This window comes from Solidesulfovibrio aerotolerans (assembly GCF_009856865.1).
GTDB lineage: Bacteria > Desulfobacterota > Desulfovibrionia > Desulfovibrionales > Desulfovibrionaceae > Solidesulfovibrio > Solidesulfovibrio aerotolerans.
In genome coordinates, this window is record NZ_WVUD01000030.1 from 1 (window position 1) to 45,017 (window position 45,017).

The 45,017-nt window shown below is 63.2% G+C and carries 39 protein-coding genes and 1 pseudogene; 28 read left to right on the plus strand and 12 right to left on the minus strand.

Going from position 1 to position 45,017, the window contains the following annotated elements; genetic code table 11:
- Nucleotides 1-409 precede the first annotated feature (409 nt).
- A complete protein-coding gene (locus GTA51_RS14515; RefSeq protein WP_211922594.1) occupies nt 410-919 on the plus strand; it encodes a hypothetical protein in 510 nt (169 codons plus the stop codon).
- 29 nt (nt 920-948) lie between these two features.
- On the opposite strand, the pseudogene tnpA reads toward GTA51_RS14515, so the two are convergent.
- Nucleotides 949-1,376 (minus strand): annotated as a pseudogene (gene tnpA / locus GTA51_RS14520) (IS200/IS605 family transposase).
- 193 nt (nt 1,377-1,569) lie between these two features.
- Between tnpA and GTA51_RS14525 the strand changes: the two are divergent.
- Nucleotides 1,570-2,265: a zinc metalloprotease gene (locus tag GTA51_RS14525; RefSeq protein WP_160962283.1), complete on the plus strand. Its 696-nt coding sequence runs from the start codon at nt 1,570-1,572 to the stop codon at nt 2,263-2,265.
- Between the two features lie 487 nt (nt 2,266-2,752).
- Nucleotides 2,753-3,160, plus strand: coding sequence for a Ros/MucR family transcriptional regulator (locus tag GTA51_RS14530; RefSeq protein ID WP_160962285.1), 408 nt, complete (start codon nt 2,753-2,755; stop codon nt 3,158-3,160).
- A 109-nt stretch (nt 3,161-3,269) separates the two neighbouring features.
- On the opposite strand, the gene GTA51_RS14535 is transcribed toward GTA51_RS14530, so the two are convergent.
- The 4 genes from GTA51_RS14535 to GTA51_RS21280 form a co-directional block, all read right to left on the minus strand.
- Nucleotides 3,270-5,390, minus strand: a complete 2,121-nt coding sequence (locus GTA51_RS14535) for an HD domain-containing phosphohydrolase (protein WP_160962287.1) — start codon at nt 5,388-5,390, stop codon at nt 3,270-3,272.
- Nucleotides 5,391-5,394: 4 nt separating this feature from the next.
- Nucleotides 5,395-5,775, minus strand: a complete 381-nt coding sequence (locus GTA51_RS14540; protein WP_160962289.1) for a DUF1987 domain-containing protein — start codon at nt 5,773-5,775, stop codon at nt 5,395-5,397.
- 13 nt (nt 5,776-5,788) lie between these two features.
- Nucleotides 5,789-6,460 (minus strand): SiaB family protein kinase, encoded by a 672-nt coding sequence (locus GTA51_RS14545; RefSeq protein WP_160962291.1) that lies wholly within the window; start codon nt 6,458-6,460, stop codon nt 5,789-5,791.
- A gap of 173 nt (nt 6,461-6,633) precedes the next feature.
- On the minus strand, nt 6,634-6,765 hold the full coding sequence (locus GTA51_RS21280; protein ID WP_281353978.1) for a hypothetical protein: 132 nt from the start codon (nt 6,763-6,765) through the stop codon (nt 6,634-6,636).
- Nucleotides 6,766-6,797: 32 nt separating this feature from the next.
- Between GTA51_RS21280 and GTA51_RS20640 the strand changes: the two genes are divergently transcribed.
- Together GTA51_RS20640 and GTA51_RS14550 are read left to right on the plus strand one after the other, a co-directional pair.
- The gene (locus tag GTA51_RS20640; protein ID WP_170300340.1) at nt 6,798-6,971 is read left to right on the plus strand and encodes a hypothetical protein; all 174 of its coding nucleotides are present in this window, start codon (nt 6,798-6,800) and stop codon (nt 6,969-6,971) included.
- Nucleotides 6,972-7,025: 54 nt separating this feature from the next.
- Nucleotides 7,026-7,271, plus strand: coding sequence for a hypothetical protein (locus GTA51_RS14550; protein WP_160962293.1), 246 nt, complete (start codon nt 7,026-7,028; stop codon nt 7,269-7,271).
- A gap of 193 nt (nt 7,272-7,464) precedes the next feature.
- Here the strand turns inward: GTA51_RS14550 and GTA51_RS14555 are convergent, their stop codons facing one another.
- Both GTA51_RS14555 and GTA51_RS14560 read right to left on the minus strand, forming a co-directional pair.
- Nucleotides 7,465-7,923, minus strand: coding sequence for a hypothetical protein (locus tag GTA51_RS14555; RefSeq protein ID WP_160962295.1), 459 nt, complete (start codon nt 7,921-7,923; stop codon nt 7,465-7,467).
- Entirely contained in the window at nt 7,916-8,893 is a 978-nt protein-coding gene (locus GTA51_RS14560; RefSeq protein ID WP_160962297.1) for a 4Fe-4S dicluster domain-containing protein, read from the minus strand. Before GTA51_RS14560 ends, GTA51_RS14555 begins: the two co-directional genes overlap by 8 nt.
- A gap of 151 nt (nt 8,894-9,044) precedes the next feature.
- Between GTA51_RS14560 and GTA51_RS14565 the strand changes: the two genes are divergently transcribed.
- Together GTA51_RS14565 and GTA51_RS14570 are read left to right on the plus strand one after the other, a co-directional pair.
- Nucleotides 9,045-9,740, plus strand: coding sequence for a Crp/Fnr family transcriptional regulator (locus GTA51_RS14565; protein ID WP_160962299.1), 696 nt, complete (start codon nt 9,045-9,047; stop codon nt 9,738-9,740).
- Nucleotides 9,741-9,742: 2 nt separating this feature from the next.
- On the plus strand, nt 9,743-10,357 hold the full coding sequence (locus GTA51_RS14570; protein WP_343039520.1) for a Crp/Fnr family transcriptional regulator: 615 nt from the start codon (nt 9,743-9,745) through the stop codon (nt 10,355-10,357).
- Nucleotides 10,358-10,623: 266 nt separating this feature from the next.
- Here the strand turns inward: GTA51_RS14570 and GTA51_RS14575 are convergent, their stop codons facing one another.
- The 3 genes from GTA51_RS14575 to nhaB all read right to left on the minus strand — a co-directional run bounded on the left by GTA51_RS14575 (nt 10,624) and on the right by nhaB (nt 14,312).
- The gene (locus GTA51_RS14575; RefSeq protein ID WP_160962301.1) at nt 10,624-11,796 is read right to left on the minus strand and encodes a PHP domain-containing protein; all 1,173 of its coding nucleotides are present in this window, start codon (nt 11,794-11,796) and stop codon (nt 10,624-10,626) included.
- Nucleotides 11,789-12,370 carry a GAK system XXXCH domain-containing protein gene (locus GTA51_RS14580; protein WP_160962303.1) on the minus strand — a complete coding sequence of 194 codons (582 nt, stop codon included), beginning with the start codon at nt 12,368-12,370 and terminating at the stop codon, nt 11,789-11,791. The genes GTA51_RS14575 and GTA51_RS14580 overlap by 8 nt, the downstream gene beginning before the upstream one ends.
- Before the next feature lie 331 nt (nt 12,371-12,701).
- Nucleotides 12,702-14,312 carry a sodium/proton antiporter NhaB gene (gene nhaB / locus GTA51_RS14585; protein WP_160962305.1) on the minus strand — a complete coding sequence of 537 codons (1,611 nt, stop codon included), beginning with the start codon at nt 14,310-14,312 and terminating at the stop codon, nt 12,702-12,704.
- 226 nt (nt 14,313-14,538) lie between these two features.
- Here nhaB and GTA51_RS14590 point away from each other — a divergent pair, with 226 nt between their 5' ends.
- Together GTA51_RS14590 and GTA51_RS14595 are read left to right on the plus strand one after the other, a co-directional pair.
- On the plus strand, nt 14,539-15,021 hold the full coding sequence (locus GTA51_RS14590; protein ID WP_246198152.1) for an RrF2 family transcriptional regulator: 483 nt from the start codon (nt 14,539-14,541) through the stop codon (nt 15,019-15,021).
- Between the two features lie 93 nt (nt 15,022-15,114).
- On the plus strand, nt 15,115-16,332 hold the full coding sequence (locus tag GTA51_RS14595; RefSeq protein WP_160962307.1) for an HDOD domain-containing protein: 1,218 nt from the start codon (nt 15,115-15,117) through the stop codon (nt 16,330-16,332).
- Nucleotides 16,333-16,560: 228 nt separating this feature from the next.
- On the opposite strand, the gene GTA51_RS20995 is transcribed toward GTA51_RS14595, so the two are convergent.
- On the minus strand, nt 16,561-17,340 hold the full coding sequence (locus GTA51_RS20995; RefSeq protein ID WP_246198153.1) for a hypothetical protein: 780 nt from the start codon (nt 17,338-17,340) through the stop codon (nt 16,561-16,563).
- Nucleotides 17,341-17,963: 623 nt separating this feature from the next.
- Between GTA51_RS20995 and GTA51_RS14605 the strand changes: the two genes are divergently transcribed.
- The 9 genes from GTA51_RS14605 (at nt 17,964) to GTA51_RS14645 (ending at nt 28,406) form a co-directional block, all read left to right on the plus strand.
- Nucleotides 17,964-19,124: a sulfite exporter TauE/SafE family protein gene (locus GTA51_RS14605; protein ID WP_160962309.1), complete on the plus strand. Its 1,161-nt coding sequence runs from the start codon at nt 17,964-17,966 to the stop codon at nt 19,122-19,124.
- 68 nt (nt 19,125-19,192) lie between these two features.
- Nucleotides 19,193-19,741 (plus strand): hypothetical protein, encoded by a 549-nt coding sequence (locus tag GTA51_RS14610; protein WP_160962311.1) that lies wholly within the window; start codon nt 19,193-19,195, stop codon nt 19,739-19,741.
- 30 nt (nt 19,742-19,771) lie between these two features.
- On the plus strand, nt 19,772-20,707 hold the full coding sequence (locus GTA51_RS14615; protein WP_160962313.1) for a phosphate/phosphite/phosphonate ABC transporter substrate-binding protein: 936 nt from the start codon (nt 19,772-19,774) through the stop codon (nt 20,705-20,707).
- Nucleotides 20,704-22,755 carry a PAS domain-containing protein gene (locus GTA51_RS14620; protein ID WP_160962315.1) on the plus strand — a complete coding sequence of 684 codons (2,052 nt, stop codon included), beginning with the start codon at nt 20,704-20,706 and terminating at the stop codon, nt 22,753-22,755. Before GTA51_RS14615 ends, GTA51_RS14620 begins: the two co-directional genes overlap by 4 nt.
- A gap of 5 nt (nt 22,756-22,760) precedes the next feature.
- On the plus strand, nt 22,761-23,135 hold the full coding sequence (locus GTA51_RS14625) for a response regulator (protein ID WP_160962317.1): 375 nt from the start codon (nt 22,761-22,763) through the stop codon (nt 23,133-23,135).
- 11 nt (nt 23,136-23,146) lie between these two features.
- On the plus strand, nt 23,147-25,612 hold the full coding sequence (locus tag GTA51_RS14630; RefSeq protein ID WP_160962319.1) for a PEP/pyruvate-binding domain-containing protein: 2,466 nt from the start codon (nt 23,147-23,149) through the stop codon (nt 25,610-25,612).
- 14 nt (nt 25,613-25,626) lie between these two features.
- Nucleotides 25,627-26,679, plus strand: coding sequence for a protein-tyrosine phosphatase family protein (locus tag GTA51_RS14635; RefSeq protein ID WP_160962321.1), 1,053 nt, complete (start codon nt 25,627-25,629; stop codon nt 26,677-26,679).
- A 59-nt stretch (nt 26,680-26,738) separates the two neighbouring features.
- Nucleotides 26,739-27,113 carry a hypothetical protein gene (locus GTA51_RS14640; protein ID WP_160962323.1) on the plus strand — a complete coding sequence of 125 codons (375 nt, stop codon included), beginning with the start codon at nt 26,739-26,741 and terminating at the stop codon, nt 27,111-27,113.
- 81 nt (nt 27,114-27,194) lie between these two features.
- Nucleotides 27,195-28,406, plus strand: a complete 1,212-nt coding sequence (locus GTA51_RS14645) for an MltA domain-containing protein (protein WP_160962325.1) — start codon at nt 27,195-27,197, stop codon at nt 28,404-28,406.
- Between the two features lie 300 nt (nt 28,407-28,706).
- On the opposite strand, the gene GTA51_RS14650 is transcribed toward GTA51_RS14645, so the two are convergent.
- On the minus strand, nt 28,707-29,921 hold the full coding sequence (locus tag GTA51_RS14650; protein WP_160962327.1) for a zinc-dependent alcohol dehydrogenase: 1,215 nt from the start codon (nt 29,919-29,921) through the stop codon (nt 28,707-28,709).
- Between the two features lie 156 nt (nt 29,922-30,077).
- On the opposite strand from GTA51_RS14650, the gene GTA51_RS14655 reads away from it, so the two are divergent.
- From GTA51_RS14655 to GTA51_RS14700, 10 genes are all read left to right on the plus strand, one after another.
- Complete coding sequence (locus GTA51_RS14655; RefSeq protein ID WP_160962329.1) at nt 30,078-30,740, plus strand: CBS and ACT domain-containing protein; 663 nt, start codon at nt 30,078-30,080, stop codon at nt 30,738-30,740.
- 153 nt (nt 30,741-30,893) lie between these two features.
- Nucleotides 30,894-31,133: a hypothetical protein gene (locus GTA51_RS14660; protein WP_160962331.1), complete on the plus strand. Its 240-nt coding sequence runs from the start codon at nt 30,894-30,896 to the stop codon at nt 31,131-31,133.
- A 739-nt stretch (nt 31,134-31,872) separates the two neighbouring features.
- Complete coding sequence (locus tag GTA51_RS14665) at nt 31,873-33,543, plus strand: glycosyltransferase (protein WP_160962333.1); 1,671 nt, start codon at nt 31,873-31,875, stop codon at nt 33,541-33,543.
- Nucleotides 33,544-33,586: 43 nt separating this feature from the next.
- The gene (locus tag GTA51_RS14670) at nt 33,587-35,563 is read left to right on the plus strand and encodes a polysaccharide deacetylase family protein (protein WP_160962335.1); all 1,977 of its coding nucleotides are present in this window, start codon (nt 33,587-33,589) and stop codon (nt 35,561-35,563) included.
- A gap of 4 nt (nt 35,564-35,567) precedes the next feature.
- Nucleotides 35,568-40,433 carry a tetratricopeptide repeat protein gene (locus tag GTA51_RS14675; protein ID WP_160962337.1) on the plus strand — a complete coding sequence of 1,622 codons (4,866 nt, stop codon included), beginning with the start codon at nt 35,568-35,570 and terminating at the stop codon, nt 40,431-40,433.
- A 14-nt stretch (nt 40,434-40,447) separates the two neighbouring features.
- Entirely contained in the window at nt 40,448-41,542 is a 1,095-nt protein-coding gene (locus GTA51_RS14680; protein ID WP_246198154.1) for a glycoside hydrolase family 18 protein, read from the plus strand.
- Between the two features lie 16 nt (nt 41,543-41,558).
- Nucleotides 41,559-42,710, plus strand: a complete 1,152-nt coding sequence (locus tag GTA51_RS14685) for a polysaccharide deacetylase family protein (protein WP_160962341.1) — start codon at nt 41,559-41,561, stop codon at nt 42,708-42,710.
- Between the two features lie 231 nt (nt 42,711-42,941).
- Nucleotides 42,942-43,706 carry a hypothetical protein gene (locus GTA51_RS14690; protein ID WP_160962343.1) on the plus strand — a complete coding sequence of 255 codons (765 nt, stop codon included), beginning with the start codon at nt 42,942-42,944 and terminating at the stop codon, nt 43,704-43,706.
- Nucleotides 43,707-43,772: 66 nt separating this feature from the next.
- A complete protein-coding gene (locus tag GTA51_RS14695) occupies nt 43,773-44,141 on the plus strand; it encodes a DsrE family protein (protein ID WP_160962345.1) in 369 nt (122 codons plus the stop codon).
- Nucleotides 44,142-44,580: 439 nt separating this feature from the next.
- Complete coding sequence (locus GTA51_RS14700; protein WP_160962347.1) at nt 44,581-44,907, plus strand: hypothetical protein; 327 nt, start codon at nt 44,581-44,583, stop codon at nt 44,905-44,907.
- Nucleotides 44,908-45,017 lie beyond the last annotated feature (110 nt).

Below are 45,017 nucleotides of genomic sequence, written 5' to 3' on the forward strand. Positions count from 1 at the left end.
GCTGGTGCAACGAAATCTGTTTCAGCAATGTGAAATTCTCGACCTCATTGACCCGCGACGGCAACGCTTAAAACCAAACAATTCTAGCAGGCTATCTCTTCTAAATTAGCCGGACAGAAATGATTTTTGACATCTTTATTTCATGTACTACACGCAGCGACAAAGCCGAAGGAACAAGTATTTCTTGAGGTACGTGTGCCTTGCCGGGCAACAACTCTTTACCAGATAAAAACACAGCGTAATTGCGCATTCTTAGACTTCAGTTCTCAATTATCTCATGCAACGTCCTGGCATACGCATAGACGCCCGCCCGCCCCTGTGCTATTTTCAAAAGAACTTGTCGGTCCGCTTTTGCTGGCAAAAAAATTCCGCAATACCACAATTTTCAAAACGGGCGAGAGGGTTTATTATGCACTCCACCATGTTATTTAAGTGCTTTTTTTCTCTCACGGCCATCATTTCCTTGTTGTTTTGCTCTGTGCCCATTCGGGCGGAGGATGCGGGGGATTCCGGTCTCCTGCTGTTTATGCCCGCCATGACCACCTCTCCCCTCAGTCGCGACAGCGATGGGGACGGCCTCCCGGACCGCTGGGAGTTGCATGGCTATACGCAAAACGGTGTATTCGTCGATCTGCCGGCTCTGGGAGCAAATCCCTGGCGCAAAGATCTCTTCGTCTGGATGGACTATATGGTCACCCCGGGCAGCACGAGCCTTGCCCCGCCGCAAAGTGTCATCAACAATATAGTAGCCGTCTTTAACAACGCACCTGTCGCCAATCCCGACGGAACAACAGGCATAACCATCCATCCCATTCTTAAAAACCAAGTCCCCTACGTGCAAACCCTCGGCGTCTCATCAAGTCAGCTACCCCCGGCAAAGCCGGGGGCATGCAAGGCAGTGAACCGCTCAAAGCGGTGAGAACTGGAGACGCCTGAAGGCGGCAACCGCTACATCAATTTGAGCTGATCGAGCCTACGGTCTTCATGCTCTTGTTTTTGATGTACTCACGAACAAGAGCCTCATCCAGACCGACAGTTGAAACGAAGTAGCCTCGCGCCCAAAAGTTCTGGCCCACGAAGTTCCTTCGTCGCCCCATGAAACTTCTTGCTATGTGAATTGCACTTTTCCCTTTGACGAAACCAACAACTGAAGCGACTGCATATTTTGGAGGGATGGAGATGAGCATGTGCACGTAGTCAGGCATAAGGTGTCCTTCGACCACCCTACTCTCCTTCTGCCGGGCCAGTTCCCTCAAAATTTCACCCATATGCAGGCGTAGTTGACCATACAGAACCTTTTTGCGGCACTTTGGGATCCAAACCACGTGGTACTTGCAGTCCCATACCGAGTGGCTTAGGCTTTCGTAGTCGTTCACAGGAAGCCTCCGTCTGTTTGAACTTTAAGCGGTTCAAGCGATGGAGGCTTCCGATTCCAGGAACTGTCAAACTTTGTGAGTCCCCCGGCAGAGCCGGGGGTTTACTCGATATTATTACACCCAGGTCTGGACAGACTTCGATGCGCTCAAAAACAATTCATTCCCGGCCGCCTACGCTCCAGCCTTTCGCTATATGATTTGGGCCAACAGCTACAACCAGGGCACCTCCAGCGGCCTGGCCCGGGACATTCCGTCTACGGATTTCATTGTGAGTTTGGGCGGCTGGGGCACTGTCGGTGGCACCGACTGGCAAAAGCTCGGGACATTTATCCACGAGCTGGGCCATTGCCTGGGCCTCACCCACGGCGGTACGGACCATGAAAATTGGAAACCCAACTATTTAAGCGTCATGAACTACTTTTTCCAGACCTGGGGCCTCTATAAAAACGGCCAATGGGGAGACGCCGGCTATCCACTGAACTTCGATTACCAGCGCATAAACACGCCGTCCCTGAACAAGGCGGCCCTCCAGGAGGGGCTGGGACTAACCGGAGTCGATGACGTCAGCGCCTATGGCACCAGATACTGGTATAACAACGGCTCCAGTTCAACCTATGTAACAAATGTTTCCCTTGGCATTGATTGGAATAAAAATGGCGTTATCGACGCCTCACCCGTCAGTGCGGACATCGACGACTCCGGCTCCGCCTCCGGCACACTGACCGCGCAAAACAACTGGCCCAATATCAATTACAGTGCCAATGGCCAAATCGGCCCCAATGCCGGCGCAGCCCGGTTGCAGGCCGCTGGGTTGGATATGCCGCAAGAATTGAAAGAGGAACTGGACTGGACGACCCAGCAGCGCTTGGAGCAGAACCGTGAGCAGTAGGGGCTAGGGCCGCAGCAACAAGAACGGCCAGACACTGCTCTTGGCGCTTGGACCAGGACCAGCCGGCACAAGAACCGCAGCAGCAAGGGCGGCTTGGCATCCTCCCGGGGCTTGGACGAAAATCAGGGGCAACAGCGCCGCAGCCACGACCGGCGAGGCCCGAGCAGCGCCGCCTGGGGCAGGAAGGAGCAGCGCGATACGTTGGAACGCGTCTTCTTGGTTCATGGTGCAGTCCCCGCCTGCCCGTGTTCACGCCAACGCCCCGCAAATGGTGCACGTGTGTACCGTTCTGGCAGCACCTCCATGCTTTTCTTGCGTACCAACATTCCGTAATTATTGTGTTTATTCTCAACGAAAGTTCTATGTCTCACTGAGAACGCGAACGAGCGAGAATTACCCAATTCCACAAAGTATTGCTCGACATACTTGCCATCGAAGCATTGTATGGTTACAGAGAGGCATCACCAATAGAACAGATGAGGAAACCATGGACGAATACACCCAGGCCGCTCTTGAGATTGTGAAAGTTCAGGCAACGACGCGCGCGATGAGCCAGGAAGAGATTGTCAGTATGGTCAGCACGCTGGCAAAAGGCTTCCAAGCCATCGAAGCGGGTCAACCAATTGCAGGTTCCGGTGAAGACGCTGCTCCGGTCATGGACCCGAAAAAGGCCATCAAGGAATCTTCCATCACCTGCCTGGCCTGTGGCAAGTCCTTCAAGGTCATCACCAAGAAGCACCTTGCCAGCCATGGACTCACTTCAGACGAATACCGCGCCAAATACGGCTACAAAAAGGGTACGGGATTGGCTTGCAAGTCCCTGGTTCGCAACCGCCGCGCCAAGATGCAGGACATGCGTCTTTGGGAACGCAAAGGTGCCAAGAAAGCCGAATAACCCCGCTCCGTTCCCGGCGCTGCCGCCGGACAGAAACAGCTTCACCCAAGCCCCCGACGCCCCACCCGGCGTTGGGGGCTTTTTTACGGACACTCTCGGGCCGGCGGTGTCAGGGAACGATCTTGGCGGCGGCAGCCTGGGCGCAGCGGGCCGCCTGGGCCGCGAGGTCGGGCGGCGAAGCCAGATAGACCGCGATATCGACCCGGTCGAGCTGCTCCGGCTTCAGGTACTTCTCCGCAAAGGTGCGATACACGCCGGAGGTGAGGAACAGATCGAAGAGGTCGGCATCAATGAGCCGGTCGTTGCGCATAAAGCTCATGATGCGGATGGCTTCCTGTAAGGTCTTGGCTTTTTTGTAGGGACGGTCGGAAGCGGTCAGGGCTTCAAAGATATCGGCAATGGCCAGCATCCGGGATTGCAGCGGCAGTTCCTTGACGTCGATGCCCCGGGGATAGCCCGTGCCGGCCATGGTTTCGTGGTGGGCGGCGGCAAACTCCGCCACCCGGCCGAGTTGCTTGGGAAACGGCAGTTGCTCAAGCATAAGCAGGGTCTGGATGGTGTGTTCCTTGATCTTGAAAAACTCTTCCGGTGTGAGCGTCCCCCGACTGATACGCAGGTTGTACAGTTCGCCGAAGTTGTACAAATGCCTGGGGATGTCCATACTGATGCCGTAGGCTTTGGGATCGAAACCGGATTCCTCGGTGTTGGGCCGCCGCACGAGGTGTTCTTTTTTGTCGGCAAGCAACCGTTCCACCGCCGGCACAGGCGCTTGCGGGATTGTTTCCAGACGCCGCAGCTCGACATGGGACAGGCCGAGCCGGTCGTCAAAATGCCGCTGCCAGGTCGCCTGGGCGATTGTTTCCAGCCGCTCGACCCGCTCGGGACTCATGAACTCGCCGCCCAGGTTGCACTCGGCCACAAAGGCGAAATCGTCCATAAGGGCCGCGATTTTGGTTTTGAGCGCGGCTTCCAGGGCCTCGGGCGCTTCCCGCCCCTCAGCCAGGGCGCGGAGATGCCCGATGACGGCGTCACGGTAGAGCACTTCAAAGCGCATGCGGATCTCGTGGATGCGATTGTAGATCGTCTCCAGCTTGGTGGCCTTGTCCACCACATGTTCGGGTGTTGTGACCTTGCCGCAGTCGTGAAGCCAGCAGGCCAGATGAAATTCCCGCTGCTCGGTCTCGCTCATGTCGAATTCGGCGAAAATCCCTTCCTGGCATTGGCAGGCCGACGCGGCCAGCAGGCTGCCGATGACCGGCACCCGGGCGCAGTGCCCGCCGGTGTAGGGCGACTTGGTGTCGATGGCACCGGCGATGACCTGGATGATGGCGTCGAGCAGCCGGGTCTGGGTCTCCATGAGATTCTGGTTGTCCTGGGCCACGGCCGCCTGGGAGGCCAGGGCTTCCATGAACCGCCGGGCTTCGGTGCCAAAGGGCACGATGCGCCCGCTGCCGCTGGCCCGGGCATTGACCAGCACCAGCACGCCCAGCACCTCGCCTTCGCGGGGGCGAAGCGGCACGGCCAGAAACGACTGGGTGCGGTAGCCGTGGCGCGCGTCAAAGGCAAAGATGTCGGTAAAATCGAAATCGTTGCTGTCGTAGACATTGGCAACGCTCAGCGTGCGTTCGGTCAACAGGGCGTGGGCCACGGGATGGTCGTAGCGCGGCCGGCCGGCGGCATCGCGAACAGCAATGCGCTCTTCGGGCACACTGCGGCCGGACAGCCCGCCAAGACGCAGTTCCAGGGTGTCGAAGCGCAGGATTTCATAGCCCAGACTGCCGTCGTCGAGCCGGGAATAGAGGATGCCGCCGTCGGCGTTGGCCAACTCTTTTTGTCCCTGGACCACCATTTCCATGAACCGGGCATGTTGCCGCTCCCTGGACAGGGCGATACCCAAGCGAACCAGGCCTTCAAGCTTTTCCTGGGCGGCCAGCAGTTCCCTGGTCCGTTCCTTGACTTTTTCTTCAAGGTTGTCGGCATGCTCTGACAAGGCCTGATGGGCTTTCTCCAATTCCTGCTGTTGCTGCCGGATCGTTATATGGGCATTTTTGAGGCGCTCTTCAAAACGATCACTCATCCGCACCAGGCGGTTGGTGATTTTGAGCAGTTTGGTGTAACTGCCGAGCAGACTCGTAAATTCGACCGACCAATCCGCCGCCTCCGGCCGGGCCAGGACAGCTTCGCCGCGTTCGATGACCCGGCGTTCGGTCTCATAGGTGTCAAATGTCATAGGCTTAGCGCGCCAGCAGCGTAAACGTGGCGTGCTTGAGCTCTTCACAAAACTCTTCACCCAGTTCTTCCATGGTGTCGTCGTCCGGCGCAAAGGCCCAGTTAATAGTGACGGTGTTGCCGCGTTCGGCGGTGCTGTCAAGCAGATCAAACAAATTCATGATAATTTTTGCGGTACTGCTGTTGAAATAAATGAACTCAAAGGTGAAATGCACTTTTTCGTTCTCAAGGCCTTCCAGATGTTCCGTCAACTGCATGATCGGCGGACCGTAAAAGTCTTTTATGTCCTCAGGATAGGACTCGCCACGCATAAGAAACGTATTTGTTTCAAAATCAAAATTGATTTCAGGAGTCCGTTGCGCCGCGCTGATAGTAAGAATTGTCATAGGTACTTCCGAATTAAATAAACGCTTTGATAGCAAAAAAGACCCTGGTTTCGTCCAGCGGATCAAAATCGTATTCGATGCCGCCCTCGGCCCGCCGGGCGATGTCGATAAAGCCCACCCCGGCCCCTTTGCTGCCCTCGGGGGCGTCGCTCTTCAGCGTTTCTTTCCACAAGGCCTTAAGGCCTTCCTTGTCCAGACTCTTGATCTTGTCCAACCCGTCCCGCAGACGCACCGCGTCGTCCTTGTTGACAACATTGCCGCAGGCGACAAAAAAATTCTCGTCCACCTCGCCCACGGCCACAATGCCATAGCTCATATCGGTTTTATCGGCGTGCGTTTCCCGCTCGGCAGAATAGCGGATAACATTTTGCATCTGTTCAACAAACACGGAAAAAATTGTCTTGCATTTTTTCTTGTCCAATTCGGTCATTTCCAGCTTCTTTTTAATGGCATTGCCGATGCCAAGAAGCAGATCTTCCGTCATGTATCCGCTGTAGCAAAACGAAATACCTTGAGACTGGAATTGATTCCTGAATTTGGCCAATGTCTGTGCAAGCATTCTTCCTCCAGAGAATATATCCTTCGAACTTCTCTGCCCGGGCACACCCGTTGACCCAACACCATCGACAACGCGCGGGCACTGCCCCCGTCGTTCACCGGATGGCGGCAGGTGCGACGCCTGCAACCGGTGCCACGGTATTTTTCCGCCCCACCTTCTCTTTGACCGCACTTGCAACAAAACTCAAGCAAAACCCCGCATCGCCCCAACGTTCCGCCTGCCTTGGCTGCAACAGCCAGGACACTTTCTGTTGCAATCGTCAACCGCCACTTTTCCAGGCAGCCGCCTGCCGCACCAAATCACGCCAATGCCCCCGGTAGTTTCGCAACCGCCGGCGATTCCAGCCCGGCGCAGATATTTTTTCCATAGACCGGGCAGGCCTTTTCCGTCTTCGGCTGCAGGCTTAAACAGAGCCGGCCTGCTTCGCGCATGACAACCCCCCTTGCTCCTGCTAGGATGCATTATGGAATGGATCTTTATCAGCCTCGCCGTGGGTATCGTGGCCCTGGTCGCCCTGGTCGCCCTGGTCGGCAATCGCCATGACGGAGAGTCTGTCAGGGGGTCTTTCGATTTCGACCGCTACAAACAAAACGAACTGTCCAAACGCGGCTTGTTTGACAAGACCAAGTGGCGCTAACGCCCTGCCCTGACCAGCCACCCCACCACACACCAAAAACAGGGGGAATTTCCCATGATAAAAAAAGATACAAGCAAGCCCACAACCCTGGCCGACAAAAAAGCCGATGCCAAGGAACTGTGCCTGTCCCGCCTGCGCACCGTGCCGCGCGAAAAACGGGAAGCCGCCGCCGAAGCGATCCTCGCCCTGGCCGACCCCGAATGGTGGGAACTGCGTCCCCGGGGGGCCGACGTGTTCATGCTCATCCTCGAAGCACGCAAGGCCCAGGCCACAGCCATCATCAACGCCGCCGGGAAGTGAGACGAAGAGGCCTCCGGCGGCCGGGGGGGATAATCCCCCCCGGACCCCCTTGACAGGAGAAGTATTTACAGGGGGTTAGGGCGCTGGATGGCAAGACGGTCGGTTGTGGAGCGGGACAAGCAGGTGTTCGCTCTTGACGGGAACCAACGCGTCCCCCCTTTCCCCCTTGCCTTGAGGTGGGATTCCAAAGGGCTCAGCCCCTTGACCGCCGCAGGCTCTCTTTCCTTCCCTGGGACACCGCAAAAACGAGCAGCCCCATGGCCAGCCCCAGATGCGTCCAATCCAGATAGCGGACGGCGAGGGGTTCGACCAGCGGCAGCGCCCCGTTTTGCAGGACGCGCACCAGCCCTGTTACGGCCAGGGCACCGTATAAAACGACGCGCTGCCAGCCGGCGGCCGTCAAGCGCGGGCGTCCCTCCCCTTTGCCAAGCCAGCCTGCGACAAACATCCCCAGCACAAACAGCAGCACGACGGCCAGGGCCAGATGGAGGGCGGCGGTGATTTCGTAATCGCCAAGCCAGCCAAGGCCAGGGATATCGGCGATGTAATAGCGCGAAAAAATGGGCATTTGCCCCATGCCGGTCAAAGCCAGCCCCAGGGCGGCGAAGAGCAGCAGGCGTTTTTGCCAGCGGGGGAAGCGCTCCTTAGGCATGGTCGTCCTCCTTGCGGGCGGCGGTTTTTACGCGGCTGGTCAGGCGCAGCAGACCGGCGGCCAGACCGGCCAGCGGTGCCAGCAGCACGGCCGTGGCCAGGTTCTGTTCCTTGCCCATGACGTCGGCGGCAGCATGCAGCCCGGGGCGGCCGGGGCCGGTTTGCAGGGCGGCGCCCAGGTCGGCAAAAGGCACGGGCGAAACATAGAGGGTATTGGTGCCGCCGTTTTCGGTTTCGCCGTATATAAAGCCCCCGGTTGCCTTGGCCAGGGCGTGGGCGGCGGCGATGATCTCCGAGCGCGGGCCGATGGTCTGGACGCCCTCGGGACAGACTTCGAGGCAGACCGGCTTGCCGCCGCCGGCCACCCGGGTCTGGCAGCGGTCGCATTTATACATAACGCCGTTGCCGGCAAAGGCAGGCAGCAGATCGAGGTACAGGCCAACCCCCGTCTGGCGCTGGGGGACGCCCCAAGGACAGACCGTGCGGCACTTGGCCCCGCCCAGACAGATGGTGGGATCGATACCCACGGCCCCGTTGTCGTAGCGCACGGCCGAACCCCAGGGACACAGTTCGACGCACGGCGGATGGACGCAATGCATGCAGCGCCGGGGCATGTTGACGGTGACGGGCGCGCCGTCCCGGGTCACGGTGGCCGACTGGATAAACAGCCAGTTGTAGGGCGTGAGCCGGTCGTCGATGTCGCGTTTGTCGGAAAAGTCTTCGGCCTTGACCCGGGCCGGATACATTTTGGGGAAGGGCTTTTTGGGCTGGGGATAGTCTGACGCGTGGGCCTCGCGGCAGGCCTCTACGCAGGCTCCGCAGCCGATGCACTTGGACAGGTCGTACAGGGTGGCGAGTTGTTCGCCGGAAGCAGCGGCAGCGTCCCGGGCCAGCAGGGTCGTGGCGGCGGTCGGCGCGGCCAGGACGCCGGCACCGGTTCCGAGGGTTTTTAAAAAGGCGCGTCTGTTCATGCCAAGGTCTCCTTGCCGGCGGCGGCCGGACGACTGCCCTTTAGCGCAATTGCCGGCAGACGGCATTGATGTTGATCAAGTCCGGCGGTATTTCGCCTTGACGCAGACCGGGAAGGCCGCCACCCAGGGAATGGCCGGCAAAGGGGAACGCATGGATTTGACTGCACGCATGGTGCTTTTGCGCTCACTGCCGTTTTTCGGCGGCCTGCCCGAGGCACGGCTGGCCCGACTGGCGGCCGGGGCGACGGCAAGCCACTTCGCCCCGGGCGGGATCATCGCCGCCCGGGACGATTCCGGCGAAGCGTTTTATCTGGTGGCCACGGGCCGGGCCAAGCTCTATCAGATCGGCCCGGACGGCCGGGAGCAAACCCTCTACATCCTGGGGCCGGGCGAACCGTTTTGCCTGTGCGCCCTGGTGGAGGGCGGCGACTTCCCGGCCTTTGCCGCCGCCCTGGAAGCAACGCAGGTGTTGGCCTTCCCGGCCCGGACCCTGGCTGCGGCCGCCCGAGAAGACCCGGAGGTGCTGTTTGATCTGCTGCGGCTCATGTGCCGACGCCTCAAAGAATCCATGGCCATGGTCGAAGGGCTAGCCCTGCTGCCCCTGACCGGCCGGGTGGCCGGTTTCGTGCTGCATGAGGCCTCGCGCGGCCTTGGCGGCGACACCGTGCGCCTGGCCATCAGCCACCGGGAACTGGCCAAGATCGTGGGGGCCACGCCTGAAGCCCTGTCCCGGGCTTTTAAAAAACTGGCCGAGGCCGGCCTTGTGGCGGTGCAGGGGCGCGCCGTGACCCTCCTTGACCGGGCCGGACTGGCCGCCGAGGCCGGTTTGGGCGGCGGGGAGGCCTAGGCGTGGAACGCCCGGACGTAACCGACGCCACGGCTTTGCTGGCGCTTATGCGAAAACTTCCGCTGTGGGCGGATTTCGACCAGGAGGATCTCGATCTGCTCCTGCGCACGGGTGCGGTGCGGCTGGCCCGCTTTGGCAGCGGGGAAACCATCGTCGAGGAAGGCAACTACGAGAAAACCTTTTTCGTGCTGCTGCGCGGGGTGGGGCGGATCGTGCGGGGCGGCAGGCTGGTGGCCGACCTGGACACGCCGGGCACGATTTTCGGCGAAATGAGCTTTGTGCTGGGCAAGGGACGCACAGCCTCGGTCACGGCGGATACCCCCTGCGACTGTCTGGCCGTCAACATGGGCTATGTGGACTTTCTGCCCAGCCCCGAACGCGAGGATTTTCTCATCCGCATCTTCCGCCGGCTGGCGGTGGTCGTGACCCAGCGGCTGGGTTCGGCCAACGCCCGCAAAGCAGCCCTGTTGACCGCCATCCGGGAACGCCGCCAGACCCTGGCCGCCCATATCGCCGCCGAACGGGCCGCCATCACAACGCTGCGCCGGGAACTGGACGGCCTGGACACCTCCGACGACGAAGAAGTGCTGCGCCAGTTGCTCAACCGAAATTATTAGAGGGAAAGAAGAAGAGGCGAAGGCAGAAGAGCCTCCGGCGGCCGGGGCTTTGCCCCGGACCCCACCGGGGGGATGATCCCCCCGGACCCCCCGACGGGAGGAGTTTTTAAGGGGGGCTTGGAGCTGGTTGGTAATCCGGTCGGTTGCAGATCGGAACACTACCCCCCAGTTCCCCTTGAAAAACTTCTTCTAATCAAGGGGGTCCGGGGGGGATTATCCCCCCCGGCCGCCGGAGGCACTCTTCGCTTCTCTGCGCTTCTCTTCTTTTACGCACCACCAGACAGGCGTGTTCGGTATTCGGCGATGACTTTGCGGCGGCTCATGTTATTTTTGAGCAGGCTTTTTTGGATATTGAAATCGTGCCAGGCCGGCTGGAGTCCGATTTCCCGGGTTGCTTTTTCCAGATCCTGTTCCGCCACGGGCCGGGTTTTTTCGCTCATATGGCAGTCGTCGCCCATAAAGACCAGGATGGGGCGTTTGCCGTGCCAGCCCATGCGGTTGCGGCGGTTGACCACGTTGATGAGGAATTCCGTGTACTGTTGGGACTGCGGGTTCCAGACTTCGATGCCGTCCACGTCGTAGTCGGCCAGAAGGATGGGCCAGAATTGTTCCGGGTGGGGGATGACGACGCCGCCGCCAAGGGCCCGGGCTTCTTCGATGACCTCTGTTGCCCGATAGAAATAGGACAGGGAGAATTCTTCCTTGACCAGATCCTTGACGGCCTTGGCATAAACTTGCGCCCGGTTGATGAGCCGGTCGCCGAAGCGGTCGCGCAGGGCGTCGAGGTAGTTGCGCACGAGTTTGTTTTTATAGACGTCGTCGGCCAGGGTGGCTTCGTGGGTCAGGATGAGCCGTTTTATTTTGGCGGCCTGGATGCGCACGAAGGCCACGAGTTCCTCTTCGGCATTGGTGCGTCCGGCAGCGAGCTGGCGGCGGGCCTCAAAGGCCGGCTCGGCCAGGGCGTCGAGGTATTCAAAGAGTTGCGAGGCCCGGTAGCGGTGGGTGTGGCGCAGCATGGACTTGAGCACGCCGGCCCGCTCCAGGTCGAGGTCTTTAAAGTGCAGGAGCAACTGCACTTTGCGGCTGAAACCGCTGGAATAGCAATCCACTTCGACGCCAAAAAACCCGTTGTATTCCAGGAGCACGTTGTGCTGGGTGGGGATAATCAGTTCGGCCGTACGGTTGGGATACAGGGCGTCGATGCGTTGTTTGAGCAGGTCCATGGGCACCTGCTCGGGATGCCAGTGGGTGGCCAGCACGGATTCCTGGCGCGGGTAGGTGCGCACGGGCGCAATGATGCGTTCGACCTGCTCCGGGCTGAGGCTGAAGTCGTTTATGCGCAAAAAGTCGCGCTCATCCTGCTCGCCCACCTCGGGATCAACGGTGGACAGGTCGATCTCCACGCACCGGGTGTCGCTTTGGCTCGGGGAATCAGGCATGGCGGCTGTGACACTCCTTTTTCATACGGTCGAGCGCGGCGGCCGAAGCGGTCATGGCGGCGATGTCGCCGGTGGCGGCCGCAGCGGCAAAACGGTCCACTTCGGCGTCGTAGGCCGGGTAGAAGGCGTCGCCCTTGCCGGGAAAGCGCGTCATGACCCGGGAGTCGGCGATAAACGAGGCCACGGCGTCGGGATCGGGAATCAGGGAGGCCCGAAGCGCCATGACGATCAGCTTGAAAGTGGATTTCATCCGTTTTTTAAGATTTTTATAACGGGGTTGCCCGCTCGTTTCAACCGTTTCAGGCTGGCTCTGCCCGGTTTCCGGCGCGTCGTCTTCCGGGGCTGGCAGGGCGTCCGGGCCGAGTGCGGGATATTTGAGCGTCACCTTGAGCATGGACGAGGCACCGAAGTGCTTGATGCTGATCTTAAGGCTGCTGCAATCATCCAAGGGCACGACTTCGGTGCCAACGACCAGTTCGCCAAGGCCGGCCTTGGCGGTCAGGTTCGACAGGGCCTCTAAGGCCTCGACCCGGGGCAGCACCAGTTCAAATTTGCGTTTGTGCGATCCGGACATAAAATTCTCCTTGGGGCGGCAAAGGCGGGGGACGCTCGGCCGCCGGCGTTTCGCAATTCTAGTGATAAGATGATGACGCTTTGATGGCAAGACCAAGAAGCCGGCGTCTGGGAGGATGCAGGGCGGGCCGGCCCGAAGCCGCGCCAGTCGGGACGCGGCCAAACCCGGGCCAAGCCGCCAGGACGGAGCCTGGCCTTTCGCTGGAGGAACAGCCGGTGGCGCGGCTAGTGTCGCGTTCACAAAAAAACATTTATGTTTTTTTGTGAATAAAAATAATAAAATTAACGTGTTAATACTTGGTTAACCATAACGGCAATTAGCGAACGCCACACTAGAGCAGCAGCCAGACCGCTGCCAGCCCGGTCAGCGTCATGGTCAGGGTATAGGGCAGGGCCAGACGCACCATCTCGCCGTAGGACAGGCGGATTAAGGGGGCCAGGGCCGAGGTGAGCAGGAACAGGAAGGCGGCCTGGCCGTTGGGCGTGGCAATGCTTGGGATGTTGGTGCCGGTGTTGATGGCCACGGCCAGCCGGTCGAACTGGGCCAGGGTGGCGGCCACCTGGGGCTGGGCCTGGGCCGGCACGGAGGCCAGGACGACGTCGCGCTGATTTTTGGCGTCGGTCAGCCGCGCCAGCAGGTCGGCCCCGTCCGTGCCCAGATCGGGCATGGCGGCAAACACCTTGATGAAATGGGCTTTGGTTTCGGTGATGTAGACCGTGGCCACAAACACGTTGTCGCTGATCATGGAGAGCAGGCCGTTGGCCAGATAATAGGCCGCCGTCTGTTTGGTGCCGCTTAAGGACAGGACATACTCTGTGATGGGGGCGAACAGGTGCTGGTCGTGGATCACGGCCACGATGGCGAAAAAAACCACCAGCAGGGCGGTAAAGGGCAGGGCCTCGGTGAAGGCCTCACCGATCTGGTGCTCCTCGGTTTTGCCGCAAAGGGCCGTCAGCAAGACGATAAGGGACAGGCCGATGACGCCGACCTCGGCCAGATGCAGGGCCAGGGCGGCGATGAGATAGACCGCTGCCGCCGCCTGGACCCAAAGCGCTGCCCGCCCCCGCAAGGTCATGGCGGCGTCGCGCCGGACATCCTCGGCAGTCAGCACCCGGCGCACCTCGGCCGGAAGTTTGAAGCCATAGCCGCTCAGGGCAAAACGCTCCACCACAGCGGTGGTGGCCAACCCCACGACCAGCACCGGCAGGGACACCGGGGCCACCTTGAGGAAAAAATCCCCGAACTGCCAGCCCATCTCCTGGGCTATCAGCAGATTTTGCGGCTCGCCGACCAGCGTGCACACCCCGCCAAGGGCCGTGCCAACCGCCCCGTGCAGCATCAGATTGCGCAAAAATCCCCGGAATTGCATGAGATCGCGTTTACTTGGCTCGTCCAGGCCGGCCTCGTCGCCAAGCCTGGTTTTCCCGGCCGAGGCGTGGCGGTGGTAGACTTCGTAAAAGCCGTAGGCCACGGCGATGATGACCGCCGTCACGGTCAGGGCATCGAGAAAGGCCGAAAGAAAGGCCCCGGCAAAGCAAAACAACAGCGACAGGGCGATTTTGGAGCGCACCCGGAGCAGTATTTTGGTGAAGGCATAGCAGAGCATGTCCTTCATGAAGTAGATGCCGGCCACCATAAAGATCAACAGCAGGATGACCGGGAAGTTGCGGGCCGTCTCGTCGTACAGGGCGGCCGGGCTGGTCAGGCCCAGGATGACCGCTTCCAGGGCGAGCAGTCCGCCGGCCGGCAGCGGGTAGCAGGACAGGGCCATGGCCAGCGTGAAGATGAATTCGCCGATAAGCAGCCAGCCCGTGACAAAGGGTCCGACCGTGACCAGGAGAATCGGGTTGGCGATGAGGAAGACGGCAATGGTCAATTTGTACCAATCCGGGGCGTTGCCCAGCAGATTGGCGAGAAAGGCCCGAGGCAGCGTGCGCGGCATGAAACAACTCCTTGACGGTGTGCAGCGTGGATCGCGCTGTTCCTAGCACATCGGCGTCTGGCGACCAACCACCCGGCAAAACCACCCGGCGGGCAGCATGCTTTGCCCCCGTCGCCTGCCGGGGCGCTTGGTTTGCGTTGACGCAGCTGCCCTATTTGTCTACCATATTCGTATGGATGTAGTCTGTCCGATTGCGTCCGTCCGCAAAGGGCAGGAGGGCGCGCTCATGAAGCTGACCACGCGAAGCCGCTACGGAACCCGCATGATTCTGGACATGGCGCTCAACGGGCAAAACGGCCCGGTGCGCATCAAAGACATCGCCGCCCGCCAGGGGGTTTCCGTCAAATACCTGGAAAAACTCGTACGTGAGCTCAAAGAAGCCGGCTTTGTGCGCAGCCGGCGCGGGCCGCACGGCGGCCACGAACTGGATATGCCGCTGGAAGCGATTTCCGTGGGCGACATCGTGCGCGCCCTGGAAGGCGACCTGTCCCTGGTCGAATGCAGCGTTGGCGACAGCCCCTGCCCGCGCAGCGCCACCTGCCTGACCCGGGGCGTGTGGATGGAAGCGGCCCGGGCCATGCACGAAAAGCTCGACTCCATCACCCTGGCCGATCTGGTGGCCGGGCACCTCGACTGCGATGCCGCGCAACCAGCCGATCCGGCCACGCCCCTGGCCGCCCAAGGCTGCGCGCGCGACAATTGTGCTTGAACGCCGCCGCCCTTGTGCCGTACTTTCGGTCGGGGCAGGACTGGGCGCGGCTGGCCGGCGCACCGTCGATGCCGACGCCCCGGGAGACGCCGCGTGAAAACCCGCATCCTGTTTGTTGACGACGAACCCAATGTGCTTTCGGCCCTGCGCCGCATGTTCCATGACATGCGCGGCACCTGGGAGATGGATTTTGCCGTCGACGGCCGTACCGGGCTGGCCATGATGGCCGAGCAGCCCTACGACGTGGTGGTGGCCGACATGCGCATGCCGGGTATGGACGGGGCCATGTTTTTGCGCGAGACGCAAATCCACAATCCCGGAGCCATCCGCATCGTGCTGTCCGGGCACTCCGACCGGGACATGATCCTTGAAACCGTGCGCCCGGCCCACCAGTTCCTGCGCAAACCCTGCCAGCCCGACGAACTCAAAGCCGTCATGGCCCGGTGCCTGGCCCTTCGCGAGGTGTTTCTCGACGAGCGGGTCAAAAATGTGGTGGCCCGCCTGGACAGCCTGCCGGCCGTGCCGCGCCTCTACGCCGCCCTTTTGGACGTGCTGGCCCAGGAGGAGCCGTCCATGCAGGCCGTGGCCGGGCTGATCGCCCAGGACGTGGGCATGGCGGCCGGGGTGCTCAAACTGGTCAATTCCGCCTTTTTCGGCCTGCGCGACCATGTGTCCAGCCCGGCCCGGGCCGTCAATCTGCTGGGCCTGGAAGTGGTCAAGGCGCTGGTGCTCGGCATCGGACTGTTCGGACGCTTTGATAAGGACGCGTTTCGCGATTTCGATCTGGAGAAGTTGTGGAGTCATTGCCTGGGCACGGCCCGGCTGGCCCGGGAGATCGCCGTTTTGGAGGACGCCTCCAGCGACGTGCGCGAATACTGTTATATCGCCGGCCTGCTCCACGACGTGGGCAAGCTGATCATGGCCACCAATTTTCCCGACCTCTACCGCCAGGTCATCGCCGCCGCCCAGGCCGGCGAGGGCACCATCCTGGACATGGAACACCGGTTTTTCGGGGCCTCCCACGCCGAAGTCGGCGCCTATCTCCTGGGACTTTGGGGCGTAACCGACGAGGTGGTGCGGGCCGTCTATCTGCACCACGAGCCGGGCCGCGACCGGCACGCCGGCTTTTCGCCGCTGCTGGCCGTCCACGCCGCCAACCGCCTGGAACACGAACTGGTGGTCGTCAGCCAGGATTTCGCCATCAATCCCCTCGACGACCTGTACCTGACCGCCTCAGGCCTCACACCCCAGCGCCTGGACACCTGGCGCGACGCCTGCCGGCAACTGCTGGCCGGCGAGGACGTGGCGTAAGTAAGCGAAGGGGAGGGAAGAGAGGAGAAGGCAGAAGATGCCTCCGGCGGCCGGGGGGATGATCCCCCCGGACCCCCCAACGGGAAAAGTTATTGAGGGGGTTACAAGGGAACGGCGTTGCTGCGACGGTGGATGGGGACGCGCGCGAGAAGAACACAGAAAATGAAGAAGCCTTGGTGGTCAAAAGGCGCGACAGTCCTCTCAAATTCCACGCGATATATGTGTTGCCTAGGCCGTTATCCGGGGCGGTTTTCTGTCCGTCTCCTTCGTGGGAAGAAAGGCCCCGACCGGCACATCGGATGGCGGTGGCACGTCGGCTGGTGCGTCAGGCGGCGTGTCGGCGGGCGCGTCGGGCGGGACGTCGGCTGGCGCGTCAAGTGGGACGTCGGCCGGTGCATCAGGCGGCACGTCGGCCGGTACGCCTGCCGGTGCATGCGGTGGGACGCCTGCCGGGACATCGGCCGGTGCATCCGGCGGCGTGTCGGCCGGTGCAGCAGGCGGAGCATCAGCCGGTGCATCGGGCGGAACGTCGGCTGGTGCGCCGGGCGGCAGATCGGCCGGGGTGCCCGGCACGGCAACGGCCGGGGCCGCCTTGCGGCGGGCCGGCTCAAGGGCATCCAGAGTCTTTGCGGCGGCGGCCAGCACGGCCTCGGCGAATTTGGCCCGGTTGGGATAGGCCATGGCCCCGAGGAACTCGCCCACAGCGTCGAAATCCGGGCAGACATGGGCGTATTCCTGGCGGCCGGCGATATCTTCGGTCTCGGGGTAGGTGACGATGTAATAGCAGAAAAAGCGGCCGGCCTGGGTGCGGATGACGGCAAACAGCTCCACCCGGCCGCCGGCTGGCGGCATAAGCCCGTCGGGCTGCACATCGCGGCGGTAATAGGCCAGCAGCGTCCCGGTCAGGGCCACGGCCGAACCGTTTCGGGCCAGACGGTATTTCCGGCGCTTGCCGACGAGCGTATCCCCGATATCCTTCTCATTTCGTGGTCGGAAAAAAGGCAGCATGGACGAAAGCCTCCGAGGGCGACGACATGCCCCGGCGCAGCCGGCGGGGTCTTTGGCCTATAGCCCCAAGGCGGTGGGCCGGTCAAAGGGAAAGCAGACGGCCGGCGCATGACAGTGAGGCTGCTGGCGGAGCTTGCCTTCGGCGGCGACCTGGGGCAGGATGCGGCCTTGGGGCGAACAGTCCCGAATCCGGGGCGGGCCGTCGACGGCGCTGCCCTTTTTTAGGTCCTGACTTTGTGAAAAATGTCACAATATCCCGCCCGCTTTTGCCCGCCTTGCCGCCCGAATTGGCGCAGCATTGTGAAAAACAGCATGATAGCAACACTTTCTTGACAAAACGCAGTCCCGATGTTCTATGCTGCAAGAAAAGCTTTGCGGTGGCGCAACGGCCCACAAAAGCTTTGGCTGCAACCTGAAATGATGCGTGCGTGGCGACGATGCTGCAGACCCCCCGGCCCTGCATCCCGACGCGACAACGTTCGTTTCCAGGTTCGGCCGGTGTGCGGCGGCAGGCATAGCGTCTCCCCGCCAGTGGCAGCAAGGCCGCATGCGACAAAGATTTCTCCGTCCATGCGAACGAATCAGGCAACGCAGTATCGCCGCCAACGTCAAGGAGGCCGCCAATGAAGAACTGGAAATGGACCCTGCCCGTCGGGCTTTTGGCCATTGTGGCCATCGCTTTGTGGTTCGAACCCGCCTTTGCCGACAAACTTTCCGACGCCATTGCCAAGGCCCCGGTCGGTGCCGAGCCGGGCCAGATTCCGGCCGATCCCAACGCCCCCAAGGGCTTTCTCGGCATCCCGGGCTCCCCGGTGGTCAACCCCATCCTGGCCTTTTGCTGGGCCGTGTGGGTCGGCTGGATCTTTTCCACCGTGGGCGCGTTTGGCGGCGTCATGGCCGGCGTCGGCCACATGAGCGTCTTTGGCTTCGGCAACTATGCCGGCAGCTTTAAAAAGACCGCCCCGGACCTGGGCAAGATCGTCACCGACTCCATCAAGGCCTCCAACCAGTTCCTGGTCGGTCTGTCTGCCGCCATCAGTTCGTTTAACTACTTGAAAATGAAGCGCCTCGTGCTGCCCCTGGCCATCACCCTGGGCCTGGGCTCGCTGATCGGTGCCTGGCTGGCCCAGGAACTCTCGGCCGGCAAGCTCGATTTCAAGTCCTACCAGGGCTATTTCGGCCTCTTCGTCCTGCTCCTCGGCGCCTGGCTCCTCTACGAGACCACCCCGGCCGGACAGGCCAAGAAGCAGACCGCCAAAAAGGCCGCCCAGGCCTTTGAGGCCGCGGCCAAGAAGCAGGCTGCCGGCGAGTCCCTGGACGCCGCCAATGTCGGCCTGCACATCACCCAGTTCACCCTGTCCACCTGCGCCTTCACCTTCTATGGCGTGCCGTTTCGCTTCAACCCCCTGGTTCCCTTTTTGGGCGGCATCGTCATCTCGGCCGTGGCCGCCTTTCTCGGCGTCGGCGGCGGCTTCCTGCTGGTGCCCTTTTTAACCAGCGTCACCCAGTTGCCCATGTATCTGGCCGCCGGCACCTCGGCCCTGGCCGTTTTGGTCAGCATGGTCACCAGCATCATCACCCTGCTCTCCAAGGGCACGCCCATCGAATGGCACTTCATCGGCCTGGAGATGCTCGGCATCGCCGTCGGTTCCTTCGTCGGCCCCATGACCTCGAAGTACTTCTCCGATGTGTGGCTCAAGCGCCTGTTTATCGTGCTCTCCGCCTACGTCGGCATCGGTTATCTGCTGGCCGGCTTTTTCAACTTCAAGATCCCCGGCGTGTAGATCGAATCACCGTCCGTCTGGACACGGCTCCCCGTCCCGGTTACCTGGGGCGGGGAGCTTTTTTGGTTATGAACGACTTTTTTTTAAGCGCCTTTCTGGTCATCGACGCCATCCTGGTGGCCCCCTTCCGCTGGTTTGCCAATGCCCAGGCCGGTTTTTTCTGCGGGCTGGCCGTGCTGGCCGTTACCAGCGCCGTCCTTGGCCGGGCCTGCGCCGCCGGCGTGGCCCGGGTCCATCGGGCCAAACGCGAACGCCAGGACGCCGAAATCAAACGCCACCAGGACCTGTCCTTTTCCGCCCTGGCCGCCAAGGACCGCGCTGTCTACCTGGCCGCCAACCATCTGGCCCAGGAGGCTTACGGCAATTCCATGGCCCTGGCTGCGGGGCGGGCGGCGGCGCTCATCTGGCCGGCCCTGCTCGTCCTGGCCTGGGCCGGCTGGCGGTTTGCCGGCGTGCCGCTGCCCCTGGTCGGCGAATCCGCCGGCCCGGCCGTCTTTTTCCTGCCGCTCTACATTGCCGCCCTGTGGGGCGTCTCCCGGCTCGGGCGGGCCTGGCGGGCCAGACGCGCCGCCACGGCAAGTTCTGACGCGATCCACTTTCCTCCCGGCCCGAAGTGACGTAAACTCCCCGCCACAGGGGGTGTATTGATGCGGCGCAGAGAGTTTCTGCTGACGGGCCTGTTGCTGCCCTTTTTCGCCGGCTGCGGCCGCGACGAGGACGCCGTGCGCGTGGACCTGTCCAAGCGCCAGGAGCCGACCATGCGCCAACAGCCCAAGGCCGTCTCCTACGCCTATCTGCCCCAATACGCCCACACCGTCTCCTACGAACGCCACCGGCTGCTCCTCGACTACCTCTCCCGGGCCACGGGCCTGACCCTGCGACAGGTCTTTCCCGACACCTTCGAGGAGCACGTGCGCATGGTGGAGCGCGGCGAAATCGACATCTCCTTTTCCAATCCCTTCGCCTACATCCGCATGGCCGCAAGCGGTGCCAGGGCTTTTGCCCGCATCATCGAGCCGTCGGGCAAGCCGGATTTCAAAAGCCAGATCATCTGCCGCCGCGACAACACGGCCCTTGCCTCCCTGGCCGATTGCCGGGGCAAACGCTGGATGGCCGTGGACCAGTCCTCGGCCGGCGGCTACATCTACGCCCTGGGCGAATTTTACGACAACGGCATCCGCCGCTCCGATTTCGCCGAAATCACCTTTGCCCCGGGACCGGGCGGCAAGCAGGAAAAGGTCGTGCTGGCCGTGTTTGCCGGCATCTGCGACGTCGGCTCGGTGCGCGACGGCGCCCTGGACATCCTGCGCGACCGGATAGACTTGGGCCAGATCCGCGTCCTGGCCGAAAGCAAGGCCTATCCCGGCTGGGTCTATTGCGCCCGCCAGGGATTCCCGCCCGAAACCACCGCCAGGATTGCCCAGGCCTTTTTCAGCCTCAACTTCGAGCGCCCCGATGACGCCGTCATCCTGACCACCGCCGGCATGCGCGGCATTATCCCGGCCGTTGACGCCGACTATGCCTCGGTGCGCCGGCTGGCCGACAAACTCGGCCTCGATACCACCGTCGGGGGCGACGAATGATGCCCCAACTGTCGGCCTTAAGCTTTCGCACCAAAATCAACTGCGGCATCGTCCTTATCGTCGGACTCATCGCCATTCCCCTGGCCTATCTCACCTGGCGGGCCGCCGCCGTATCGCTGCAGGAGGAAACCCGGAAACGCGGGCTTGTCCTGTCGGAAAACCTGGCCATGCGGATCTCTGACCCCTTGCTGTCCATGGATCTGCTGCGCTTAAAAAACATGGTCGATGAACTCGATAAGGTCGATGACATCAGCTACGCCTTTATCCTCGACCGCCAGGGCAGCGTGCTCGTCCATTCCTTCACCGGCGGCTTTCCGGTGGCCCTGACCGACGTCAACGCCCCCCGCGACGGCAAACCCAACATCCGCCTCCTGGACACCGGCCGGGAATTCATCGACGATTTTGCCGCGCCCGTGGTCATCGTCGGCACGCCCTTTGGCACGGCCCGCATCGGCCTGTCGCGCACCAAGGCCGAGGCCGCCGCCGACCGGCTGGCGCTTATGATCGTCTTTTATTCCGCCGCCGCCATGGTGGTCGCCCTGGCCCCGTCCACACTCTTTGCCCGGCGCGTCACCGAACGCATCAATCGCCTCAAGCTCCACGCCGAAGAAGTGGTCAAGGGCAACCTCGATCCCCGGGCCGGCCCCCCTGCCCTGCGCCCCTGTTCGGCCATCCTGGACTGCGACAAAAAACTGTGTCCGGCCTACGGCGACAAAAACCGGCGCTGCTGGCTGACGGCCTCGCCGGACCAGCGCGGCGACGGACCGGAGTCCTGCCGGGACTGCCCGGTCTACCGCGAACAAAAAGGCGATGAGATTCAGGATCTGGCCGAGACGTTCGATGTCATGGCCGTGTCGCTCAAAACCCATCTCGACGAACTGCGCCGCACCGAGCAGGTGCTCACGCGCCAGGAGCGGCTCCTGCGCACCATCCTCGACGCCACCCCGGATTTGGTCTGCCTGCTGGACGAGAATTCCCGCTATCTGGCCGTCAACCGGGCCTTTGCCGCCTTTCTCGGCCAATCTTCCGAGGCCATTGTCGGGACCACCGACCGCGAGGTCTTTCCCGACGACGAAGGCCCGGACATGCACGCGCAAAACAGGCAGGTGCTGGCCGCCGGCCGGCCCAGCCACCGCGAAGTGCGCCTGCGCCGCCCGGGCGCGCCCCAGTGGCTGCATATCGTGCGCGTGCCGGTCACCGACCGCGCCGGCCGGGTCATCGGCCTGTTGCGCACCGCTCGCGATGTCACCCAGCTCAAGCAATTCCAGGAGCAGTTGATCCAGTCCCAGAAGATGGAGTCCATCGGCAAACTGGCCGGCGGCGTGGCCCACGAAATAAACACCCCCCTTGGCGTCATCCTCGGCTATGCCCAGCTCCTCCAGGAGGACGTGCCGGCCGGCAGCCAGATCCTCACCGATTTGCAAACGATTGAGAAACAGGCCAAGGTCTGCCGCAAGATCGTGGCCGACTTGCTCGGTTTTTCGCGGCAGGCCGAAAGTGCTAAAATCGAAATGTGCTTTAATAATTCGCTTATGGAAGCCATCAGCCTCGTGCGCCACGCCCTTTCCCTGGAGCGAATCGTCATCGCCGCCGATCTCGACGAACGCATGCCCATCATTTACGGCGACCCGGAAAAACTCAAACAGGTCTGGATCAATCTGCTCTCCAACGCCAGCGACGCCCTGGGCAGCCGGGGAGGCACCCTGCTGGTGCGCTCCCGCCTGTTTGTCGATCAGCAAAAAGTGACGGCCTGGTTTGCCGACACCGGCCCCGGCATCAGCTCCGAAAACCAGAGCCGCATCTTCGATCCCTTTTTCACCACCAAGCCCGTGGGCCAGGGAACGGGCCTGGGGCTTTCCGTGTCGTTTGGCATCATCAAAGACCACGGCGGGGTCATCCGGGTGGAAACGCCCGCTCCGGAAGGCTTTTTTGACGCCCTGGTAACCAACGGCGACAACGCGCCCGGTACGGTCTTTATTATCGATCTGCCGCTGGATCACGAAGAAACCCTCGGCGGGCCGCAGCTCGCCGATCTGAGGGAGGCATAACGCCCATGGCCGACATCATCGTACTCGACGACGTCATCGACGCCGGCGTCGTTATCAAACGCATCCTGGAGCGCAAGGGACACAGCGTCAGCGTGTTTACCGAGGAAGAGGAAGCATTGGCCCATGTGGCCAAAAAGCGCCCGGCCCTGGCCATCCTCGATATGAAGCTTAAGAAACTGAGCGGTGTGGAAGTCCTTGAAGAAATTAAAAAACGCGCCCCCGAAACCCGCGTGATTATGCTCACCGGCTATCCCACCCTGGAAACGGCCCGGGAATCGGTGCGGCTGGGGGCTTGCGAATACTGTGTGAAGCCCATCGACAAGGACGAACTCGAACGCAAGGTCGAAGAGGCCTTGGCCCTGCCGCCCCAAAACGGTTGAGCGGAGCAGACGTGTTTTCCAAGGAACTCTTTCGCCGCTGGACCTATCAGGTCTTTGCCCCGGGCGTGCTGTTGCGCGAGAAGTACAACGCCTTCCGGGAGCTTTTACGCTACGACGACGCCTGTCTGGAACTCATTGCCGCCATTGAGGACATCCACTACGGCGGCGCAGCCGTGGACTGGACCCGGGTGGTCCATCTGACCCGGCGGCTGCGCGCCTCGGTCAGCGAACTGGTGGAGCGTCTGACCCGCCTGTCGCCGTCGCGCCACCTCGATCTGCCGGAATACGCCCGCAAAGTGGATTTCTACGTCCAGATGGCCCTGGATCTCCCGGCCGGCGACATGTCGCCGCCCTTTGTCGTGCCCCTGGCCGACGTGGCCGGGGACGTGGACCGGGCCGGGGGCAAGGCCGCCAATCTGGCCCGGGCCGCCGCCCAGGCCCGGGTTGCCACCCCGGACGGCTTTGTGGCCACCACCGGCGCTTTCCGCTATTTTCTCGAAGCCTGCGAACTGCGCCCGGCCATTGACCGGCTGTTGCGCCGGGTTGACCTGTCCCGGCCCGACGAAGTGGCCGACATCGCCGCCGAACTGCGCCGCCGCATCCTGGCGGCCCCCATACCCGAGGAAGTGGCCGGTCCCCTCGCCGCCGCCGCCGCAAACCTCGGCCGCAACCCCGACGGCTCCGGGTGCCTGCTGGCGGTGCGCAGTTCCGCCGTGGCCGAAGACGGCCGGGCCTCCTTTGCCGGCCAGTACCAAAGCCTGCTCGACGTCGACCCGGCCGAAGCCGTTGCGGCCTACCGCCAGGTGGTGGCCAGCAAATATTCGGCCAAGGCCATCACCTACCGGGTGCTCACCGGCTACGGCGACGACGAAACGCCCATGGCCGCGCTTTTTCTGCCCATGGTCCCGGCGACTGCTTCCGGGGTGCTCTACACCCGCGACAGCGCCGACCCGAGCGCCCCCATGACCATCTACGCCGTTCCGGGCCTGGGTGCCGATCTGGTCGAAGGCTCGGCCAGCCCCGAACGGCTCGTCCTGTCCCACGATCCGCCCCATTTTCTCCTCGACCGCCAGACCCTGGACGCCCCGACGCTGTCCGAGGCCGCCGCCGGCCGGCTGGCCGCCATGGGGCTGCGCCTGGAACGGACCTTTGGCGCACCCCAGGACGTGGAATGGGCCGTTGGACCCGACGATGCGCCGGTCATCCTCCAATCCCGCCCCATGGCCGTGGAAGGCATCCCGACCCTGCCCGCCGCGCCTGCGCCCAGAGTCCCCCAAGGACTCATCCCGCTGCTCACCGGCGGCATGCGCGCCTCGGGCGGCGCAGCCTGTGGTATTGTGCGCTTTGCCGAAACCGTTTTTGACGTCGAAAGCATCGTCCCGGGCACCGTACTCGTCACCCCGACCCTGCCCACCGCCCTGGTCCGGGCCGTGGACCGACTCGCCGCCGTCATTGCTGTCTCGGGCAGCCGGGCCGGCCATTTCGCTTCGGTGGCCCGGGAGTTCGGCCTGCCGGTGCTGACAGGGGTCACCGACGCCTTTGCGGCACTCACCGAAAACACGGAAGTGACCGTGGACGCCGACGCAACCGCCGTCTATCCCGGCCGCATCGCCGCCTTGCTGGCCCGGCCGAGCGCGCCCCGGGCGGCCGAAGGTTCACCGGTGGCCGCGCGTCTGGCCCAGTTGACCCCGCTCGTGGCCAGCCTCACCCTCACCGATCCGTCCTCGCCGGATTTCGCCCCGGACAAGATCCGGTCGCTGCACGACGTGGTCCGCTTTGCCCACGAAAAGGCCGTTACCGAAATGTTTTCCCTGGTCGGGGAGTCCGGCCGGGGGCTGACCTCGGCCAGACGCCTGCGCAGCCATCTGCCGCTGACCATGTACGTCCTGGACCTCGGCGGCGGCGTGTTTGAAACCGCAGCCACCGACAAGGAACTGCGGCCCGACCAGATCAAATGCGCCCCCATGTGGGCCTTGTGGTCGGGTCTGGCTGCCGACGACGCCCCCTGGCCGCCGGGACCGCCCATCACCGACGACGAAGGCCTTGACCGCACCAGCGGCGGCATTTTCCTGGCCGACTCCAAGCATCTGGCCAGCTATGCCGTCATCTCTGACACCTATGCCCATGTCATGCTGCGCTTCGGCTATCATTTCACGGTGGTGGACGCCCTGTGCGGCCTTGACGAAAACCAGAACTACGTCAATTTCCGGTTCAAGGGCGGCGGCGCGGCCTTTGGTCCGCGCACACTGCGCCTCGCCTGCGTGCGCCGGGTGCTAGCCCATTTCGGCTTTTCCGTGCGCGTCTCCGGCGACCTCCTCGACGCCTCCCTGACCCGCATCCCGGAACAGGTGGCCCAGAAACGGCTGGCCATGCTCGGCTGTCTGCTGGCTGCCACGCGCATGCTCGACATCCGCCTGCCCTCCGAGACCGAGGCCGATGCCTGGGTCGAGGCCTTTCTCCAACGCACCGACCGCTAGGGCCCGGGAGTTCCATGGCCGCCGCCAATCATGCCTATACCCTGACCTGGGTCGCCGACCATCTGGCCGTGGGCGGCGCGCCCATGTCCCAGACCCAGCTCGACTCGCTCAAAGACCAGGGCATAACGGCCATCCTCAACCTGTGCGGCGAATTCTGCGACCTCCACGAGATCGAGGCCGCCGCCGGGTTCGAGGTCCATTATCTGCCCATCGCCGACGAGGCCGCGCCGGACATGGCCGCCCTGGAAGCCGCCCTGGCCTGGCTCGACGAGGCCGTCTATCTCGGCAAAAAAGTGCTCATCCACTGCCGCCACGGCATCGGCCGCACCGGCACGGTCTTAAACGCCTATCTGCTGCGCCGGGGCCTGGGGCACAAGGGTGCCGCCCGGGTGCTGCGGCCGCTGCGGGCCAAGCCGGCCAATTTCGACCAGTGGCGCACCATTCGCCGCTACGGCAAAACGGCCGGCAAGCTCACCGTGCGCGAACCCCGGCTGGAATCCGGCCGGCCCGTCAATCTGGCCCCGTTTCTCACCGACTATGCCGGTCTGATCGACCTGGCCCGGGAAGCGGCCGGCAGCGTACCCCAGTGCGGCCGCGACACCGACGCCTGCTGCCGCCGGCCGCTGTGGCTGTCGCTTATTGAGGCCGTGGCCCTGGCCAGAACCATCGACGTGACCCTGCCAAGCGAGGTGCGCCAGGCGGTCATCGAACGCTCGGCCGAGGCCGCCCGGGAGATGGACGACCTGACCCGGCGCTACGGCGACTCCCACGAACTGTGCGTGACCGCCTGGTCGCGATTGTGCCCCCTGGCCGCCGACGGGGCCTGTCTGGTGTTTGACAACCGCCCGGTGGCCTGCATCCTCTACGGCACGCCCGGCGAAGCCACCGCCGCCTTGTGGGAAAAGACCCTGGAGCCGGCCCTGACCGACCTGTCGCGCCAGATCTTTTTCGCCCTGGCCGGGACCATGGGCGAGACGGCCCTGCCCCTTTTCGCCCTGCCCGACGTGGCCTCGGGACGCTACGTGTCGGCGGTGTTTCAATACCTGCTGGCCCATTCCCGGCGTTGACCGCAGGGCTTTGGGCGCGGTAGAAAACCTGTTTATCCAATGCATGCAAGGAGGCCGTCATGGCTGAAGATTTCAGGACGCTTTTGATGGAATCGGACCGGTTGGAAGACGGCGACCGCTGGTTCGGCGATATCCAGATCGGCGGCTGGTTTTATTTTTCGGCCCAGGCCGGGCCGTTCCACGACAGCCGCCCCCAGGAACTGCTGGAAAACCCCATGGGCTACGAATCCTTCGATCTGCGCCTGCAAACCGTCCAGGGCGTGATCAGCTACGGCCGCTACGGTGCCTGGGAGGATCTCAAAACCAAACCCTGGGCCGCCCTTTTTACCGAAGACCGGCCCACGGTCCTCCATGCCCCGGACGTGCCGGTGGCCACCTGCCAGCAGATTTACGAGGATCTCCTCACCTACGCCCGCGTCAATCCGCTGCCCTGACCGCGCACAATCCCGCCCGGGGGAGGCACACCGGTCGCCTCCCCCCTTCCCCTCCTGTTCGCCCCGCGCTATAGCGTCAGCATGAAGCTGCCCGCAAAACGCCGTTCCCTGGCCCTGGCCGTGTGTCTGGCTACCCAACTGCTGCTCGCCGGATGCGCCGGCGTGGAGGGCACCCCCCACGCCACGGCCTCGCCGGGGGCCAACGGCCCGACCGGCGCGACCGTCCAAACCACCGCCCCGGCCCCGGGCCAGACCACGGGCACCGCGCCCTATCAGGTGCGCCAGCCCGTTGCGCCCGCGCCCGCCGGTCCCTGGAACAGCCGCATCTCCCCGGCCAGCCAGCAAATCCCAAGCTTTGCCTCCCTGGCCCCGGCCGTGGACCGCTCCATCGCTTTTGCCGCCCGAAAACCGGCCCAGGCCATCGCCGTGGACAAGCCCGGTGCCACCCTGACCTGGGGCCAACTGCATCAGGCGCTTATCACTTTCCGCCGCATCCTGCCCGAACTCGACCGCGATCCCTCGGTCTTAAGCAAGTATTTCACCTGGACGCCGCTTGCTACCGAAACGCTCTTGACCGGCTACTACGAACCCACCATCGAAGTCTCGCGCACCCGCCAAGGCCAATACATCTGGCCCATCTACCGCAATCCCGGCGCAACCGGCAAACACCACAGCCGCGACGCCATCGACTACAAAGGAGCGCTGGCCGGCCGCAACCTGGAACTGGGCTTTGCCAAAGACCCCATCGCCGTCTTTTTCCTGCACGTCCAAGGCTCGGGCAAGCTGCGCTACATCGAGGACGGCTCCTCGGTCTATGCCCTCTTTGACGGCAAAAACGCCCACCGCTACGTGGGCCTGGGCCGGGTCATGGTAAATCAAGGCTGCTTTCCCGAAGAAGAGATGAGCATGCAGCGCATCCGCCGCTTCCTGGAAGAAAACCCGACCCAGGTGCGCGACTATCTGACGAAAAATCCCAGCTACATCTTTTTCAAGGCCTCCCAGACCTCCCCGGTCGGAGCCATGGGCGTGCCGGTCACCCCCCACGCCAGCGTGGCCGTGGACCCGGGCTTTGTGCCCTACGGCCTGCTCATGGCCCTTGACGGCGATCTGCCCGGCTACCCGCCCGGCACCGGCCCCGGCGTCGAACGCTTCACCGGTTTCATCATGGCCCAGGACACCGGCTGCATGCGCGACAACCACTTCGACCTCTACCTCGGACCGGGCGAAAAAGCCGCCCACCAGGCCGGCCTCATGAAAGGCACCGCCAAGGCCTACATCCTGATGCCAAAGTAAGGGTGGAGAGAAGAGAAGACAGAAGAGTGCCTCCGGCGGCCGGGGGCCTGAGGCCCCCGGACCCCCCACCGGGAGAAGTTTTTTAAGGGGTTTTGGACATTGGCTGGCACGCTGGCCGGTTACCGGCCCGGACAGTCAGCCTTTCTACGCTGCGGCGACCCGATTCGACCGACGAGGGCCTCTCCTGCTCCGGCCCACCATCGCGCCAGCACCCATAACCCCCTGATAAAACTTCTCCTATCAAGGGGGTCCGGGGGGGATTATCCCCCCCGGCCGCCGGAGGCACCCTTTTCTTCTTTCCTAACGACGCATATCAAAAGCGACTTTGACGCTATTGGCGGTGCGCTTGTCGAAGGCGGTCTGGAAGGCCTGCTTCCAGTCGGTGAGGGCGAAGGTGTGGGTGAGCAGTCCTTTGGTCGGGATGCGGCCGGAGGCCAGCAGTTCAAGGGCCAGGGCGTAGGTGCGCACGCGCTGCCCGGGATGGCGCGGGTCCGGGCCGGTGGCGCAGCCAGAGGAGCCGGCAATGGTCAGTTCCCGAAACCACAGGCTGGAGATGTCGACGTCGGTCAGGCGTGAGCCGGCCCCCACCATGACGTAGGTGCCGCCGGCGGCCAGGGCCAGCAGCCCGTCGCCGAAGGTGCGCGACGATCCCACGCAGTCAAAAACCACGTCCACGCCGCCCTCGATGTTGCCGCCGCCCAGGCTGGTCGGCAAAAAGCGCGCGCCGATGCCTGCGGCCAGTTCCTGGCGTGTGCGGGTGGCCAGCACCATGTCGGCCCCGCCGGCTTTGGCCAGGACCGCCTGGACCGGATGGCGCGCGGCCACCAGGATGCGGCATTGGCTGCCGCAGCCACGCAGGCTGCGCACCACCTGCTGCCCGACGATGCCCGCGCCGATGATGAGCACGGTGGCCCCGTCGGCCGGAAAGTGGTCGAGCACGGGTTGCAGCGCCGAGGCCAACGAATCGGTCAGGACCGCGTCTTCATCGCACAGGCCGTCCGGCACGGCGATAAGGCGCGAGGGATGGGCGGCCGTGCGCTCGGCCATGCCCCCGCCGGCCCGGCGGGTAAAGCCCAGAAATGACCCAGGCGGCAGGTCGCCGTCCAGAAACCGCTCGCAGCGGTTGTACCGCCCGGCCTGGCAACTGGGACAGGGCGGCAGGCCGCGCGTCTCGCAAGGCAGCCCCGGCTCGACCACCACCCGCGTCCCGGCGGTCAAGCCGAGTTGCGGCGCGTCCTGCTCCAGTTCGGCCACCATTTCATGGCCCAGAATAAAGGGCAGGCTGGCATAGGGTTCCAGAAGCGGCGACTCCAGCCCGCGCAACAAGCCCAGGTCGGAGCCGCAGATGCCGCACAGCCGGGGCCGCAGCGCCAGCCAGCCCTTGGGCGGATCAAACGGGATGTTTTCCAGGGCAAGCGGGGCCACGGACGGGAAAAAACGTCGCGGAGCCAGCTTGGAGGCCAGCATCGAGGCCAGATAACGCGGTACGCTGCGGCGGTAGTGCAGGGCCAACATCGATTTTTTTCCTTTTCTGGCAGGCTTGAATCACTTGAAATAATGGCGGAAACACGTATAGGTCAGACACACGTCCCGACGCTGCCGCGCCGTGTGACGTTCGGGGGCCTTATACCACAATCGGCCCGCCCTCAAGGGACCGCCAAGGAGACGCACATGCTGATAAAGGATTGGATGAGCAAGTCCCCGGTCACGGCCAAGCCGTCCACCTCCATCATGAAAGCCGCCAAGCTCATGAAGGAAAACGGATTTCGTCGCCTGCCCGTCATCGACGACGATGGCCGACTCGTCGGCATCGTTTCGGATCGCGATATCAAGGAGGCCTCGCCCTCCAAGGCCACCACGCTGGACATGCACGAGCTGTACTATCTGCTCTCGGAAATCAAAGTGGGCGATATCATGACCAAAACGGTCGTGTCCATCAGCCCTGACGCGACCGTTGAAAAGGCCGCCGTGCTCATGCTGCGCCACACCGTTGGCGGCATGCCCGTGGTGGATACGAACAACATCGTGGTCGGCGTCATCACCGACAGCGACATCTTCAAGGTGCTGGTCAGCATTACCGGCGTGCTCAGCGGCGGCCTGCAATTCGCCTTGGAACTGCCCAATGTCTCGGGCAGCCTCAAGACGGTTCTGGACGATTTCAAGGCCCACGACGTGCGTATTTTAAGCATCCTGACCAACTACGACGACGACAAGCCCGACACCCGCACCGTCTACATCCGCGTGCGCCCCATGGCTGACGAAAAGGCCAAAGACGTCGTCGACCGCTTAAAGGCCAACCACAACCTGCTCTACTGGGCCAAAGACGAAATATAGCCCGGCCGACCCGTCCTTTCCCCGCGCGCCGGCTTTGGCCGCCGGCCTTGAGTCCCTGCCGCCGTCATCAGCCCGATTGACGGCGGCAGGATCATGCCTATTGTGGAGACAGGCCAAGCGCCACCGACCGGATGCCACCAAGGAGCACCAATTATGCTTGAAGATCGTTACTGCCCGCACTGCAAAGCCCAACTCCAGTCCTGGATCGGCCCCCCGGAGACCGGCTGGGGTGAGATTCTGGTGTGCAACAACAACGAATGCACCTTCTATGTCGGCTCGAAGACCGAGATCCAGAACAAGGACGAGGACAACAGCCTGGGCTGCCGCTACGCCGAAGACCCGGACAATTGCTACACGGCCTTTAATCTGCTGGCCTGGCACAAAGTCGGCTAGGCTCCCGCCCCCCCTCGCCTCCAACCGCCGGCTCTTGCCGGCGTTTTTTTTGGCACTCGCCTGCGCCAACGCCGTTTAGCGCCTCCCGACGACGGCCTGTTCCTGGCCTTTCCTTGCCGGGAGCGAGAGCTCCCGTCCCGGCGGTTGGCTGACGGCCCCCTGGCCCCTTCCTCTTGCCGCGCCTCCCGTGCCCGCAGCTGGCTGTCCCTGGGCCTTCCCTCGCCGGGGGCAGTGCCTCCCCTGTTTGTGGGGACGGCCGGGCCTGTCCGCCGCCCGTCCGGTCTGGACGCAGCGTCCACCTGCCGTGCTGCGTGTCCGTATCTGCATGAAATACTGTTGCACAGAAACTGTTTACAAAAGGAACTCTCCGCAAAAGTTCTCTTTGGTGCTTGCAGCGGTCTGTGCCGTGCGTCTTGGCGCTTGTTTTGCAAAATCAGCAATCAAGTCGGGAATAAGCGGCGTAGCGACACGGTGGGGGACGGAACAGGGGACGGCGCTTTTTAGCAGCCAGCCTTTTTGAAACAGGACAGGCGTTTGATATGGCACAGATTTTTAGCACTGCCCCGAGCGGCCCCGCCGAACCTGAGCCGCAAACCGGCCGAAGAGAGCCTCAAGGCCGACGCCCACGGCTGTCGCAGAATATAAAAGAGTCAAACAAAGATGTTGCCAATATGTACTGCCGCGAGTCCTTTCCCGGCAGCAGACAGCAGGACACCGCACAGCCCCGGAGGTTTTGACGATGCAGGAAGTTTTTCCCCAGACAAAGCCGGATCGCCGTTTCCTCCCGGACATACCATCCAAGCATGGCAGCCGTCGGACCAGCGGAATACGCTATTTCTCCCAGGGGCCTGCAGACGTCTACAGCGCCAACGGCAAGTACCGCTATTGCTCGGGCAAAACCGTTGACATCTCCGAGGGCGGGTTGCTGCTTGTGCCGGACAAACCGCTGCAGGTGGGCGAAAAGGTGGTGCTGCGGTTTTTTTTAAACCCCGGCACCATGCCCGAAGGGTACGAGTCCTTTGTCAAGCTGCCGGCGCAGGTGGTGCGGGTGGACGCCGTCTCGGGACAGGCGGCCTTTGCCTTTGAAAAAAACATATCCGAATATTTCCGCCGCAAACGCTGGCGCTATTATGAAACCGCCTCCCTGCTGGGCATTTTGATCACCCTGGTCGGAGTGTGGTTCATTAAAAAAGAAAGCATCTTTTATTTCTGGTTCGACGTGCCCGTATTCCTGTACGGGCTGTGCGCCGTGTTCTATCTGCTGTCCCGCTTTCTGTTTGCCGCCATGTACCGGCCCTGGCCGGTTATTCCCGGCTATACGCCAAGCGTCTCCATCGTCATTCCCTGCTTTAATGAAGAAGAATGGATCGAAAAGACCATCTATGGCTGCTTAAACCAGCACTATCCCGAAGAACTGCTCGAAGTGATCCTCGTTGACGACGGCAGCACGGACAATTCCGTGGCCGCGGCCGAGGCGGCCAAGGCCAAAATCAACGACGAAGTAGGGGACCGGCTGACCATCCATGTGTTCCCGCAAAACCAAGGCAAACGCCACGCCCTGGCCGCCGGCGCACGGTTGGCCAAAAATGAGCTGGTGATCTTTGTCGATTCCGACAGTTTCCTCCAGCCCGACGCCATCCTCCAGGTTGTCCAGCCCTTCCACGATCCCCATATCGGCGGTGCGGCCGGGCGGTGCGAAGTGGAAAACAAGTGGACCAACATCCTCACCCGCATGCAGGCCGTGCGCTACTTCATCGGGTTTCGCATCTTCAAGGCCGCCGAAAGCATCTTCGATGTGGTCACCTGCCTCTCCGGCCCCCTGGCCTGCTACCGCCGCGACGTGCTCATGCGCTACCTCGACCCCTGGGTGAATCAGAAGTTCCTGGGCCGCCCGGCCACCTTTGGCGACGACCGCAGCCTCACCAACTTCGTGTTGGGCAGCCACCACGCCGTCTACCAGCACACCGCCGTGGCCAGCACCATCGTGCCCTCCGCGTATGGCAAGTTTTTCAACCAGCAGATGCGCTGGAAGCGGTCCTGGCTGCGCGAGAGCCTGCGGGCCTGCAAGTTTATGTGGTTTAAAGAACCGTTTATGGCCATTTCCTTCTATCTTGGCCTTATTTTGCCGGTCATGGCCCCGGTGGTGGTGCTGCGGGCCTTTGTCTTTATGCCGGCGGCCTACGGTATCTGGCCGACCATGTATTTAGCCGGTGTTCTGCTTATGAGCATGCTCATGTGCACCTCGTATCTCTTGATAAAACGCTCCAATCTGTGGCTGTACGGCATACCATTCTGTTTTTTCTATCTCTTCGTGCTCCTGTGGCAGATCGTGTGGGCTGTGTTGACCTTCTGGAAGTCTGACTGGGGAACGCGGCCGTCAAAGCATGACAAGGACCACTTCATGGGCTGATGCCCCGCACATCGCATTAACCCACAGACACGGGACGCACGCCATGAGAAAATTCTTTCGCTACCTGCTGCAATACGCCATCCTGGCAGTCGTTGGTTACTTTATTTATCAGACGGCCTTTAAACGCGATACGCCCCCGGTCCACGACCGGGCCGCCTGGACCCAGCGCGACGGCTTTGTGGCCCTAAGCTACGGCGGCATCACCATTGATGACCACGTGACCTCCCTGGTCTCCAAGAACCTTCTGCGCGAGCAGCTCCAGCGGCTGCGCCAGGCCGGCTACCAGACCGTCACCACCGCCGATATCGTCGCGTTTTATGAGCAGAACAAACCCCTGCCGGAAAAGGCCCTCTATTTGATGTTTGAGGGCGGGCGCAAGGACAGCGTGCTGTTCAGCCAGCCCGTGCTGACCGGGGTGGGCTTTAACGCTGCCCTCTACCTCTACGGCGACCGCCTCAACGGCTGGAACCGTTTTTTCGTGCGCCGTTCGGAACTCAACAAAATCGCCTCCAATCCCTTCTGGGACGTGGCCTCCATGGGCTATCACTCCAAGCTGATCAATCAGACCCCCACAGGCGGCTACGCCTACTACCTGACCGAACGCCTGCGCGGTGCCCCGGGCGGGACCGAAGAGACCCAGGCGGCCTACATCGCCCGGGTGACCGAGGATTTCCGGCTGGCCCGGCAGTCCATTGTCGATATGGCGGGTGTGACCCCGCTCGGCTATGTGTTCATGCCGGCCAACACCCTGGGTGTGAGCCTGCCCGAGGCCGAGGCCGCGCCTAACGCGACGGCCCTGGCCCAAAACTTCCCCATGGCTTTTACCCGGGTGGGCGAGACCTACAATCCCCGCGACGCCGACCCGCGCCGCCTCACCCGCCTGCAAGTCTCCCCGAACTGGACCGCTGACCGTCTCCTGTTGGAAATCGAGGCCCGCCAGCCCAAATCCCGCTTCATGGATTTTTCCCAGTCCGTGCGCCAGGGCTTGTGGCAGGTGCCCGTGGGGGAGCTGGATGCTGCGGGCGACCGCCTGACCCTGGCCGGCCCGCTGGGCAAGGACGGCTTTGCCCGGCTGCGCGGTTCCGAGGGGTTTGACAACTTCCTGTGCCAGGTGAAAACCACGCCGCCCGTCGGCGGGGCCAGCGCCATCTATCTGCGCTGGCGCGACGCCGCCTCCTTCGTGCGCATCCGCACCACAGCCGAGCGGGTGATGGTCCAGGAGAAAAACGGCACTTCGCTCAATACCCTCTTCCAGTACGTGCTGCCCCAGGAGCGTTCCGGTCCCGTGGTGTACGACATCTGCGTCAAGGGCAACCGGCTGCTGCTGTCGGTGGACGGCAAAAACGTCACCTCCTATCCCATTCCGCTGCTTGCCGAGACCAGCCGGGGCAGCTTCGCCCTGGGCGCGTTTGACGAGGAAGGGGCCACCTCCGACCCGGCAGTCTTTTCCGATCTGAGCCTGACCACCTTCCCGGCCCACTGGGTGAGCGCCCCGGGCATCAACGACGTGCCCCTGGGCCAGGCGCGCACCCTCACCTCGGTGGTCTTGCCGGCCGAAACCCTTAAGGGCGATCCGCTGCGCGACGCCGCCGCCTTGATCACCGCCGCCGCAAACGGCGTGAGCGTCTACCTGGATCTGGCCGGCAGCGATCCCGCCACCATCGAAGAGACGGCGAGCTTCGTGCAATCAGCCCCCGGTGCCCTGGTCTTTTCCAAGCTCCTGCGCGGCTTCGTCCTCCCGCTTGGCGGCCTGGACGACCTGGGCCGTCTGGATACCATCATAACCGCCCTGCACGCCAAAGGATTTTCCGTGGCCCTGCGGGTGGATGCGGCCGGGCAGGCCCGGCTCCTTGAGGCCGACTTCGCCCTCAAACCGGATTGGCTGCTCTTCGATACGCCGCCGGCCGCCGACGATAGCGCCATGATTCCCCTGGAGAACCGTTTCGACCGGTCCCACATGCTCTTTCGGGCTGCCGCCTCGGCCGGCTCGCCAACCATCTCCTACGACGTGAAGAGGTAGCGCCATGGTACTCAAAGGCATCATTTTGGCCATGGCCCTGGCCCTGGCCACGCCGACCACCGCCCTGGCCGCCGAAGCCTCGGTGGTGACACTGTTGCGCCAATCCCAGCAGGCCGCCGCCCTGGGACAGTTGGAACAGGCCATGGCGCTGGTCACCCAGGCCATGGCCCAGGACCCGGCCTATCCGCCCTTGTGGAACCAGAAGGCCACGTTGCAGCTTCGGACCAAGGATTATGCCGGGGCCGCCGAGACGTTGGCCGTGGCCCTTAAGGTCGAACCGAACAACCCCGAAACCAATATCCTGACCCTGGCCGCCTTGCTGCGCCTCGATGAAAAGGCCGGCGGCAAAGATCCGGCCCTGGCCCGCTACGCCGCCGGCATCAGCGAAGACGTGGCCGCCACCCTGGTTCTCGATCTGCTGGGCAAACCCGGAACCCGGACCGACCTCAAGCGCTTCCTGTCTGTCTGGAACCCGGCCTCGGCCCAAGGCAAAAAAGCGGCAACGTTGCTGGCCGGCTATGCCGCCGGGGATCACGCCGCCATGGAAGCCCTGGCCGGCGCAGCTCCAGGCTCGGCCCCCAAAGACGTGCTGGGAGCGCTGCAATTTTACGCCGGCAAAGATATGCTGGCCCAAAAGCGGCTCGATCTGGCCCAAAAGCTTCTGGAACAGGCCGGAGCCAACGGCTACGACCGGGTGGCCGTGGCCGGCGAATTGGGCTGGGTGCGCTACAACCAGGGCGATACCGCTGCCGCCGCCGACATCTGGGAAAAAGACTGGCGCAACGCGCCCGACGTCGGCCGCTGGGCCGCCTGGATCGCCGACGCCCGGCTGGCCTCCAAGGATTACAAGCGGGCCGCCGATTTTCTGGAGAAAAGCCTCCAGTTCGACCCCCAAAATCCCGTGCTCCAAGGCCAGTACATCCTCTCGCTTTCGGCCTCGGGCCAGGGCGAAGCGGCCAGCCAGTTCGAGACCGGCCTGGCCGGAGCGGCCGATCAGGATGGGCTCAATTTCGGCAAGGCGCTGGTCGCCTGGCACAACGGGGCCTACGACGAAGCGGCCGCGTCCCTGACCCGCATCAAGAATCGAAAGCTCTTTCGCGACCAGTTCATCGAACTGGCCAATCTTATGGTCGCCCGCATCGGCCAGTCCGGGGACACGCCCCGGCTCGTCGCCGCCGTGCGGGAACTGGTGGCCGGCACGGACCTCAAGGCCCCTGTCATGCGCGACATCGGCTGGCGCATGTGGGCCGGGCGTCGCTACGACACCGCGTTGGCCTTTTGGAAGGAAGCCCTGGCCGACGGCCTGGGCAGCGAAGACCCGCTGGTGGCCCGCGTCGTGCCGCTGCTGATCGAACAGGGCAAAACCGGCGAAGCCCTGGCGCTGCTCAAAACCCAGGCCCCGGACGTCTCGGTCCTGGGTCTGGCCTGGAGTCTGGCCGCCCAGAACCGCTGGGATCTCGTGGGCAAGGTGGTCGCCGGCGCGCCGGCCGGCCCCTACACGGATCTGCTGGCCGCCATGTCCGGCCTGCAAAACGGCCAGGTGCCCCTGGCGCTGGAAAAGCTGCGCACCCTGGCCGCCCTGGGGGCCACGGGCCTTGGCCAGGTCAGTGTATCCGGCTTTAACGCCGACGGCCGGCTGGTCAAAGGGACGCTCTCCCCGACGCTCGCCCGGGAACTCTATCTGCGCATCGCCCAGACCCTGGCCGCCCAGGAGATCGTCGACGGCTTTTTCTTTCTGACGCCGCCGGCCTGGGCCACGGGCATCCCGCCCAAGGCCCTGGCCGCAGTACAGACCGAGGCCGGCAAGGCCCTGTGGCGGGCCAACCGTTTCAGCGAAGCCGCCACCTTTTTAACCGCTGCCATCGCTGCCGATCCCGGCCAGAACCAGGCCCGGCTCTATCTGGCCCTGGTCAAGAAACGCCAGGGACAGACCGCCGAAGCCGACGCCCTGCTGGCCCAGGCCATTGCCGGTGCCTCGCCCTTTGACCGCGACTACGCCCTGGGCGAATTCGCCTTCCTCGACGGCGACATGACCAAGGCCCTGACCCACTTCCAGGGCTGCGTGGCCCTGGCCCCGGGCGACGATGTCATGCGTATGCGCGTCATTTCGCTGCTGACGGCCGAAAACCGCTTTGCCGAGGCCCGGCAGTATGCCGCCTGGTACGAAAACAAGGTGGCGAAAAAGGATCGGGCCGTTTTCGCCACCGCCGCCGTGGTGCGCCTGGAACTGGGCAACCCGGCCGGAGCCGAGGCGCTGTACCGTACGCTTCTGGCCGAGCGGCCCGATTCCCCTGACTATCTCTCGGGCCTGGGCCGGGCGCTGAATCGCCAAAACCAGTTCGCCCGCACGGTGGATGCCGTCTCCGCCGCCTACGCCGCCTCGGCCGACCCGGTCCTGGGTTCCATCCTGTGCGAGGCGCTCATGGGGCTTGGCCGGTACACCGAGGTGGTGCAACAGGCCGAGATCGGACTGGCCCGGCATCCCGCTGACAAAGAGCTGCTGCGCCACGCCGCTGAAGCGTCGGAATTCTCCAAGGAACTGGCGGCCGGCGAAGGCTACGTGCGCCGGTCCCTGGCCCTTGAGCCCGATTCCCTGACCATGCAGAACATGCTTGGCCGGGTGCTGCTCGACCAGGAGAAGTTCCCCGAGGCCAAGGAGCAGTTCGAGGCCCTGTTGGCCAAGAATCCGCGCCAACTGTCTTCGCTGCGCGGGCTGCTTAGCGTCTACCAGCTGACCGGCAAGGCCGGCGAGGCCCACAAGGTGGCCAAGACCCTGCTGGAAATCGCCCCGGACGATGCTTCGGTGCGGCTTAAGTTCGCCATTGCCGCCGCCGCCGACCACGACTTCCGCCCGGCCTATCCGACACTTGAAAAGCTGCGCGCCTTTGGCCCGGACAGCGCCGTTTTAAGCCTGTACTACGCCGACGTGCGCGACACCGAGGCCCCGGGCAAGGTGCGCCTGTCCCAGGTGGCCGAGCACATCCAGGCCGTGGCCGCCCGGGGCGGCACGTTTTTAAGCGTTGACGAACTCACCTCCCGGCCGGTGGGCGAGGCCGCCCTTGGCCAGCCTGCCGCCGGTACCGGCCCCTCGGTGGTGCTGCTCATCGACCGCACCGACGCCGGCGTCCTGGAGAAGATCGACGCCCTCCTGGCCGCTGCCGGCGGCAAGGCCGTCCTTATTGTCGGCGGCGAATCCCTGACCACGGCCACGCCGTATCTGCCCGACGCCGCCCAGGTGGCCCGGCTGGTCGGCACAGGCCGCTGGTCCCTGGCCCTGACCGACCACAATCCGCCCAGCGTCCCAGCCGGCGGCGGCCAAAAGATCAGCCTGTGGTACGCCGCCGGGGCCGATCCCGCTGCGGCCGGCGGACAGGACGCCGCCGCCCGGCTGACCGCCCGGCTGCACGCCCTGGACCCCAAAGGACAGATTCTCGGCCAGACCCGACCGGTCTTTTTCTACCCCGGCGGCTCTGCCCCGGACGAACTGCTGACCGCCGACGCCGCCCCCTACGATACGGTGGTGGCCACGACCTTCCCCGTGGCCTTTGAGCTGTCCCCGGAAGGCTACTGGACGCCGGTGGCCAACCCCCGGCAAACAGCCTCCAAGGCCGTCTCCCCGGCCATGGACGCCGCCGCCCTGGATATTTGGCTCAACGAAGCCAACCCCATGCATCAGGTCTCCCTGGAACTGGCCAAGGTCTATTCCTGGCATGAGCAGGTCGGACAGGCCGAGAATTACTTCAAGGAAGCGGCCGAGCGCAAAGTCAACCCGGCCGATCTGACCTACAACCAGGCCGTTAACGCCTATTACGGCTACGACGACCCCGTGGCCATGGAGCTGGCCCGCAAGGCCGTGGCCCTGGCCCCGGATTCCCTGCGCGCTTCCGAGCAGCTCTACCGGGCCGAACTGCGGGTGCGCCCCAAGGCCGAAGCCATCGCCACCACCTGGTGGGACAGCGACAACCGCCGCTACTATTGGTATGGCCTGGGCGGCAACGTCCATGTGCGCGAAGACTTCGTCGTCTATACCAAGGTCGGCGGCGTGGAGTGGTCCATTGAGAGCTACCAGCGCCGGGGGCAGATCCTTACGGCCTTTGCCAATACCGCCGAAAACGGCACTGTCTCGGCCGAGGATCTCTACAGCATCGCCAACGCGCGCTACAGCCAGACCCTCACCGGCCAGGATCTCACCGTGGGCGGCCGCTGGTTTTTCCATCCCGAATACTGGTTGGAACTGCAAGGCCAGTTGACCGCCACCACCGGCGGCCCCGGCACCTGGGCCAATGCCCAGGCCACGCTCCACGGCCCCCTGGCCCCCAAGGGTGCCAAGATCGACGGCACCTGGGATTTGCAGGTGGCCAACGAACGCATCGACACCGTGGAAGCCATCTCCGATCAGATCATGGCCAACCGGGTGAGCCTTTTCACCCACAACCGGATTCTGGATTTCTGGGATCTGTTCGTCAATGCCCACGGCATCTCGCGCACCGACGGCAACAACACCGCCTCCATCGACGGCCGCCTGCTGCGCCGGCTCACCGAATACCCGCTGTTCTCGCTGGGCTACGCCTTCCAGTTCGCCAACAGCGACCGTAACCCCATCCAGTACTGGGCGCCCCAGAATCTGGCCACCCACCTGGCCTACGGTTCCTTTGGCTACTCGCCCACCCGCTGGTTTACCATCAACGGCAGCCTGGGCTACGGCACCTCCAGCGACCGCAACAATAGTTGGCGGCAAGTCTGGCGGGCCAACGCCGGCATGGACATAACCATGCAGGACAGGTTAAAGTTGTCAGTGAAGTACTCCTACTTCAGTACGGCAGACTATAACCTCAATGAAGCATGGGCAGGAATAACCTACACCTTCTGACGGATAAACGGGCCTTGCGCCAGGGGTTTCCCCTGGCGCTGGCCCTTGTTGCGGCCTGTCTGCTCTGGGCCTGCGTGCCGCCGGCAACCACCTTGGCCCAGGAGGGCAACCGGCCCGCCGCCCCACGGACCTCCTCCGCTCCCGCCGTTCGCCTGGGTGCTGCCGACCATCTCTCCGCCTGGATCGCCGACTGGGATCTGGCCAAGGGACTGGCCGAATGGCGCGCCAACAAAGGCCTTTTCACCTCTGTCCGGGTTTTTGCCGCCTACTTCGACGAGGGCGACCACCCTTCCCTGGCCCCGGCCTGGGCGGCGGCCCTTGGCAACGATGCCAAAACCGTCTTCGGCTCCGTGCCGGCCCTGTTGACCGTGGTCAACGACGTGGTCACCCCTTCGGGTAAAGGCAACAAGCTCAAAGACCCGGAACTGGTGCGCCGGCTCGTCTCCAGCCGGCAGGCCCGGGCCGGGCATATCGACGAACTGATCCGGCTGGCCGAGCGCTCCCGGTTCGCCGGCCTGGAAATCGATTACGAAAACGTGGCCGCTGCGGTGTGGCCGGATTTTTCCGTGTTCGTTGCCGAGCTGTATGCCGCAACCACCGCCCGGGGACTGGCCCTGTCCGTGGTGCTCCAGCCCCAGCGCCGCTATCTGGCCGCCCCCATGCCCGCCGGCCCGGATTACGTGCTCATGGGCTACAATCTCTTCGGCTCCCACTCCGGCCCCGGCCCCAAGGCCACGCCGAAATTTTTAGCCGAACAGGCCGACTCCCTGCGCGCCATCGGCCTGCTTGACGCCACTTCCCTGGCCCTGGCCACCGGCGGTTTCGACTGGACCGAGGGCAAGGCCGCCAAACAACTCGGCGAAGCCGAAGCCGCTGATCTGGTTGCCCGCAAACAGCTCCAGCCCAGCCGCTCCGCCCCCGACGGCTACCTCGTCTCCCGCTATCGCGACGAGGCCGGCAAAAACCACGAGATCTGGCACGCCGACGCCACCACCCTGGCAACGCTCTGGCAAGCCGCCCGAACCGCCGGTTTTTCCCGGCTGGTCCTGTGGCGCCTGGGCGGCAACAGCCCGTCGCTGTTTCCCTGGCTGGCCACCCTCAAACACTGACACGGAGGTCCGTTTCGTGCTTCGACGCTGTTGTGTCCTTTGCGGCGGCCTCCTGGCCGCCTGCCTGCTGCTTGCCGCCGCGCTCGTCCCGGCCCAGGCCCAGGGCTTTTCGGAAGCCACCCGGGGCGTCCCCCTGCCCGGCAACGGACCCCGCGCCTACGTCAACATCATCATCGACGATCTGGCCAACCTCGACCTGTGGACCCAGCTCGCCGCCGATTGCGACGCCTTTGGCTTTAAGACCACCCTGGCCCTGAATACCGCCAAGGCAACGCCCGACGACTACGCCCGCCTGGCCAAGGCCGTGGCCGCCGGCCACGAGATCGCCAACCACACCCGCGACCATGTTTCCGTGGCCCCGGGCGGGGCCGTCAAACTGCGCTACTACGATGCGAAAATCACGGCCGCCCACGCCGTCGTGGACCAAGGCAAGGGCGTCCTGCGCATCATGGCCGGCGACAATCCGCAACCCGTGGCCGAATTGGACCTGTCCGAAACCGGCCGCAACCAGACCCTGAAGCAACTTGTCGATGCGCTCAACACCGTGCGCGGCGTCGTCGCCACCCTCGGCGATCCCTATTACGCCAACATCCACTCCCGCTTCCTGCTCGAAAAAGACAATACCGACATCTATTTCAAGAACGGCTTTGCGCCCCTGTTCGTCAACATCCCCGCCAACGCCCGCTACGAAATCGAGGGTGCCAGGCACGACATCGAAACCGGCCTGCCCGGCTTTGTCTGCCGCTCCATGGTCTACCCGTTCCTGGTCTCAGACCCCGCCTCCAGGCAGGTGGCCCGGGAACTGGGCAACGACTGCGGCCGCGTCGGCACCGCCGGCAACGCCGCCCTGGGCGCTCCCGGCGGCTACGACCTGTACCAAATCTACGCCGTCAAACCCCGCGAAGCTTTCGGCACCAACGTCACGGCCCCTGAATTTGCCGCCAACGTCGCGGCCTTCCTCAAAAAACTCAAGGAAGTCGGCGGCGTGTGCTGCCTCTATTCCCACGGACCCGATGAGTTCACCAACGAGCAGTGGCGGGCGCTCCTGCCGCTACTCGCCAAAGACAAAGACGTCGCCTACGTCACCCTCAACGCGCTCAGCACCTTCGTGCGCAAAACCGCCCAACTGCGCGACGGCAAGTACTACCTGCCCCAAAGCGGGAAGTAGCCGGGGCTTTGCCCCGGACTCCACCGGGGCTTTGCCCCGGACCCCACCAGGGCTTTGCCCTGGACCCACCGGGGGGATGATCCCCCCGGCCCCCCCGAAATGGATAAGGGGGGTGGCGTAACCGTGTCCGTCGTCTCTGCTCAAGGGGCGGGAACCAATTGACTTTCCGGGATGCGGGTCCGATAGAGGGGAAGCGGCCAGCCCGGCACGGGCGGCCGGGGGAGGATTTGCATGGCCGAAGAAAAGCCCATGTTGCTGATTGGTACGCCGGCATACAGTGGCCAGGTGACGGTGACCTATATGCGGGCGCTGGTGGAGTGCATTGGTTTTCTGGAACGCCAAGGCATAAAGACCGGCCTGCTGACGCCGTCCCAGGAGAGTCTTATTCCGAGAGCGCGCAATCTGATTGCCAACGAATTTTTGCGTCTGCCGGAATACACGCATCTGCTGTTTATTGATGCCGACATCGGATTTTCACCGGAGCTGCCGCTCAAATACCTGGAAGCCGACAAGGATGTGGTCTGCGGTATTTATCCGGTCAAATATCTCGACATCGACAAGCTGCGCATGGTGGATCACAAGGCGCTCTCGCGGGTGGCGGCGGCTGCCGCCATGCATTACGCGGTCAAGCTCAAGCCCGGAAGCCGTCCCGAGCCGGTGACAGGACTTTTGCAGGTGGAGTACGGGGCCACGGGCTTTATGATGATCAAGCGCGAGGTGCTCACGCGCATGGCCGCGGCCTACCCGGAACTGGTCTACGACAGTTCCCACACCAATGACGACAGCACCGATAACGTGGCTTTTTTTGACACGGCACTCGATACACAGCGTCGGGAATATCTGCCCGAGGATTACGCCTTCTGCAAACGCTGGACCGACATGGGGGGCGAGATTTTCGCCGATGTGCACAGCGTGTTCACCCATGTGGGCAATTTTGAATATACCGGGAATTTCACGGCTTTTCTGACCCACCTCGGCGGCGTCGAAGGGCTGTAGGCGGCAACGGCGGCGAGACCAGACCAGCCTGCCCCCGAAGGGGCCAAGGCAACCGAGGAGGACACCATGCAAAAGATTTTCTTTATGATTTCGTGCGGACCGGACGAACAGTCCCAGGCCACCCGGGCCATGCAGTTTATCAAACTGGCGGCCGAACGCGGCGGGCTGGCCGGCGTGCTCCTGGTGGATGAGGCCGTGTATCTGGCCAAACCCGAGATCGTTGACCGGGTACGGGCGATAACCGGCGATTCCATGGCCGCCCATGTGGGCTGGCTGCGCGAAAACGTCAAGGACGTGCCGTTTCTGGTCTGCACGCCGTGTTGCCAGGCCCGGGGTGTCACGGCCGAAGATCTCGACCCGATGTGGGCGCTGGGCACGGGCGGGACGGCCATGGACATCCTGGTTCAGGACGGCGTGACCGCAATGTCGTTTTAGTTTTCACCGGGCCGGCCCTTGGCCGCCCGCTGTCGCGAGTCATCCTTTCAAGAGCCGGCGCTGTGCCGGCTCTTTTTTTGGCCGAAGGTTCCTGCCAGGGGTTATCGGCTGGCAGTTTGGCCACAAAAAATTTATCGTACTAAAATAGCACACCATTTACCAATAGACGCACACTGGTTCAGGAATGGGAAAAGGCTCTCTGTGGCTTCGGTCGTCTGTGGCGTCTTGACGGAATCATACGGTTTTTGTAAACAATAGAGGATACTGGGTTCTCTCGGGAGCCTGGTGCCGCGTCCTCCTGTTGGGTAAGACCGTTGCACGCAAGGAGTCCGCCCTGGCATTGCAGTGCGCCATCCTGTTGTGGCTGGCAACAATTCCATGTCGTTAAAAAATCAGGCCAGACAATTTCTTTCTTTGTTGCATTTGCGCAGGAGGCCACATGTCTGACGACGATTCCTTTACAGAAGTCACCACCACGTCGTGGTTCAGTCGCATCGGCCAGTCCTTTGTCGGCGTGCTTATCGGTCTTATACTCCTTGTTATTGCGGTTATTTTGCTCTTTTGGAACGAAAAAAACTCCGTGGAAACGGCCAAGGCCTTGCAAGAGGGCCTCGGCGTCGTCCATTCCATCAGCTCCGCCGTTATTGATCCAGGCAACGAGGGCAAACTGGTGCAGCTCAGCGGCCTGGCCGCAACGGCCGACATCCTGAGTGATAAGGAATTTGGCGTAGCACTCCAGGCCCTCAAGCCATTTCTGTCCGGCTAATTTAGAAGAGATAGCCTGCTAGAATTGTTTGGTTTTAAGCGTTGCCGTCGCGGGTCAATGAGGTCGAGAATTTCACATTGCTGAAACAGATTTCGTTGCACCAGCCGGGC

Excerpts from the sequence above, each read along its gene's own strand:
- GTA51_RS20995 (WP_246198153.1), bottom strand. The coding sequence starts at position 17,340 with ATGCTGCCTTTTTTCCGACCACGAAATGAGAAGGATATCGGGGATACG.
- GTA51_RS14650 (WP_160962327.1), bottom strand. The coding sequence starts at position 29,921 with ATGTTGGCCCTGCACTACCGCCGCAGCGTACCGCGTTATCTGGCCTCG.
- GTA51_RS14665 (WP_160962333.1), top strand. The coding sequence starts at position 31,873 with ATGCAGGAAGTTTTTCCCCAGACAAAGCCGGATCGCCGTTTCCTCCCG.
- GTA51_RS14525 (WP_160962283.1), top strand. The coding sequence starts at position 1,570 with ATGATTTGGGCCAACAGCTACAACCAGGGCACCTCCAGCGGCCTGGCC.
- GTA51_RS14540 (WP_160962289.1), bottom strand. The coding sequence starts at position 5,775 with ATGACAATTCTTACTATCAGCGCGGCGCAACGGACTCCTGAAATCAAT.
- GTA51_RS14660 (WP_160962331.1), top strand. The coding sequence starts at position 30,894 with ATGCTTGAAGATCGTTACTGCCCGCACTGCAAAGCCCAACTCCAGTCC.
- GTA51_RS14695 (WP_160962345.1), top strand. The coding sequence starts at position 43,773 with ATGCAAAAGATTTTCTTTATGATTTCGTGCGGACCGGACGAACAGTCC.
- GTA51_RS14615 (WP_160962313.1), top strand. The coding sequence starts at position 19,772 with ATGCGGCGCAGAGAGTTTCTGCTGACGGGCCTGTTGCTGCCCTTTTTC.
- GTA51_RS14620 (WP_160962315.1), top strand. The coding sequence starts at position 20,704 with ATGATGCCCCAACTGTCGGCCTTAAGCTTTCGCACCAAAATCAACTGC.
- GTA51_RS14580 (WP_160962303.1), bottom strand. The coding sequence starts at position 12,370 with ATGTCCGGATCGCACAAACGCAAATTTGAACTGGTGCTGCCCCGGGTC.
- GTA51_RS14565 (WP_160962299.1), top strand. The coding sequence starts at position 9,045 with ATGGATTTGACTGCACGCATGGTGCTTTTGCGCTCACTGCCGTTTTTC.
- GTA51_RS14690 (WP_160962343.1), top strand. The coding sequence starts at position 42,942 with ATGGCCGAAGAAAAGCCCATGTTGCTGATTGGTACGCCGGCATACAGT.
- GTA51_RS14700 (WP_160962347.1), top strand. The coding sequence starts at position 44,581 with ATGTCTGACGACGATTCCTTTACAGAAGTCACCACCACGTCGTGGTTC.
- GTA51_RS14535 (WP_160962287.1), bottom strand. The coding sequence starts at position 5,390 with ATGACATTTGACACCTATGAGACCGAACGCCGGGTCATCGAACGCGGC.
- GTA51_RS14640 (WP_160962323.1), top strand. The coding sequence starts at position 26,739 with ATGGCTGAAGATTTCAGGACGCTTTTGATGGAATCGGACCGGTTGGAA.
- GTA51_RS14555 (WP_160962295.1), bottom strand. The coding sequence starts at position 7,923 with ATGCCTAAGGAGCGCTTCCCCCGCTGGCAAAAACGCCTGCTGCTCTTC.
- GTA51_RS20640 (WP_170300340.1), top strand. The coding sequence starts at position 6,798 with ATGGAATGGATCTTTATCAGCCTCGCCGTGGGTATCGTGGCCCTGGTC.
- GTA51_RS14675 (WP_160962337.1), top strand. The coding sequence starts at position 35,568 with ATGGTACTCAAAGGCATCATTTTGGCCATGGCCCTGGCCCTGGCCACG.
- GTA51_RS14530 (WP_160962285.1), top strand. The coding sequence starts at position 2,753 with ATGGACGAATACACCCAGGCCGCTCTTGAGATTGTGAAAGTTCAGGCA.
- GTA51_RS14645 (WP_160962325.1), top strand. The coding sequence starts at position 27,195 with ATGAAGCTGCCCGCAAAACGCCGTTCCCTGGCCCTGGCCGTGTGTCTG.
- GTA51_RS14515 (WP_211922594.1), top strand. The coding sequence starts at position 410 with ATGCACTCCACCATGTTATTTAAGTGCTTTTTTTCTCTCACGGCCATC.
- nhaB (WP_160962305.1), bottom strand. The coding sequence starts at position 14,312 with ATGCCGCGCACGCTGCCTCGGGCCTTTCTCGCCAATCTGCTGGGCAAC.
- GTA51_RS14670 (WP_160962335.1), top strand. The coding sequence starts at position 33,587 with ATGAGAAAATTCTTTCGCTACCTGCTGCAATACGCCATCCTGGCAGTC.
- GTA51_RS14560 (WP_160962297.1), bottom strand. The coding sequence starts at position 8,893 with ATGAACAGACGCGCCTTTTTAAAAACCCTCGGAACCGGTGCCGGCGTC.
- GTA51_RS14550 (WP_160962293.1), top strand. The coding sequence starts at position 7,026 with ATGATAAAAAAAGATACAAGCAAGCCCACAACCCTGGCCGACAAAAAA.
- GTA51_RS14625 (WP_160962317.1), top strand. The coding sequence starts at position 22,761 with ATGGCCGACATCATCGTACTCGACGACGTCATCGACGCCGGCGTCGTT.
- GTA51_RS14605 (WP_160962309.1), top strand. The coding sequence starts at position 17,964 with ATGAAGAACTGGAAATGGACCCTGCCCGTCGGGCTTTTGGCCATTGTG.
- GTA51_RS14635 (WP_160962321.1), top strand. The coding sequence starts at position 25,627 with ATGGCCGCCGCCAATCATGCCTATACCCTGACCTGGGTCGCCGACCAT.
- GTA51_RS14655 (WP_160962329.1), top strand. The coding sequence starts at position 30,078 with ATGCTGATAAAGGATTGGATGAGCAAGTCCCCGGTCACGGCCAAGCCG.
- GTA51_RS14590 (WP_246198152.1), top strand. The coding sequence starts at position 14,539 with ATGAAGCTGACCACGCGAAGCCGCTACGGAACCCGCATGATTCTGGAC.
- GTA51_RS14610 (WP_160962311.1), top strand. The coding sequence starts at position 19,193 with ATGAACGACTTTTTTTTAAGCGCCTTTCTGGTCATCGACGCCATCCTG.
- GTA51_RS21280 (WP_281353978.1), bottom strand. The coding sequence starts at position 6,765 with ATGCGCGAAGCAGGCCGGCTCTGTTTAAGCCTGCAGCCGAAGACGGAA.
- GTA51_RS14575 (WP_160962301.1), bottom strand. The coding sequence starts at position 11,796 with ATGCCTGATTCCCCGAGCCAAAGCGACACCCGGTGCGTGGAGATCGAC.